General features: G+C 61.9%; 34 protein-coding genes, 1 tRNA gene and 3 pseudogenes. 21 read left to right on the forward strand and 17 right to left on the reverse strand.

The window, feature by feature from the left end:
• Positions 1–188: 188 nt before the first annotated feature.
• Both ctaD and coxB read right to left on the reverse strand, forming a co-directional pair.
• Positions 189–1,877, reverse strand: coding sequence for a cytochrome c oxidase subunit I (gene ctaD / locus FHT19_RS23345; RefSeq protein ID WP_168556062.1), 1,689 nt, complete (start codon positions 1,875–1,877; stop codon positions 189–191).
• Between the two features lie 28 nt (positions 1,878–1,905).
• Entirely contained in the window at positions 1,906–2,745 is an 840-nt protein-coding gene (gene coxB, locus FHT19_RS23350) for a cytochrome c oxidase subunit II (RefSeq protein ID WP_248290629.1), read from the reverse strand.
• A 355-nt stretch (positions 2,746–3,100) separates the two neighbouring features.
• Here coxB and pyrE point away from each other — a divergent pair, with 355 nt between their 5' ends.
• The 9 genes from pyrE to FHT19_RS23395 are packed head-to-tail and all read left to right on the forward strand — an operon-like array spanning position 3,101 to position 9,482.
• Positions 3,101–3,685 (forward strand): orotate phosphoribosyltransferase, encoded by a 585-nt coding sequence (gene pyrE / locus FHT19_RS23355; protein ID WP_168556131.1) that lies wholly within the window; start codon positions 3,101–3,103, stop codon positions 3,683–3,685.
• Between the two features lie 31 nt (positions 3,686–3,716).
• Positions 3,717–4,460, forward strand: a complete 744-nt coding sequence (locus tag FHT19_RS23360; RefSeq protein ID WP_168556060.1) for a pyridoxine 5'-phosphate synthase — start codon at positions 3,717–3,719, stop codon at positions 4,458–4,460.
• A 31-nt stretch (positions 4,461–4,491) separates the two neighbouring features.
• Positions 4,492–4,893, forward strand: a complete 402-nt coding sequence (gene acpS, locus FHT19_RS23365; RefSeq protein WP_168556059.1) for a holo-ACP synthase — start codon at positions 4,492–4,494, stop codon at positions 4,891–4,893.
• The gene (gene lepB, locus FHT19_RS23370) at positions 4,890–5,780 is read left to right on the forward strand and encodes a signal peptidase I (RefSeq protein ID WP_169476995.1); all 891 of its coding nucleotides are present in this window, start codon (positions 4,890–4,892) and stop codon (positions 5,778–5,780) included. Before acpS ends, lepB begins: the two co-directional genes overlap by 4 nt.
• A 28-nt stretch (positions 5,781–5,808) precedes the next feature.
• Positions 5,809–6,954, forward strand: a complete 1,146-nt coding sequence (locus tag FHT19_RS23375; protein ID WP_168556057.1) for an AI-2E family transporter — start codon at positions 5,809–5,811, stop codon at positions 6,952–6,954.
• 7 nt (positions 6,955–6,961) lie between these two features.
• Positions 6,962–8,101, forward strand: coding sequence for a DUF3089 domain-containing protein (locus FHT19_RS23380; RefSeq protein WP_211185064.1), 1,140 nt, complete (start codon positions 6,962–6,964; stop codon positions 8,099–8,101).
• The gene (gene ruvX, locus FHT19_RS23385; protein ID WP_168556056.1) at positions 8,098–8,565 is read left to right on the forward strand and encodes a Holliday junction resolvase RuvX; all 468 of its coding nucleotides are present in this window, start codon (positions 8,098–8,100) and stop codon (positions 8,563–8,565) included. The genes FHT19_RS23380 and ruvX overlap by 4 nt, the downstream gene beginning before the upstream one ends.
• Positions 8,566–8,613: 48 nt before the next feature.
• Positions 8,614–9,075: a PaaI family thioesterase gene (locus FHT19_RS23390; protein ID WP_169476996.1), complete on the forward strand. Its 462-nt coding sequence runs from the start codon at positions 8,614–8,616 to the stop codon at positions 9,073–9,075.
• The gene (locus FHT19_RS23395; protein ID WP_169476997.1) at positions 9,072–9,482 is read left to right on the forward strand and encodes a PaaI family thioesterase; all 411 of its coding nucleotides are present in this window, start codon (positions 9,072–9,074) and stop codon (positions 9,480–9,482) included. Before FHT19_RS23390 ends, FHT19_RS23395 begins: the two co-directional genes overlap by 4 nt.
• Here FHT19_RS23395 and FHT19_RS23400 read toward each other — a convergent pair whose 3' ends face one another.
• The 4 genes from FHT19_RS23400 to argH are packed head-to-tail and all read right to left on the reverse strand — an operon-like array spanning position 9,483 to position 13,232.
• Positions 9,483–10,262: a bifunctional precorrin-2 dehydrogenase/sirohydrochlorin ferrochelatase gene (locus FHT19_RS23400; RefSeq protein WP_169476998.1), complete on the reverse strand. Its 780-nt coding sequence runs from the start codon at positions 10,260–10,262 to the stop codon at positions 9,483–9,485.
• A 4-nt stretch (positions 10,263–10,266) separates the two neighbouring features.
• Positions 10,267–11,526, reverse strand: coding sequence for a diaminopimelate decarboxylase (gene lysA, locus FHT19_RS23405; protein ID WP_169476999.1), 1,260 nt, complete (start codon positions 11,524–11,526; stop codon positions 10,267–10,269).
• A 31-nt stretch (positions 11,527–11,557) separates the two neighbouring features.
• A complete protein-coding gene (locus FHT19_RS23410; protein ID WP_168556051.1) occupies positions 11,558–11,824 on the reverse strand; it encodes a hypothetical protein in 267 nt (88 codons plus the stop codon).
• Between the two features lie 4 nt (positions 11,825–11,828).
• Complete coding sequence (argH, locus tag FHT19_RS23415; protein WP_248290630.1) at positions 11,829–13,232, reverse strand: argininosuccinate lyase; 1,404 nt, start codon at positions 13,230–13,232, stop codon at positions 11,829–11,831.
• Here argH and FHT19_RS23420 point away from each other — a divergent pair.
• Positions 13,231–13,809 (forward strand): TlpA disulfide reductase family protein, encoded by a 579-nt coding sequence (locus tag FHT19_RS23420; protein WP_246866083.1) that lies wholly within the window; start codon positions 13,231–13,233, stop codon positions 13,807–13,809. The genes argH and FHT19_RS23420 overlap by 2 nt on opposite strands.
• Here the strand turns inward: FHT19_RS23420 and FHT19_RS23425 are convergent.
• From FHT19_RS23425 to FHT19_RS23445, 5 genes are all read right to left on the reverse strand, one after another.
• Entirely contained in the window at positions 13,793–14,899 is a 1,107-nt protein-coding gene (locus FHT19_RS23425) for a PepSY domain-containing protein (RefSeq protein WP_169477000.1), read from the reverse strand. The genes FHT19_RS23420 and FHT19_RS23425 overlap by 17 nt on opposite strands.
• A 2-nt stretch (positions 14,900–14,901) precedes the next feature.
• Positions 14,902–16,977 (reverse strand): TonB-dependent receptor, encoded by a 2,076-nt coding sequence (locus FHT19_RS23430; RefSeq protein ID WP_211185063.1) that lies wholly within the window; start codon positions 16,975–16,977, stop codon positions 14,902–14,904.
• An 80-nt stretch (positions 16,978–17,057) separates the two neighbouring features.
• Positions 17,058–17,474, reverse strand: a complete 417-nt coding sequence (locus FHT19_RS23435) for a DUF2946 family protein (protein WP_169477001.1) — start codon at positions 17,472–17,474, stop codon at positions 17,058–17,060.
• Between the two features lie 936 nt (positions 17,475–18,410).
• Entirely contained in the window at positions 18,411–19,766 is a 1,356-nt protein-coding gene (locus FHT19_RS23440) for a pyridoxal phosphate-dependent aminotransferase family protein (protein ID WP_211185062.1), read from the reverse strand.
• Positions 19,763–20,701 carry a hypothetical protein gene (locus FHT19_RS23445; protein WP_169477002.1) on the reverse strand — a complete coding sequence of 313 codons (939 nt, stop codon included), beginning with the start codon at positions 20,699–20,701 and terminating at the stop codon, positions 19,763–19,765. The genes FHT19_RS23440 and FHT19_RS23445 overlap by 4 nt, the downstream gene beginning before the upstream one ends.
• Positions 20,702–21,035: 334 nt before the next feature.
• Here FHT19_RS23445 and FHT19_RS24815 point away from each other — a divergent pair, with 334 nt between their 5' ends.
• Complete coding sequence (locus FHT19_RS24815; protein WP_169477003.1) at positions 21,036–22,148, forward strand: helix-turn-helix transcriptional regulator; 1,113 nt, start codon at positions 21,036–21,038, stop codon at positions 22,146–22,148.
• A gap of 79 nt (positions 22,149–22,227) precedes the next feature.
• Entirely contained in the window at positions 22,228–23,319 is a 1,092-nt protein-coding gene (locus FHT19_RS23455) for a helix-turn-helix transcriptional regulator (protein WP_169477004.1), read from the forward strand.
• 380 nt (positions 23,320–23,699) lie between these two features.
• On the opposite strand, the gene FHT19_RS23460 is transcribed toward FHT19_RS23455, so the two are convergent.
• Positions 23,700–24,137, reverse strand: coding sequence for a hypothetical protein (locus FHT19_RS23460; protein ID WP_169477005.1), 438 nt, complete (start codon positions 24,135–24,137; stop codon positions 23,700–23,702).
• 47 nt (positions 24,138–24,184) lie between these two features.
• Positions 24,185–24,263: transfer RNA gene (locus FHT19_RS23465), tRNA-OTHER, on the reverse strand.
• On the opposite strand from FHT19_RS23465, the pseudogene FHT19_RS23470 reads away from it, so the two are divergent.
• Positions 24,263–24,349 (forward strand): annotated as a pseudogene (locus FHT19_RS23470) (transposase); the annotation flags it as partial. The gene FHT19_RS23465 and the pseudogene FHT19_RS23470 overlap by 1 nt on opposite strands.
• A 285-nt stretch (positions 24,350–24,634) precedes the next feature.
• On the opposite strand, the gene FHT19_RS23475 reads toward FHT19_RS23470, so the two are convergent.
• Positions 24,635–25,759, reverse strand: a complete 1,125-nt coding sequence (locus FHT19_RS23475) for an IS110 family transposase (protein WP_169477019.1) — start codon at positions 25,757–25,759, stop codon at positions 24,635–24,637.
• An 89-nt stretch (positions 25,760–25,848) separates the two neighbouring features.
• On the opposite strand from FHT19_RS23475, the pseudogene FHT19_RS23480 reads away from it, so the two are divergent.
• The 6 genes and pseudogenes from FHT19_RS23480 to FHT19_RS23505 all read left to right on the forward strand — a co-directional run.
• Positions 25,849–26,034: pseudogene (locus tag FHT19_RS23480) on the forward strand (transposase domain-containing protein); the annotation flags it as partial.
• 84 nt (positions 26,035–26,118) lie between these two features.
• Entirely contained in the window at positions 26,119–26,640 is a 522-nt protein-coding gene (locus FHT19_RS23485; RefSeq protein WP_169477006.1) for a DUF6386 family protein, read from the forward strand.
• 159 nt (positions 26,641–26,799) lie between these two features.
• A complete protein-coding gene (locus FHT19_RS23490; RefSeq protein ID WP_169477007.1) occupies positions 26,800–31,341 on the forward strand; it encodes a hypothetical protein in 4,542 nt (1,513 codons plus the stop codon).
• A gap of 249 nt (positions 31,342–31,590) precedes the next feature.
• Positions 31,591–32,673, forward strand: coding sequence for a hypothetical protein (locus tag FHT19_RS23495; protein WP_169477008.1), 1,083 nt, complete (start codon positions 31,591–31,593; stop codon positions 32,671–32,673).
• A gap of 189 nt (positions 32,674–32,862) precedes the next feature.
• The gene (locus tag FHT19_RS23500) at positions 32,863–34,590 is read left to right on the forward strand and encodes a hypothetical protein (RefSeq protein WP_169477009.1); all 1,728 of its coding nucleotides are present in this window, start codon (positions 32,863–32,865) and stop codon (positions 34,588–34,590) included.
• A complete protein-coding gene (locus FHT19_RS23505) occupies positions 34,587–36,326 on the forward strand; it encodes a chemotaxis protein (RefSeq protein ID WP_169477010.1) in 1,740 nt (579 codons plus the stop codon). Before FHT19_RS23500 ends, FHT19_RS23505 begins: the two co-directional genes overlap by 4 nt.
• 150 nt (positions 36,327–36,476) lie before the next feature.
• Here the strand turns inward: FHT19_RS23505 and FHT19_RS23510 are convergent, their stop codons facing one another.
• A complete protein-coding gene (locus FHT19_RS23510; RefSeq protein ID WP_169477011.1) occupies positions 36,477–37,352 on the reverse strand; it encodes a hypothetical protein in 876 nt (291 codons plus the stop codon).
• 183 nt (positions 37,353–37,535) lie between these two features.
• Here FHT19_RS23510 and FHT19_RS23515 point away from each other — a divergent pair, with 183 nt between their 5' ends.
• Together FHT19_RS23515 and FHT19_RS23520 are read left to right on the forward strand one after the other, a co-directional pair.
• A complete protein-coding gene (locus FHT19_RS23515) occupies positions 37,536–41,564 on the forward strand; it encodes a hypothetical protein (RefSeq protein ID WP_169477012.1) in 4,029 nt (1,342 codons plus the stop codon).
• Positions 41,565–41,884: 320 nt separating this feature from the next.
• Positions 41,885–42,651, forward strand: a protein-coding gene (locus FHT19_RS23520; protein WP_169477013.1) for an IS5 family transposase whose coding sequence is annotated in 2 segments (ribosomal slippage) — positions 41,885–42,197 and positions 42,197–42,651 — 768 coding nt in all. Because the reading frame shifts where the segments join, the coding sequence is not laid out codon by codon here.
• Between the two features lie 72 nt (positions 42,652–42,723).
• On the opposite strand, the gene FHT19_RS23525 is transcribed toward FHT19_RS23520, so the two are convergent.
• Together FHT19_RS23525 and FHT19_RS23530 are read right to left on the reverse strand one after the other, a co-directional pair.
• On the reverse strand, positions 42,724–43,290 hold the full coding sequence (locus tag FHT19_RS23525) for a DUF6118 family protein (RefSeq protein ID WP_169477014.1): 567 nt from the start codon (positions 43,288–43,290) through the stop codon (positions 42,724–42,726).
• A 153-nt stretch (positions 43,291–43,443) separates the two neighbouring features.
• Positions 43,444–43,897, reverse strand: a pseudogene (locus tag FHT19_RS23530) (conjugal transfer protein TraA); the annotation flags it as partial.

The raw sequence follows: 43,897 nt of genomic DNA on the forward strand, positions 1-43,897 counted from the left end.
CCCGCAACACCTGCGTTTTGGACCCAAACTTTTCTGGCGTTCCCCCCCAACCAACCCGAATCACCGCCGCTGAATCACTCCCCAAACACCCCCTCGCCCACACCCTCACGCCAGAAGAAGCGCGGAAAAGGCACAAAAAACCCCGCAGTTCGCGCTGCGGGGTTTTTTGTTTGCGATCGAATCGCGGCTTAGTGGTGCGGGGTATCCTCGATCACCGGCAGCGTTTCGAACTGGTGGAACGGCGGCGGGCTGGACAGCGTCCATTCCAGCGTCGTGGCGCCTTCGCCCCAGTAGTTCGGCGCGGCCTTCTTGCCCGCCAGGAAGGCGTAGGCGATGTTGATGAAGAAGATCACCAGCGACACGGCCATGACCATGTAGCCGATCGTGGCAATGTGGTTCCAGTATTCGAACGCCGGCGCATAATCGGGATAGCGGCGCGGCATGCCCTGCACACCCAGGAAGTGCATCGGGAAGAAGATCAGATTCACCCCGACGAAGAACACCCAGAACTGCAGGTGGCTGAGGAATTCCGAGTGCATCCGGCCGCTCATCTTGGGGAACCAGTAGAAGAACCCGGCGAAGAGCGAAGTCACCGCACCCAGCGACAGCACGTAGTGGAAGTGCGCAACGACGTAATAGCCGTCCTGCAGGTTATCGTCGATGCCGCCGTTGGCGAGGACCACACCGGTCACGCCGCCCACGGTGAACAGGAAGATGAAGCCGATGGCCCAGACCATGGGCGACTTGAACTCGATCGAACCGCCCCACATCGTGGCGATCCACGAGAAGATCTTGATGCCGGTGGGCACCGCGATCACCATCGTGGCGGCGGTGAAATACATCTTCGTGTTCACGTCGAGCCCGGTAGTGTACATGTGGTGGGCCCACACGATGAAGCCGACCAGGCCGATAGCGACCATGGCATAGGCCATGCCGAGGTAGCCGAACACCGGCTTGCGCGAGAAGGTGGAGATGATCTGGCTGACGATGCCGAAGCCCGGCAGGATCATGATGTAGACTTCGGGGTGGCCGAAGAACCAGAACAGGTGCTGGTAGAGCACCGGATCACCACCGCCGGCCGGATCGAAGAACGTGGTGCCGAAGTTGCGATCGGTGAGCAGCATGGTGATGGCTGCGGCCAGCACCGGCAGCGCCAGCAGCAGCAGGAACGCGGTGACCAGCACCGACCACACGAACAGCGGCATCTTGTGCAGCGTCATGCCCGGTGCGCGCATGTTGAAGATGGTGGTGATGAAGTTCACCGCACCCAGGATCGAGCCGGCGCCTGAAAGGTGCAGCGAGAAGATCGCGAAGTCCACCGCCGGGCCGACCGAGCCGGACGTGGAAAGCGGCGCATAGACCGTCCACCCGGTACCGGCGCCATGGCCGGTGCCGCCCGGCACGAAGGGCGAGATCATCAGCGAGCAGAAGCCCGAGAAGGTCAGCCAGAACGAGATGTTGTTCATGCGCGGGAAGGCCATGTCGGGCGCGCCGATCATGATCGGCACGAACCAGTTGCCAAAGCCGCCGATGATCGCGGGCATGACCATGAAGAACACCATGATCAGGCCGTGGGCCGTGATCAGCACGTTCCACATGTGCAAGGTCTGGTTGAAATCGGCGCCATCACCGCCGACGAAGCGGGTCCAGAACGCCAGGTACTGGATACCGGGATGCGCCAGTTCGGCGCGCATGATGCCCGAGATCGCGCCGCCGATGACACCGGCGAAGATCGCGAAGATCAGGTAGAGCGTGCCGATGTCCTTGTGGTTGGTGGACATGAACCAGCGCGCGAAGAAGCTGGGCTTGTGATCGTGTTCATGCGCATGATCATGATGCGCATCGAAGCTTTCATGATCGGCGGGAATGGTGGCCATGACGGGCGATCCTCTTTCCGATTGTCGTTCAGGCAGCAGGCGCTGCAGGCGCTGCGCCCACGGTGCCGCCCTGGCTCTTGATCCAGGAGTCGAACTGCGGCTTGGTCACCGCTTCGACCACGATCGGCATATAGCCGTGGCGGGCGCCGCACAGTTCCGAACACTGGCCGTAATAGACGCCGGGCTTGTTGATCATCAGCACCTTTTCATTGATGCGGCCTGGCACGGCGTCGAGCTTGAACCACAGCGAGGGCACCGCGAACGAGTGGATCACGTCAGACCCGGTGGTCTGGAGGCGAATCGGCACGCCGGCGGGCACGACCATGCGGTTGTCGGCGGCAAGCTGCGGCTGTTCGCCCCGCTTGATCGCCTCGGCCGGCGGCAGCATGTTGGAAATCACCTCGAACCCGCCGTTGTCGGGATAAGTATAGCCCCAATACCACTGGTAGCCGGTGACCTTCACGGTCAACGCACCCTTGGGCGCCGGTTCGTACTGGTGGGCCAAGAGGCGAATCGAGGGCACCGCGATCACCACCAGGATCAGCACCGGAACCAGCGTCCAGATCACTTCGATCACGGTGTTGTGGCTGGTTTTGGACGCGACCGGATTCTTGCGGCGGTTGAACTTGGCCATCACCGCGATCAGCAGGAACAGCACCAGCAGCACGATGGCCGTGATCACCGGCATCAGCACGTAATCGTGCATTTTCAATGCTTCCTGACCAATCGGCGAATATTGGTCCTGGAACGTCCAGCCACCGGGAACCGGTTGCCCCTTGCCCGCAACCGGCTTGGCCGGGACATAGGTGGCCGCAGCCAGCGCCAACGAAGGCGCGGCAGCCGCCGCAGTTGCTGCAATGCCTGCCACGAGATGACCGGCGGTCCGAAACGCTGTGCCCGCATGGCGGACGAATTCGATTGGACTCATCGTCGCTTGTTCCGCTCTTCCCCGCGTACACGCCGGTTTCGAGGTCCGCGTGCACTGATTGTAATTCCCTCGATTGAACCGGGCTATACGCGGCCTTGTCGCGCCCCACAAGTTGCGACCTTCACCATGGCGGCAGGAAAGGATTGCCCCTTTGGCCAAGATGCCGCTTTGACGCGGGCCAATGGGCGAAAAATCCTTGCCCGCCGCCGCGCCAGCGCCCATGGCAGGCCGCAAACACCAGCAAGCCCCCCAACGCCCCAGGCGGGCGATCATGCAGGACCAGCGAACGACAGCCATGCAGGACGAAGACATCCTTTCCGAATTCCGCGCGTGCCAGGCGCTGCTTGAAGGGCATTTCCTGCTCTCTTCGGGACGCCGCAGTGCCTATTATCTTCAGTGCGCACGCGTGTTGATGGACCCGATGCGCGCCTCGCGCCTGGCCAGTGCCCTGGCCGCCAAGCTGCCGCGCGACTTGCGCCAGCAGATTGCCAAGGTGGTTTCCCCCGCGATGGGCGGCGTGATCATCGGCCACGAGATGGGCCGCGCGCTGGGCGTGGAAGCAGTATTCGTGGAGCGGCCCACCGGCACCTTCGAACTGCGCCGCGGCTTTTCGCTCAACCCGGGCGAAAAGGTGCTGATGGTGGAAGACGTGGTGACCACCGGCCTTTCGAGCCGCGAGGCGATCAAGGCCGTGGAAGAAGCCGGCGGCGTGGTGATCGCCGAGGCCGCCCTGGTCGATCGGTCGGCCGGCGCGGTGGACCTGGGTGTGCCGTTCTATCCGCTCGTCTCGCTCAACTTCCCCACTTATGCCCCGGACGAGATCCCGGCCGAACTGGCCGCCCTGCCGGCGATCAAGCCCGGCAGCCGCGCGCAACCCTGAAGGCACGACCCAAGGACAGGAGACGGTGGCAGTGAGCGAGTTGTTCACGCCGGCCCGGCTGAGGCTGGGGGTTAACATCGATCACGTGGCGACGATCCGCAACGCGCGCGGCGGGGATCATCCCGATCCGGTGCGCGCGGCCGAAATCGTGGCGGCCGTGGGCGGCGACGGGATCACCGCGCACTTGCGCGAAGACCGGCGCCACATCCGCGACGAAGATCTGGCCCGCATCCAGGCCGCGACCAACCTGCCACTGAACCTGGAGATGGCCGCCACCGACGAAATGCTGGCGATCGCGCTGCGCCACAAGCCGCACGCCTGCTGCATCGTGCCCGAGCGGCGCGAGGAACGCACCACCGAAGGCGGGCTCGATGCCGCCGGGCAGCACAACCGCCTCGCCCCGATCGTGGCGCGCCTGCGCGACGCCGGCATCCGCGTCAGCCTGTTTATCGCGCCCGAAGCGCGGCAGATCGAAGCGGCGATGAAACTGGGCGCACCGGTGGTGGAACTGCACACCGGCGAATATGCCCATGCGCAAGGGGAAGCCCGCGCGGCGGAATTGAAGCGCCTGGCCGACATGGCCGCGCTGGCCGCCAAGAACGGTATCGAGCCCCACGCCGGCCATGGCCTGACCTATGACAACGTGCAGCCCGTCGCTGCGATTCCCCAAGTGGCCGAACTCAACATCGGCCACTACCTGATCGGCGAGGCGATCTTCGTGGGACTTGACGCAGCGGTGCGCCGCATGCGCAGTCTGATGGACGAAGTGCGCTGATGCCAGCGCGCGCATCGGAGGAGCACACCGCGTGATCATCGGCCTGGGTTCCGACTTGTGCAACATCGAACGCATCCAGCACTCGCTGGAACGGTTCGGCGATCGCTTCGTGGAACGGGTGTTCACACCCACGGAACAAGCCAAGGCCGCGCGGCGCCCCTACACCCGCGCCGGAACCCTGGCCAAGCGGTTTGCCGCCAAGGAAGCCTATTCCAAGGCCGTGGGCACAGGCTTCAAGGCCGGCGTGTTCATGAAGGACATCGGCGTGGTCAATGCACCGTCGGGTGCCCCCACCCTGGCGTTGACCGGTGGCGCTGCCGCGCGCCTCGCCGCCATCACCCCGCCCGGCCACAAGGCCGTGGTGCACCTGACGATGACCGATGACCATCCCTGGGCGCAGGCGTTCGTGGTGATCGAGGCGGTTCCGGCATGAGCGACGGCGTGACCGGCATCCCGCCCGAACAGGCCCAGGCCCGCACCGGGCGTGTCAACTGGTGGGAGGAACTGCGCGGCCTGGTCGGCATGCTGCTGGCCGTGCTGGTGTTCCACAGCCTGCTAGCCAAGCCGTTCTACATCCCCTCGATGTCGATGATGCCCAATCTGCTGGTCGGTGACAGGCTGGTGGTGTCCAAGTATCCCTATGGCTGGTCGTGGGTTTCGCCCTCGTTCCACGTGCTGCCACGCTCGGCCACGCGGCTGTTTCCGGCAACGCCGCAATATGGCGATATCGTCATCGTGGTCCCGCGCGGCAGCAACGAGGACTATATCAAGCGCGTGGTGGCCCTGCCGGGCGATCGCATCGCGGTGGTCCACGGGCAGATCGTGCTCAACGGCCGCGCCGTGCCGCAAGCGGTCGAAGCCCCGCTCGATCTGCCGGTCGACGCCAACGACCCATGCGATCCGGCCGATTTTCCCGGCCTGCGCTTTCGCGACGCCATGGGCCACGATTTCTGCGAATTGCCGATCCTGCGCGAGACCCTGCCCAATGGCGCAACCTATCGCATCATCGACCACAAGCAGCAGCCGCTGGACGATTATGCCGAAGTAACGGTGCCGACCGGCCACGTCTTTCTGATGGGCGACAACCGCGATCATTCCGCCGACAGCCGCGAGCCGCTAGCGCTCAAGGGACTGGGCGGGCCCGTGCCGCTGGCCGACGTGGGCGGCCGCGCCGAATTCGTCACCGTTTCGCTGGATGGCAGCGAGACCTGGAACCCGTTGACGTGGTGGCATGCCTTGCGTCACGGCCGCAGTGGGACGACACTGCGCCCCGAACGGGGGCCGGAACGGGATGCGCCAACGCCCGTTCCCGCTTCCTGACGTCTCTTAGCAAGGTAGCTTGCCACCGATGCCCGACACTGCCCATCCCGCCGCCGCGCAACCAGCTATGACACCGGGGGTACAGACCAAGGCCCACGCCCCCGGCCCCACCGACATCGCCGATCGCACCGTCCGCCAGGAAGCCAAGAAGGCTTTCGTGTGGATCGGCATCGCGGCCCTGGTGGTTCTGGCGGTGTTCCTGGCGCAACCGCTGCTGGTCATTTTCGGCGGCGTGGTGTTCGCATCGCTGATCGAAGGCGGGCAGCGCCTGCTGGGCCGCATCCTGCCCGGCCCGCGCGCCTTGCGCATCGCCCTGGTGCTGGTGGCGGCGGTCGGTTTCCTGGTGTGGCTGGGCTATTTCGCCGGCAACCAGATCGCCGCGCAGGCTGCGCAGTTCCCCCATATCGTGGAAGGGCAGGCCCAGCGCACGCTAAGCTGGCTGCACGGCCATGGCATCAACGTGGGCCAGGCCGACGTTTCGAAGATTGCCGAACAGGTGATCGGCGGCGTGGGCCCGGTCACCCAGGCGCTGGGCGGGATTTTCGGCGGTTTCACCACGTTTTTCCTGATCGTGATCCTGGGCATCTATTTCGTGCTGGAGCCCGACATCTATCGACGCGGCTTTGCCTGGCTGTTTCCGCTGGAAAGCCGCCCGCATTTCCAGGTGACGCTGCAGCGCATGGGCAAGTCGTTGCGCATGCTGCTGTTCGGGCGGATGATCGGGATGTTCACCGAAGGTCTGGCCACCTGGGTGCTGCTGGCGGTCTATGGCGTGCCGATGTCCGCGCTGCTCGGCATCCTCACCGGCCTCCTGGTGTTCCTGCCCAATATCGGCGCGCCGCTTTCCGGGTTGCTGATGGTGCTGGTGGGCTTCTCGGGCGGCACCGACATGGGCATCTATTGCATCATCGTCTACCTGGTGGTGCAGACGGTGGACGGCAACATCATCGTACCGATGGTGGCGAAGAAGACGGCAGACCTGGCACCGGCGATGGTGCTGGGCGCGCAGCTCATTTTCGGCGTCCTGTTCGGTATCCTGGGGCTGGCCCTGGCCGATCCGATCGTGGCGATGATCAAGATCGCATTGGAACGCCAGGCGGAGCGCAACGACGGGGAGCGCGCGCAACCGGACGGCGAAACCACCACGCACGACGGCACTGCGCTTTCGACATGACGGTATAATGATCAAGCGGGTAATCCAGGCCGGCGCGTTGTTCGTGGCGCTGGCCTTGCTGTGCCTTGGCGTGCTGAGCCAATGTTCCGCGCAGATTTCACGCTATGCCTTTGCGCCAACCCACGGGTTCGAACCCGGTGCACCGCTGCCGCCGCGCGCCTATGACGACGCCGCGATGTGGATCGCGCGGCCGGGATTGGCCCGCGATCCCGCGCAATGGCTGCCCCCCGGCATGATCCATGGCGTGACCGGCGATGCGGCGGTGTTCTTCGTCCATCCGACCAGCTACCTCAGCCGCAACCACTGGAACGCCCCGCTGACAGACGCGGATTCGCGCCGCCGTGCCGAAGTGCTGGTTGCGGCAACTGCCAGCGCGTTCAACAGCGTGGGCCCGGTCTGGGTGCCACGCTATCGCCAGGCCGCCTTCGGGGCATTTCTCACCGAAGGGGCAGAGCGGCAGCGCGCGATGGACCTTGCCTATGGCGACGTGCGCGCGGCCTTTGCCACATTCCTGACAACGCTGCCGCCCGAGACGCCGATCGTGCTGGCCGGGCACAGCCAGGGGGCCTGGATCGTGGCCCGCCTGCTGCGTGACATGGTGCGGGGCAAGCCGCTGGCCCGCCGCGTAGTGGCCGCCTATGCCATCGGCTGGCCGATCGTCGCGTCGCGTGCCGCTGCCGAAACCGGCTTGCCACCCTGCAGCGCGCCCGATCAGGCCGGATGCCTGGCAGGCTGGATCAGCTTTGCCGAACCGGCCGATCCAAGGCTGCTGGTCCAGGCCTATCACCCCTGGCCCGAAACCGGCGCGGCGACCCAGCCGGCCGATGCGCCGCTGCTTTGCGTCAATCCCCTGACCGGCACCCAGGGGGGCGCGGCGCCACGCAGCGCCAACCGCGGCACGCTGCTGCCCGATGAGAACGACGACGAGACCGAACGGGCGGGACCTTTGGTGCCGGCGTTGGTGCCGGCGCACTGCAGCGCGCAAGGCATCCTGCTGATCGGGTCGCCGCCTGAAATCGGCCTGTTCGTGCTGCCCGGCAACAACTATCACGTCTACGATATCCCGCTGTTCTGGGCCAATCTGCGCGCGGACGCCTTGCGTCGCAGCGCCGCGTGGCACCAGAAGCGGGATGGAGGAACCCGATGATCACGCAAAGCACTGCCGATTTTCGCGCCGCCCTGCCGATGGGCGGGGTGCTGATGGGTCTTGATCCCGGCACCAAGACGATCGGCGTGGCACTGTGCGATACCGGCTGGCGCTTTGCCACGGCGGGGCAAACCGTGATCCGCCGCAAGTTTGCGCAGGACAAGGCCGCGCTCACCGCCATCGTCGCCGAACGCAGCGTGAAAGGCCTGGTCATCGGCCTGCCACTCAACATGGATGGCAGCGATGGGCCGCGCAGCCAATCCGCCCGCGCCATGGCCCGCAATCTGGCTGACCTCAACCTGCCGGTCCTGATGTGGGACGAACGCTGGTCTACCCAGGCCGCCGAACGCGCGATGATCGAGCAGGATTTCAGCCGGGCCAAGCGCGCCCAGCGCATCGATTCGCATGCCGCCGCATTGATTCTCCAGGCCGCGATCGACGCCCTGGCCGGCGGCGTCCTGTAATTTAAGCATTCGGTTGAACACTGCCCCGCGATGCGGCAAGGAACGGTGATGGCAGACGATCAACCCCCAACCTGGCGCAACGAAGGCCCGTTCGATCCGGCCCGTGCCGGCCAGTTGCTGGGGCGGATGGGCCACGGCGGATTCCTGGGCATGCGCTATGGCAATCACGGCCCCGATTGGTTCGAGGCCGAACTGCCGTGGCGCGAGGACCTGGTGGGCGCAGGCAACACCGGCGTGCTGGCTTCGGGCCCGATCATCAGCCTGTTCGACAATTGCACGGCGATGGCGATCTGGACACGGCGCGGGCGCTTCGTGCCCCATGTGACGCTGGACCTGCGCATCGACTACGTGCGCGCCGCCGTGCCGGGGCGCAGCGTGATCGCGCGGGCCGAATGCTATCAGTTGCGCGGGGACCTGGCCTTTGCGCGGGCGTTGGCCCACGATGGCGACATCGCCGATCCGCTGGCCCATGCCGCGGCGATATTCATGGTGCTGGGGGAAAGCGAATGAGCGACCGCCCGGCCTTCATCCTGCCTCCCTTTGCGCTGGCGATGGGCATGGCGCTGTCCACCGACGACGATGGCAATCCGATCGTCACGATGCAGTTCGGCAGCCATTCCGAAGGGCGTCCGGGTTTCCTGCACGGCGGCGCCATCGGCGGCCTGCTGGAAATGGCGGGCTTTGCCGCGCTTGCCACCGATCATGCCCGCCGCGGGGTGGAGCAGCGGATGAAGCCGATCAACATTTCGATCGAATATCTGCGCGCCGGCCTGCCCCGCCCGATCCACGCCATGGGACAAGTGCTGCGCGCCGGGCGCCGCGTGGCCAATGTGCGTGTGGAAGCCTGGCAGGCTGACCGCGCCACGCCCATCGCCAGTTGCTGGATGAATTTCCACCTCTCGGCGCCCAAGGCCTGATCAGCCGGGCAAGCGCAGTTCCACGGTCAGCCCCTCGGGCAGGGCCGCGCCGGGTGGCAGGCGCTGCGCATCGGCGCGGGCGCGGGCCAACAGCGCTGCGGGCACATCGGAAGCGGCGACAACCGCATCGGCCATGCCGAGCAGGCGCGCCTCGCGCAAGGTAAGGTCTTCGGGATCGGCGCTGCGCAGCGCGATCACGTGATGGCCGGTCGCACCGCCCCGCGCGCCGCCCAGCCAGGCCTCTACCGCGCCCGCCGGCTGCGCCACCATAGGATCGAGCGCCCCGCCCTCGCCCAGCGCCAGGTCGAGCGCGCGGCGCCGTTCCGCACCATCGGGAAAGCGCGCGCGCAAGCCTTCGCGCGCAGCAAACAACGCATCGGCCAGCGCGCCCAGGCCCTGGGGCAACAACCGCTCCAGCCGCAGGCGGATATGCTTGGCCAGGCCCGCCGAAGCGCCCGCCGTGCCCACGGCGATCACCACCGGGCTGCGATCGACCAGCGACGGCGTGGTAAAATCGCACAGCGCCGGGCGATCCACCACGTTGACCAGCAGCCCCGCCCCCCGCGCGCGCAGCGCGTCGGCCATGCAGGCATCGGCGCTGTCGTGGGCAATGAAGGCCAGCCGCGCGCCGATGTCGATGCCTTGGGCCAGGTCTTCGATCACCTGCCCGCCGGCCCGCTCCACCAGCCGGGCCTTGGCCTGCGCTGCCTCCCCATGGCCCAGCACGATCACCGGCTGCCCGGCGATGCGGTGGAACAGGGGGAGAGCAGGCAGGCTCATCGCGTCAGGCCAGCCATTCCGGCACGCGCTCGGCGGCCAGGATGGTGGCGGGCTCGATGCGGTCGGCCACCACTGCCCACTTGTGGCCATCGACCATCACTTCGGGCACCAAGGGCCGTGAGTTGTAAGTGTTGGCCATCGTCGCGCCATAAGCGCCGGCGGTGCGGAACACGGCAAGGTCGCCGCGCGCCACCTTGTCGATCGTGCGGCCCATGGCAAAGGTATCGCTCGATTCGCAGATCGGGCCGACGATGTTGGCCTCCATCGTCTCGCCACCGGGCGAAACGGCGGCGAAATCGTGCCAGGCATCATAGAGCGCCGGACGCGCCAGGTCGTTCATCGCGGCATCGACCACCACCCAGGGGGCGCCCACGCCTTCCTTCACGCGCACCACGCGCGTCATCAGCACGCCGGTGTTGCCGGTGATCACCCGGCCGGGCTCGAACATCGCGGTAATGTCCCAGCCTTGCGTCACGCGGGCGACCATCGCGGCGTATTCCTCCGGCTGGGGGAATACTTCGCCGGCCTTGTAGGGCACGCCCACCCCACCACCGAAATCGATATGCGTGACGGCATGGCCAGCCTGGCGGATCGCGCGCATCAGGTCACCGATCTTGGTAAAGGCGGCTTCCAGCGGATCGAGCCGCGAAAGCTGGCTGCCGATGTGCAGCGCCAGGCCGCGCATCGCCAGGCCCGGCGTGGCGGCCAGGCGCGCATAGATCGCGCCCGCGCGGTCATAAGGCACGCCGAACTTGTTTTCCGCCTTACCGGTGGAAATCTTGCCATGGGTGCCCGCGTCCACATCGGGGTTCACCCGCAGCGCGCATTGCGCGGTCTTGCCCAGGGCCACGGCGATTTCGGCCAGCTCCAGGCCTTCTTCTTCGCTTTCCAGGTTGAACTGGCCGATCCCGGCCTCCAGCGCGCGGGCGAGTTCCGCGTGCGTCTTGCCCACGCCCGAAAACACGATGCCATCGGCCGGCATTCCCGCCGCCAGCGCGCGTTCCATTTCCCCACCCGAAACCACATCGGCGCCATAGCCTTCGGCGGCCAGAACCTTGAGCACGGCAAGGTTGGGGTTGGACTTGACCGCAAAGGCCAGCTTCACCCGCGGCAGCACCGCCAGGGCATCGCGAAACACGCGGGCATGGCGCGTCAGCGTGGCGCGGGAATAGACATAGAGCGGGGTGCCCACCGCTTCGGCCAGCGTGGGCAGGGCAATATCCTCGGCGTGCAGCACGCCGTTCAACGTGTGAAAGTGGTCCATCGGAACTCTCGAAACAGATTTTTGAAAACGCTTATTCTTCGGGCGGCAGATCGAACGGGTCGTCCTCGCGCTCTTGCGAGCGGCTGCGCAACTCCACGTTGCGATCGGGCTTGGCCTGGATCGGCGCTTTCAAAAGCTCGTCCGCCCCGCGGCTCTGCGCACGCCCATAAGGCGCCGGCGGCAGGCCATGCCCCGGCGTGGGTTTCAGCTCGCGTTTGTTGCCGCAGCCGGCAAGCGCCAGCGCGGCTACACCAACGAGCAGGAACCCAACGGCTTTCGGGGCAGCGGGACGGATCAAGCGATTACTCCTCTATACCCAGTGCTTCGCGTGCCTGGGCCACGCGCTTCCTTACCTCGGCGGGGGCAGTTCCGCCATGGCTGCTACGCGCCGCCACCGATGCTTCGACCGAAAGCGCGGCATAGACGCGTTCGTCGATACGCGCATCGATGGCTTTCAGATCCTCGAGCGGCAACTGGTCGAGCGCGATGCCCCGGCTTTCAGCGAGCTTCACCGCGCTGCCGGTGATGTGGTGCGCTTCGCGGAACGGGATATTGGCCTGGCGGACCAACCAATCGGCCAGGTCGGTCGCCGTGGCATAGCCGAGTTCGGCCGCGCCGCGCATGCGGTCGGTGCGGAACTTGGCCTCGGCCACCATGCCGGCCATCGCCGCGATCGACAGGGCGAGCAGGCTGGCTGCTTCGAACACCGGCGGCTTGTCGTCCTGCATGTCCTTGGAATAGGCCAGCGGCAGGCCCTTCATGGTGATCATCAGGGCCGTCAGACAGCCCACGATCCGGCCCGAATGGCCGCGCACCAGTTCGGCCGCGTCGGGATTCTTCTTCTGCGGCATGATCGAGCTGCCGGTCGAAAGACTGTCGGGCAGCGTGACGAAGCCGAACGGCTGGCTCGCCCAGATGATGAATTCCTCGGCCAGGCGCGAGAGGTGCAGCGAGCATTGCGCGGCGGCCATCAGGTAATCGAGCGCGAAATCGCGATCGGACACCGAATCGAGGCTGTTGTCGGTCGGCCCGTCGAAGCCCAGCGCCTGCGCCGTGCGGAAGCGGTCGATCGGAAAACCGGTGCCGGCAAGCGCGGCGGCGCCCAGTGGCGAGCGGTTCATACGGGCGCGCGCATCGGCAAAGCGCGAGCGATCGCGCGCGATCATCTCGTAATAGGCCATCAGGTGATGGCCCAGCGTCACCGGCTGCGCGGTTTGCAGGTGGGTGAAGCCGGGCATGATGCTGGCCGCATGTTCGCCCGCGCGCGTGACCAGCGCGGTTTGCAGCGCCAGCAGGCCCGAATCGACCTGATCGATGGCATCGCGCACCCACAGGCGGAAATCGGTGGCCACCTGGTCGTTGCGGCTGCGCGCGGTATGCAGGCGGCCTGCCGCCGGGCCGATCAGTTCGGCAAGCCGGCTTTCGGTGGTCATGTGGATGTCTTCCAGGTCCCAGTTCTCGGGCACCCCATTGGCTTCGTATTCGGCGGCCACTTGGTCCAGGCCGCCCGCGATCAGGCGCGCATCATCCTCGGCCACGATGCCTTGCGTGGCCAACATGTCCACATGGGCCTTTGACGCGGCGATGTCTTGGCGCCACAGCGCCTTGTCGAAGGGAATCGAGGCGTTAATCTCGCGCATGATGGCCGAAGGGCCGGCGGCGAAACGCCCGCCCCACATCTGGTTGGAGCCTGAATTGCCGCTCATGTCCGCTCGTCCGCCCTATGTGCCGTTGATCCTGGGTGCGCTGGCCGCAGCCACGCTTGGCGGCTGCGATAGGCAAGCAAGCCCGCCGGCGCAACCGTCGAGCGCCGCTGCCGCACCCGCAGGTGGCGCGAACGCCGCCGCTGGCAAGATCGACAGCAGCCACAAGGGCGCTGCCATGCCCGCCTTTGCGCTGACCGGGCCCGATGGCACCAAGGTTTCGTCAAAGGATCTGGCCGGCAAGCCGGTGCTGGTGAACCTCTGGGCCACCTGGTGCGGCCCCTGCGTGGTGGAAATGCCCACGCTCGACAAGCTGGCCGCCGGCGGCCTGCGCGTGCTGACCGTGTCGCAGGACAGCGCGGGCCAGGCCGACAAGGTCAAGGGCTTCAAGGCCGAGCATGGCCTGGCCCACGTGCAGATGCTGCTCGATCCCGACAACGACCTGTCGTTCCACTACAACACCGGCGTGCTGCCCACCACCGTGGTCTATGACGCGCAAGGCAAGGAAGTGGGGCGCGTGGTCGGCGCGTTCGACTGGACCGGGCCCGAGGCTGCGGCCCTGATCAAGGCCGCCTCCTGATCCACCAGCGCCACACCCCGGTGACATAGAGCGCCACGGGCACCAGCCCCGCCAGCACGACGGCCAGCCGCAGGGGCAGCCCGGCGGCGGAGCCATCGTGCAGCGGATGCAGCCACTTGAGCCAGATGTCCATGGCCCCGCCCCGCGCCAGGTCTGCCGTGGCCAGCACGGCGCCGCTATGGCGATCGACCATGACCCAGCTATGCGGAAAGCGGGGCGAAGGATCGGCGGGCTGGGCCAGGCGCAAGCGATAGGCGCCCTGCCCGCGCCCGGGCAATTCCACCCACACCGCGCGGGCACCAGGTAGGGCCGCCTGTGCCACCGCCACCGCGCGCGAGACCGGAATGTCGCGCCCCGGCGCGGCATCCGCAGGCTGGACCGGGGCCTTTTGCGCCTGGCCCAGCACGGGGGCCAAGACGCTGTCGGTTTCCTGCGGCAGGGCCAGCATCACGCCGGTCAGCGTCAGCAGCAGCAATAGCGGCGCGCCCGCCAGGCCCGCCAGTTTGTGCCAGTCGTAAAGCCGGCGCAACGGGGCGGCCCCGGCCTTGAAACGCAAGGCCTTGGCCCAGCCGCCCCTTGGCCACCAGGCCCAGATGCCACTGGCCAGCAACATCGCCAGGGCCAGCCCCGCCCAGCCCAAGATCGTGCCGCCCAAGGGCCCCAGCTTCAGGCAATAATGCAGGTCATAAATCCAGGTCATCCCCCCGTCGCCCCAGAATTCGGCGCGCAGCACACGGCCGCCATCGGGGGAAAGCCAGGCCATCAACGGGGCATGGCCCGCGCCCGCACGCTCGGCCGGATGGTAATAGCGCGCGGGGATCGCGCCATCCCGGCCGGTCAGTTCCAGCCGCCACGGACCGTCCCGCTGTGGAAACGTAGCGTGCAGGGTAACCGCTGCCCGGTCCCAATCGGCCGGCCCGGCATGGCCCGCCACCTGCAAGGCCGGGTGCAGGGCGCGGTCGATCTCCACATAGAAGACCAGCAACGCCCCGGTCACCCCGGCCAGCACCATCAGCGCCCCCAGCGACAGACCCAGCCACAGGTGCACGCGCCGCACCCATGCGCGCGGGCTTATGGGACGGCGCGCCATGGTCAGAAACGCACGCGGGCGCTGGCGGTCAGGCCCAGGCCCTTGGCCGGGCTGTGCGCGCTGGGCGAACGGCTCTGGCTGGTGGTTATGCTCGATTCGTACCAGACATATTCGTAAGCCCGATCGAACAGGTTCTTGCCCGTCAGCGCCAGTTCCAGCTTCTCCAGCCTTTCCAGCGGGCGAAACGCCACTTCGGCATTGAACACGGCGTATTGGCCAAACTTGCCCACCGCCGGGTCATTGGCCGTGGTCAGCCAATAGCTCGATTGCCCATTGCCCCAGACCGAAACGCGCCAGCGCGGCGAGGGCGTCAGGTCCACCCCGCCCGACCACAACCAGTGCGGCACGTGGTCGATCTCGTGCCCCACATAGGTGGGGGTTGCCGGATCGGCCACGCGGATGCGCGAGGTTTGCCAGGACAGCGCGCCCCAGGCGGAAACGCCCGCCACCGGCCTGACGTTCACCTGCACGTCCACCCCGCGCCGCCGCGTGGCACCCACGTTTTCGCTGTCGCCCAGCGGATCGTTGAGCTTGCGCTTTATCTCGCCACTGGCATCCTGCAGCCACAGCGCCACGCGCGCTTCCACCCCTGCCACCGGGCGCAGCTTTACGCCGGCTTCCCAGCCTTCGTTGATCGAAGGCGCCAAGTCGGTGGTGCGCGGCGGGATCAGATAGGCACCCGATCCCACCCCGATCTGAAAGCTCTTGCCATAGTTGCCATAGAGCGTGACCTGGCTGACCGGGGTGATCGCCACTTGCAGCTTGGGCTGGCTGATGCTGCCGTAATCGTTGATCGGCGCCGTGGTGCCGGCCAGCCGGTTGTGGAACGTGCCGCCCACCCAATCGAGCCGCCAGCCCGGGCTGATCGTCAGCCAGGGCGCCGGCTCCAGCCGAACCTGGGCATAGACGCCGCCGATGTTGGTGGTGAAGGCCTGGTCGCGCGTTTGCGCGGTCACCACCCGCGCCACGGTGTTGTAGCGCAGCGAGACATTGTCCTGCCACTGCATGTCGCCGCCCACTTCGGCCATGACCGGAACGCCGGCCACGCGCGCATGCCAATGCAGCGCCGCGCTGGCGCCGTAATGGTCTTCGTCGGTCACCCGCCGTTGCTGCGATGTGGTGGCGGAAAACTTGACATAGCGATCGTCGCGCAGGCGGTTGGCATAGGCCTTGGCGGTAAAATCGACCGTGTCGCCCATGCTTGCATCCAGGTGCAGGCTGCCCTGTGCCACGGTGCGCGTGTCGCCATCGGTGCGGTTGTAGGCGTTGGTCATCCGCGGGTTGGCGGCGGCGTTTTCCAAGGTCAGATAGCCCGGCTCGTCGGCCGTGCCGCGATACCAGCGCGCGATCGCGCCGATGCGCACATCCTCGCTCGGGCGAAAGAACCACTTACCCGCCAGCGTGCCCCGCGTCAGGCCGCCATGATCGCGCCACCCGCCGGCCTGGCGCCAGGCCGCCAGGTAGTTCTGGCTGAACCGGCCTTGCTCGATCCCGGCCACCGCTTGCGCCTCATAGGTAACGAAGCCGCCGCCCGAAACCTTGCCTTCCAGATAGTTGCCGCCGATCCGCGTCTGGATATTAGCGCTGCCGGCAATGGCATGCACGCCATAGCGCGGATCGGACGTGCCGCGCACCACTTCGATCCCGGCGATATCGAGCGGAAAGACCGCATCGATATAGGGCATGTTGCCATCGTTGCTGTTGGCCGGCACGCCATCGATCAGCAGCTTGACCGCGTTGATCTCGCCCTCGCCATTGAAACCGCGAAAGCTGAACTTGCCGCTGGTGGTGCCCTGGTTGAAATTGGTGAGCATCACGCCGGGCAGGCGGCCGACCAGTTCCCAGGCATAGTTGACGTTGGCCCGCTGCGCCACGTCGCCGCCCATGCGGTCGATCGAGGTCAGGACGTTCTGCGACGAGGCGGCCATCGATCGCGCCGACACCACGATCTGCTCCCCGATCGAAAAACCGGTATCGACACCGTTGGCTTTCTCTGCTGCAGCCGGCGCTGGCTCTGCCGCCCGCGCGGGCATGGCGAAAACAAGCGCGCAGGCAAGCGCGCTTCCCGAAATACGCATTGTGATAATCCCCTGTCCGGCGCCTGGCGCCGGCCTGAACCTTGGTCATGCCGCCCGGCAGTGGGGCGGCGTGGTGTGGATCAGGCGATCAGGGGTGGGCCGCGCAGCGGGGGCCAGGCATGGGAATGCCGGCGCGGCGCGAGAGCCGACACTGGTGCAAAGCCCAGCGCCAGGATAAAGGCCAGCGCGCCAGCCAGCAGCACCGGATCGGCGCCACCCAGCAAGGCATGGCCCAGGGCGCCAAACGGACACGTGCCCTGTGCCTTGGCATGGCCGGCATCGGCCTTGTCGGCCGCACCGCTCGCCGGCACCACCACCTGGCGCACCAGATCGTGGCGCCCGTCGATCCCTTCGGAACAGAGCTGGATGGTAAAGCTGCGCGTTTCCCCGCCCACCATGTAGCCGGCGGGCACCAGCGCCTTCATCGCCAGGGCCAAGGCCACCAGCGCAAGGGCCAGGCCACGATTCCGCAGAAGAAAGGCGCGCAGGGCAATCATGCAATACGCGCCATAAGTGGCGCTAGCCGGATTGTCATCAGGGCAAAATGTCCCGCGAGGCCATAAACCGCCTGCTCTCTCGGTATAAACGAGATGCTCTGGAGCGTGGTCCTGGTCGGTGACGGGCTCGAACAAATTATCCAATACTCAGAAATAAAATCATTTTTTGATGATCAATTTTTGAGCAAGCCCCCAAATCGGCCCCAGCCAAAAATTGCTGAAATGTGGAGGTGGAACAGAGGGCTCACATTGGCTTCGACCGGGCTGACGAATCGGCAAGACAGTCGAGGTTCCTGGCTACGGCGACAGATGTTTGGGGGCAAGTTTTACCATCAGTGCGCCTGAGCCAGTCCGCAAGGCAGCAGGCAGGAGCATGCATTTCACTGATAGCGAGAGCCGATCTTGGATGTCGGAATCTGGGACTTTGCAGTCGTTCCCGCACAATTTATTCAAGGGCAGGTTCATTGCCAAAATCCGTCACTCCGGGAACGGTGTGGCAGACCTGAAATGCGGCTTTAACTGGGACTGTTGCCGGCAGGCACGTTTCGGCCCGCTTCAAAGCGAAAGTCGTCATGAGCTACGCTGAGTATAAGCGTCAAAATTGACTTTGCGAGAGCCAGGCAGGTAGACGCAGAGAGTGCAACCGAACTGCCAGCGGAACCCGTCATCTTCCTCACCTATCCGTCAGCCGCTTGGTCTGGCGAGATTGTAAATCTGCCTTTGGTCACTCATGAAGCCGTGATACGCAGATTTTGGCTAGACTTTATCTTTATCATTTCAGATTTTCTGTAATATTGAAAATTATCATTCATTCATCATCGACGAAGATTTGGCATATTATCATTAATGAAGATTCAAAAATAACCACCACAGTACCCTCCTTAACTTTAGCGACGAAGCTCGTTCGCAATGTTTGGACAGCCTACCATGTGATGCTTAGCCGCGAACCAACACTTGCTTCTCCGCAATCTCACGCGCCGTCTTCAAGGCAGCCACTACCCTTCGACCACCCTCGCGGGCTGTCGCTTCGCTGTGGTTGGCCATCATCTGGATGCGGAAGCGAGAGGCGCCCACTGGTACCACAGGAAATTCTGCGAGATTGACGATCACGCCATTATCAAACGCCAGCCTGCTCCCGATCCGTCCGACCAACTCTTGCCCGACAAGCATCGGCACAATGGGCGTGGGGTTACCGAAACAGGCCTCACCAAGGGACGTAACCTCGTCGCGATAGGCGTTGATTGCGGCCATCAATTGCGCACGGAGCGTGTCACCTTCCTCGGATCTGACGATGCGAAGTGCCTGCCGCACCACTGCTGCCTGCACCGGCGATAAGGCGTTCGAGAACATCCAGGGGCCACCGTAAATCTGGATGAAACGCCTGACGCTGGGCTGTTTCACCGCCACAAAACCGCCGTTCGAGGCGAAGGTCTTGGAGAATGACCCCATGACAATGTCGACTTTGCCCAACATGCCTTGGGCTGCGATTTGGCTCACCCCACCCGGCCCCATGGAGCCGAAGTCGTGGGCGACATCAACCATCAAGGTGGCGCCATACTCATGGCAGATGTCTTGCAAAGCCATGATATCGGGCGTGTCGGCATCCATCGAAAAGACACCTTCTGTGATGACCAGAATGCCGTTTTGGGTGTCTGTGGCGCGAATCTGGGCCACTGCCTCGCGAAACGCCTCCGTATCCAGATGTCGAACACGTTTTACGTTCTGCGTGGACGCGTTGGCCCCTTGCTGAAGGCAGGCATGGGCCAACTCATCCATCACTACGTGGTCGTATGGGCGCACCAACGCCGCAACCACACCAAATCCAGCCGCCCATCCGGTTGGGAACAAAAGAACCTGTTCCGACAACAGAGCATCGCCGAGTTCGCGTTCAAGCGCGAGGGATTCCCTAGTATTGCCAACAAGCGCACCTGATCCCGCAGAATGAACTCCAAATTCCTCAATTGCACCCTTTGCGGCCGATAGAATTGCAGGATGCGATGACAGGCCCAGGTAATCCTGTGAAGCAAGGTTGATTCCGTTGGCGACTTCACCGGTCTCAAGCCGAATGGAGGCAGCCTGACCGGGGGCAGCCTGGAGTGACCTGACATAAGGCCAAAGTTTGTGCTCACTTCGCGCTTCGGTCCAGTCAAACAGTGCACGCGTTCGCGACAGCAGGTCCGCACCGCGAGGCCGGGCAAAATGAGCTACGCTTTTGCCAGATGCCAACGAGGGGATGCTCTGGAAGTCCGATTGCGCTGGCGCAAAGAAGATGTCACTGTCGATGTCGCTCACGCTTCATTGCCCTCCTCATGGGTCATCTCGCACCACGCGATGGATCGGGTCGCCTCGCTCCATGTTCTGGGGGAGAAGCCTGCCTTGCGGGCATGGTCCGCCAGTTGCCCTTGAGAGCGATAGATCAGGTGCCAGTCCATCACGGCCTCCATCCAACCCGCAGTCAGGTGGTTCGGCAGGAAGTTAGCCAGAACGATGCGCCCTTGCGGCGCCAGGATCGCCTTCAGCAGCTTGTGGAACATGTCCATGGCGCGATCATCGAAGTAGTCGGTCAGGCCCAGCGTGTAGATGTAATCCCATTGCTCCCCACGGTTCTTTGCAGACCTGAGGAAGGCAAAGACGTTGGCCTCGACAATGGTGAGGGCATCGCCATGCTTTTGGCGCACCACCTCCAGCGACAATGGGTCTTGATCGACCACTGTCACCTGCGAGAGGTCTGATGCCGGAATATCATCCCCTTCGCGGAAGTGGCCGCAGGCAAGAGACAGAACCCGAGCTCCCGACGACAAAGCGAGATTGAGGCGCTCCTTGGCATCATCTTTACGGTGCCGAACTGCAATGGCGGCGGTACTCGCGCTGGTGATTTTTAGCAGTTCTTTGCCCAATACCGTGCAGGTGCTTGGGTCATTTAGACCATATATAAAGTCAATAAGTTCTGCATCACCCGAATAACCTCTTGGCCGGGCGAATGAACGTCGAGACATCGGATCTTCAAGAAGCGCTTTCTGCAAGGGGTGTGCACGGAGAAAGTTTTGCGTCTGTAGCCACTTTTCTGTTTGATAGCGCTGCGCGTTTAGATACCCAATCAGTACCGAAACGGCTATTCCGTATAATCCAGCGCCGAGTAGATCAAAGCATACATCGAAAAACTCATATTGACCATGAGTGTCACTGATTGCACTCTCATCGAGTTGAGCAGCAAGCAAATTCAGCATTATGCCCCCGAAGTTCAAAAAGGGGCTTCTACAGATCGCTTGACAGACTGAACCCAACATCAGCGAATCGCGAAGCCAATTTTCGTTACCCAAAGGCTAACCTTCGCATCCGCAGCAACGCTTCCCCCACTTGGGGGATGTTGTGCATTTTGTGCCTGAGAATTTGGGTGATATAGATGGAAAGCTCGTTCTCGTCGAAGTGATGGGAAGATAAAATCACTTCTTATCAGTATCTAATTGGACATATCCTTCGGAGCATAAGTAGCCTCTCGACGCCATGCTGCACTTGTTCCATGATTGCCTCCCATGTGCGTATAACGTTGGGGGCACTGGCGTGATTCACTGCGAAGAAGGCGTTGCGCGGATCATTCAGTCTTTCGCGCAGACTATTGTCGATCCCCATCATTGGCGGTCGGCGATGGAGTTATTGAGTGACCGCGTCGGCGCAGTCGGTTGCGCGCTTGAGTTGACGGACCTGAACTCTGGCGCAGCCGTCATGGAAAACACCGTTCAACTCGACGCTGACCAACTCGGTCAATACCAAGACCGCATCTTTCATGTGAACCCAAGGATCATCCGAGCGCTGTCCATGAACCTTGGCCAGGTGGCAGATGATCGCGTTCTGATGAGCCAGCGGGACTATGAAAACTCAGAGTTTCTTGATTGGCTTGAAGGTACGCCCTACTACTATATCATTGGCAGCAAAATCCTGAACGACAACGGTCATGTAGGCTTCCTAACTGCGAATTTCGCCAAAAATCGTGGGAAGGCCACGCAAGACGATCACAAGATTTTTTCGCTGCTCACGCCGCACCTCGTTAACATCTTGGCTGCGTCGAGGGTGCTGTCGGCAAATCAGCTTTGCAATGACACGCTTACGCTCAGCGCCATGGATGCAGAGCGCCCATTTGCATTTCTGGACCGCGCCGGCCGGTTGATTGAATGTTCGCAGGGATTCGTCCAAGCCTTGCGTTCGCAGCGTTTCCTCGATGTGCGAAATTCCTCGCTGGTCGCTCGCCATGGTCAGCATCGTGCGGCACTGGATGGATTTCTGAACGCGGCCCTTGGCCCAAAACGCTATATTGAGCCGCCTCTGCCACTTCGCCTCAGTAAGCCTGACGCGCCTCGTGGGCTGGTCATACGGGCAGTTCCACTGGCGCCTCAAAACGATCCATTCGACATATTCCGACCGGCCGCGCTGATCACGTTAACGGATTTGGACGAACCCTATCAGGTCAAACGGCGCGACCTTGTTGCGATCTTTGACCTTACAGTAAGGGAGGCTGATGTGGCAGCTCTCATTGCAGAAGGGCATTCCCCCCAGCAAGCCGCAGCCCATCTGCGGATTGGCCTCGACACGGTCCGCCAGCACCTCAAGGCTATCTATTCAAAACTGAACGTAAGCCGTCAGGCTGATCTCGTCTCGATGATCGCAAAGGTTTCGTGATGGGCGGCAGCAGGATGTTGGCCCTTTCAACAACCGTCCTGACGATAGCAGGAATGAGCATGGGCAGCGGAGAGCGTTGATGCGATTGGATCTGGATGGGCTATACGGCGCAATAGATAACGATGCAGCGTTTGCGCAAATTGGCGACAGGGTTGCCGAAGCTGTTGGTATGCGTTCTGCGGTAATCGTGGAACTGAATGTGTCAGGTGAAGCGTCCGCCCTGCACGCCAACGGCTATTGGTCGGCTGAAGACTTGGGGGTCTATGTGGAACGTTTCGCTGCAACAGACCCATGGACGAGTCTGGCGATCCAAGTCGGAAACTTTGGCCGAGCGGCTGCACTTGATGCCCACATGTCCCCCAAGGCTTTCTTGCAAACCGAACTTTACAATGATTTTTTCAAAACCATCGGCGATGATACGGCACGCTGCCTTGGGGTTATGCCTGAATTAGGCAAACGCGGCCTAATGGTTGCTGTGCACAAGGCGGCAATCACAACCGCGTTCGACGCTGAAGAAGCGGCAAGGCTTGATGCAGTCTACAGCCATTTGCGTCGCGTAATGAACTTGCGGCGCATGTTTGAACGGGAACGCCATCGCTCCGGCGTCTTGCAGGACTTGGCCGATCATTCCGATCATGCCCTTCTACGGGTGGACACAGACTTACGAGTGCTGGGCCTATCCTTCAGTGCGAAGTTGATGCTCGATCAGCATGATGGCTTGGCGATTTCGCGCTCAAGGCTTGTCGCATCGCAGGTCATGGAGGGTAGGATTAAGGCTGCTGTCGCGGCAGTGATCGGCAAGGCTGGCGCCTCAAACTTTGGCTTACTTTGTCACCGGCCATCTGGCCTTCGTCCCTATCGCATCGCAGTGTTGCCTGCCGGTTTTGAAGGGAGCGCCGGAGCCATCCTGAAAATCACTGACCCCGAATACGAGCTAGCCCCCTCCGCTTTGTCAGCCCTGCAATCCGCTTATGGCCTGTCAGCCATGGAGGTGGAACTTGCTCGCGGCATCCTCGCCGATCAATCCCTCGAAGAGATCGCGGACGGCAGAGCGGTACGACGCGAAACGATCAAGACCCAGCTCAAATCGCTCTTCACAAAGACCCATACCAACCGGCAGTCAGCGTTGATGAAGTTGCTGTGCACGTTCCCGCTGGGGCGCAGTCAATGATTATGCAAATGGCTTTGTCAGCACTGCGTGAGGTTGATGCTCTAAACGGCTATTTGGTCCCCAACGCGGAACAATCATTGAACTTTTGATCTCATGCCACCCTCGCTTGGCAAGCCCTATCGGAGCGAAAATGACCCGCAAGCACCTATTTCTACGCCATTTTTTCTGATCACCCGCGCTAGCTCGTGCGTCACCCAAAGTTCCTGTTGACGCAGCACACCGAACGCGGAAGGTCTGATAGCTGTCCTTTGTTCAGGAGGCGAGGCGGATAGAATGGCGGGTGTTGGCGTAGGCCGACATTCCCGGCACTTCATCTGAACGACGTATTCTGGTCGGCAGCCGTCAGTGCCGAATTTCGCATTCGGATGGAGAGCGGTCGTTCACTCTTGCCAAAATGTGACCGCGAAATCGTCCTCGTTGTCCACGAACTCGACCTTGCATCGTCGGGCGGGAAAATCGCGGCGCAGTTTCGCGTCGAGCATGTCCACCATGATCTTGCAAACATATCGCGCTCGCTCTTGGGCTATAGCTTCAATCTCGTTGCCACCCCGGAAGAATGCTTCCAGACTGTTATAGTTCAAGGCGGCTTCAATCTGGGCGCGGGTATGGCCACCCGTTTCGCTATTTCGTAGTTTTTCCACAGAAAAGTCGTGGCGAAGCACATAGTCTTTGTAAACGATGATCTTCGGCCAAAACAATGCCGTAAAAGCTACGGCTTGATCTGACCGCGCGATGGCGCAAAGCCAGTCTTCTGGCTTCACTCCTCTGCCATCATTCCAAGCTTGAAGGTCAGGTAGTAGGTCGATCGCGGTGTTCATCCTACGATACTATAACGATCCACGAATGGCCGGCAACGGGCGAGAGTTGCCAGCGGTAGGAGCTCGAACCCACGCCCGTTGCCGGGATCGCTGTTGCGATACGTCTACCAATTCCGTCAAGCTGGCGGGTCTATACCGAGGATGGGCGCCTTGAGATCGACAATAACCTCGCGGAGAACGCTTTGCGCGGCATTGCTGTGGGCCGGAAGAACTCTTATGACCATTGTCAAGGATCGAGGGTGCAAAAAGTTAAGCCGTCTCTGCGATCCAAGAGGCAGCTACCTTGGCATCGCAATCGGCAGAGGTCGATAGCGTGGGTCAAACCGACGGTCGCTCAAACTCTTGTCCGGGGATTGGCTACCCCATGGTGACTGTGCGTCGGAAGGCTGCCTCGTTCTGGCTGCGGACATGGGAGTAACCCGTCCAAATTCTTGCCCGAGGGTTCCTTCACCGCTCCCTTACCATCTTCCTCTGCCGAAGGCGGCATGCACCCGTTTTCAGGCGGGCGCCGCTCCCGGCGCCGGCTCGTACCGGCGCGCAAGATCCCAGGTGAAGCCGACGAGCTCTCGGGCGACAGCTGTGACCGCGACGTTGCTCTTCTTCCCGCGGCCAACCAGCTTTCGATACCGGCCGTTGAGGCGAAGCTGGGCTTTCCATGCTATGTCTTTGGCTTCTTGCGGCACGTCTGCCTTTTGCTTTTCCATAAACTGGCCGACCTTTGGCGTCGTTCGGTAGCACCAAGCGGCTTCGAACAGCAGCGCCCGCATATCCGTGTTGCCTGCCTTTGTGATTCCGCGGGGCCGAATGGAGCCACCGCTAGAGTGCTCGCCGGGAACCAACCCCAGATACGCCATGAGTTTGCGCGGGCTGGCGAAGCGGGAGAACTCACCGACCTCTGCCACGATAGTCGCCGCGATAACCATTCCGACCCCCTTTAGTCCCTGCAATGCAGTGACCACAGGTCCCAGAGACCAGTCAGGTATGATGGCCGCGATTTGATCTTCCAGTTCTTTTTTGCGTGAGTCAGCCTGGGCAAGCCGATTCAGATAGCTCTGGAATGCGATTTGCTGGCCCCTGTGCTCAAAACGCCGATCTGCAAGCCAAGATCTGTGGCGACAGGACCACGGCTTCCCTTCGTAACGCAGACCATGTTTGAGTAAAAACATCTGAATTTGGGCACGGGCCTTCCGGACATCATGAGATGCTAAATGCCGAGCTCTAACCAGGTCGCGCATGGATTCATGAGTGGGGTCGGGCACCCAAACGTACGTCAGTTCGCCAGCCCGAAGAAGACGGGCAAGCATCATCGCGTCACGCGTATCGTTCTTTTGGCGATTGCCCGGACGAACGGGAGTATGGCTGGGAGCAACAATCCGACAGTGGAAACCCAGATTCGCGAGTTGGCGATATACGCCGTACCCGCATGGGCCAGCCTCGTACACAAATTCCATGCGGTTATGGCGATCCGCCAGCTTCCGAGCCAATTTGGCAATCGCGTCAGGTTCATTGGGGATAACGCCGATAAGGCGAACCTCCCCGTCTCGCCCAGCCATCGCAACTGCGGCTGAGATTGTTTCCTTGTGCACATCCAGTCCGATGAAAGCGTCATAATCGCCTGCCATGATGACCTCCGATGCTGCGCGTCTGATAACGCCGCTGGCCATAGCTTACACCGAGAGGGCAAAACCGGCCTGACAATGGTCATCTCATCTGGCTCTTCGCAGGCGCCGATTGCGGTGGCGAGCGTGCTGCTGCCATCTACTCCCTGCTGGAGACGGCCAAGCTCAATGATGCGAACCCGCAAGCCTGGCTCGCAGATGTGCTCTGCCGCATCGGCAACGGGCATCCCATCAACCGGATCGATGAACTGCTCCCGTGGAACTGGGGCCCCTCCTAATAGCGCCTAGGCAGCTTGTTGACGTCTGCAAAGACCTATAGCGTCACTGCCAGTCTTAGGGACAAACATCCATAGGGGGACGGTTTGGGCATTTTGCGCCGCCTTTTCGGTCGAAAGTATATTCCGGCACCAGAACTACCGAACTCGCACGATGGCCCTGTCGATCAAGGCGAACTTGCGAGGCCTGGCTTTTATACCGGCACGGCGAGTGTTGTTATCTATGATCTCGTGAGCTTGGGGCATCGATTACACGATGACGTAGATTGGTGGGCCGACCCAAAAGTGGAGTTGGATGAGATCAACCAGCGTAACGTCCTGATAGCTGGTCTAACCTTCGACGGATTTTATGATCTCGATATCACCGGCGAGGACATCGGGGCGGGATGTTACTCGCTACATTTTCCCAGCGGGAAGGTTTTCATCGGTCCTGGAGAAGTGATGACCGGGGGCGGAGATGAGCCAGACGAGAGCTGCAGCGGTATCTTTCTCAATCTCCTGCCAGGCGATTATAACGTTGGCATCGCCCGATCCGAAGATCGGCTGCAAGTAAGCCTCATAGCTGCTGCCCCATCTGACAATAACGTGATTGAGCCCATCAGGATTTAACGGCTCTGAGCGGACGCTTACAGCCCTACAGCTCCCACAGTCTTATATCGCGGTGCATTGCTGTTTGCCTGATTCCGTTCTATCTTCGTTCCATGCAGTTAAATGTGATCAACAACTCTGGAGCGGTCGAGAAGATCTGGCGTGGTTTAGGGGCGGCGAATGCATAAGGGGGGAATCGCTGACAAAGTCGGCAACCGGTACGAAGCGCGCTGGCTGACGCATCAACTCCTCGGGCTGCTCGACGGCACCGTCCAATCGATCACGATCGAAGCGCTGGGTGACGACGAACAAGGGTTCGAATTCTCGCTGGTGCGTGCTGGCGGGCCCGAATGGCACCAATGCAAGCGGCAGACAGCCACCGGGACTTGGTCAATCGCCGCGATCGATGCTGCGGGTGTGCTCGCGGCGTTCCGCACCAAAACTAGTGTCACTGGCAGGCGCTGCTTGTTCGTTTCGAGCGATCCGGCGCCGCAACTGAAGTTGCTGCAGGACAAGCTCCCGGCAACGCACAGCCTTGAAGCCTTTGAGGCAAGCTTGTCGAAAACGGAGACGCAGCATTGGGGGGGGCTCAAGGAGCGTCTCGGCGGCGACGTCGTCGATGCGTTCCGCTTTCTCGGCAATACCGAGTTTCGCACGCTTTCCGAGTACGATCTCGCCGAAAATCTGCGCGCGCGCATCGCCTATTGGTTCAAGGGCGATCCCGATGTAATCGCAGCACGCTTCCGCACCTGGCTTGAGGAAGAGCAAAACTTCAACCGGCCGATCGGCTATGACAATGTCATCGCCTTTGTCCGCAGTGCGGGGATCGAGACCAAGCAATATGAACTCGACCGTGCGCTACCGGGGCGGATTCATGATGCGACCTCCTCCTATGTCGGCTCATATCCGCCGGTCGGTGCGGGTATGTACCGGATCGAGCGGCCGGCCGTCAGCGAAGTGCTGGCCGGCCTGCAAGCGGGAGCGGGTGTCGTGCTGGTCGCGGGTGCCGCGGGCATGGGCAAGTCCGCGGTCATCGCCAATGTGATCGAGCGCTTGCGCAGCGACGGCACGTTGCATCTCGCGTTTCGCGTCGACCAGGCTGGAAAAATCGCTACGCTCGATGAGCTTGGCGCGCAGACCGTCGGCACCGCCGATAATCCCGTGGTTATCCTCGAGCAGCTCGCCGCTGGCAAGCGCGCGGTGCTGATCGTCGATCAAGCTGACGCGGTCAGCGAAGTGTCGGGCCGAACCGCAGAGCTACGCCGCGTCGTGCTTGATCTGGTCCGCAAGGCCACGCTCTATCCCCGCGTCCAGCTGATTTTTGCGTGCCGCAGCTTCGATCTTGAGAACGACCACGGCTATCGTGAGATTGCCGCTACCCAAGGCAATGTCCGCATCGATGTCGGGCCGTTCGCGCGCACCGAGATCGATCCGGTGCTCGCCCGGCTCGGTATCTTCCATGACGCCGACAATGCCCGGCTGATGGCGCTGATTGCCCTGCCGATTGGGCTGACGCTCGCGGCGACGCTCGCGCAAAGCGGCATCAGTGACTTGCGTCGCGTTGAGCATCTTTCCGAGCTTTACGGACGCCTGCTCAAAACGCGTGATCAAGAAATCCAGCGCGACTTCCGCCCGGGCTGGAGCGTCTATTCGCCGCTGACCGCGCTCGCCACGGCGATGAGCGAGCGCCAGGAGCTGATTGCACCATTGGCGGCGCTGGACCCTTTCGCCGGATCGCTCGATTTACTCCAGCGCGCCGGGCTGATAGTGGTGCGGGGCCATCGGGTTGGCTTCATCCACGAATCGCTGTTCGACTTTCTCCATGCGCGGGCGTTCGTGCAGGAGCGCAAGCCGCTGATCGACTTCCTGCTGGCAAGCGAACAAACGCTGTTTCGCCGAACCCAAACGCGGCAGATCCTCGCATTCGAACGCGAGCTCGAGCCCGCCCGCTATCTCACCGATCTGCAAGCGATCCTGAGCGATGTGCGCGTTCGGCCGCATATCCGCGAGACGATCGTGCGGTGGCTCGCCACGGTTGCGGACCCAACGCTTGGCGAGTGGGAATTGGTCGCGCGCTATGCCGCGTGTGACGGACTGCCGCGCAAGGCGGGGCACGTCATTTTCGAGCGCCGACCGTGGTTCGATTTGTTGCGCACCCACGGTGTGCTCGATGTCTGGCTCGCCAGCGACGGTGACGATCTCAGCTGGGCGCTCGGTTTTCTGCGCTCGGTGGCGTCGCTGGTGCCGCTCGAGGTTGCGATGCTAATCAACGATTTTCTTGAACGCCGGCCCGACCGCGTGCGCGACGTGTTCGAGACGCTGCGGTTCATCGACCCAAAGGCCGATGCGCGGCCGCTCGCTGACAGTCTCATCACCGCACTCAACCGCTCGGTTCCTGAGGATTGGGAGAATGGCGGCAATGATTGGGACGATTATTACGCATCGTGGATCAAGACCGCTCCGCAAGAGGCAGCGCGGATCTTCGGTGCGCAGCTAGGGCGCTGGTTTCGCCTCAATCCCGAAGGGCACCCGTTCAAGCGTCGCTATGAAGATGGCGGGTCAGCGATGTACTGGCTGAGTGAACTGGCCAAGGCCGCGCCGCTCGCGCTTCTAGAGCAACTTCTGCCCTTCATGCGCCTGGCGATGGAACGCACGCGCAAGAATGAGGAGCTACCCGCCGAGGACGGTATTTGGTATTGGCGGCGCTGGGACCGGACCGATGTACGATCTGCCGATCTTCTCGACATCGTGCGCGCCGCTCTCGCGGAAGTCGCGCGCAGCGACCCACAACCGGTCATGCGACTGCTCCGCGACCTGCGACCCGAGGCTCATATCACCAGCCTCCACTTGCTGCTCGAAACCGTCGCGACAAACGCGCAAGGTTTGCGGGATCTGCTGGTCGAACAACTCGACAATCCCGGCTTGTTCAAGGCGGGATGGTATAGCGCTGACGGGCATTCGGCGGGCCTTGCGATCGCTTCGGCCATGCTATGGTTAACTGCGGCTGAGCGCGCGCGGGCGGAAGCCGCGATCCTCGCGCTCCAACCCGAGATCGCCTGTGCCAAGCGCGCCCTTGCGCGTGCGGAGAGTGATACCGACGAGCCCCAGCCGCCGTACCGAACTCGGGGTTATGCAAGCTATTACCTTCATGAGTCGGGCAAGCGAGAATGGTCCGTACTGCGTCAGATTGGAGCGAACCAGCTATCGCCACGCGCGGCCAAGCGGCTCGCCGAACTCGAGCGCAAATTCCGTGGCCAAAGGCCCGAACAGCCCGACGGCATTCGCGGGGGCATGGTGCGCTCACCGATCGCCAGCGAGCGCACCAAGTTCATGAATGATGATGCCTGGCTGACCGCGATCCGCAAGTTCAGCAGGCCGCGGGAAGAAATGCGGTGGCGTGGCGATGGCCGCACTGGCGGCGCAATGGAGTTGTCGCGCGAACTGAAAGAGCGCGCGAAGGAGGCGCCCGAGCGGTTTCTCGCTTTGCTCGCGCGATTTCCAGAAGACACATATCAGGATTTCGCTTGGGGAATCACCGCCGGGATCGCCGAGACCAAGCCTGATACCGACATAATCGAGCGCGTGCTCGCAATCGTGGATGCCAACCCCGCGGCCAGGCCGGACGACCGCTCGCTGATCTGGATGATCCGAGCTTGCACTGGGGCACTTGGGCCACGTGCCGAGAGCTTGCTGTTGGCGGTCGCCACCGGCGATGACGATAGTACCGGCATCGGCGACATCAAGCATGGCGAGCGCGCCAAGGAACCCGATTGGAAGCGCGCCTTAACGTTGGGCGGAGACTTGAACGGCAAGGCGATAAATTCGGCGCGAGGCTCGGCGTTGGAAATGCTCGGCCGCGTGTGCTGGAACTCGAAGGAGACGTTCGAGAAATATCGGTCGCTCCTCGATCCAATTATCGGCGCCCCGGCCGCCGCCCATGTCCATTCGTCGCTCAGCGGGCTGCTGATGAGCGCACTCAAGCATGAGGGGAAACAGGGGATCGACTGGGCGTTGCGCATCGCGCGCGCATGTCCGGAAGCTTTCTACACAAATAACGGCCAGCAAATCGTCGGGTGGGTCGCGGACTTGGACATCGCCAGCTTCGCCGAGCTGATCAATCTCTACCTGATCCACCAAGACCCGCTCGCGCGTGGCTTTGCTGCCTTGGCGGTTTTCCAACATGGCCTGGACGATCCCGAATGGCTGCCCCTCGCCGAGGATCTGCTGGAATGCGGTGCTGAATATCGCTCTGCGGCCGCCGCCGTTGCAGCCGCGAATTTCGAATCGGTCCGTTTCGGCACCACCTGCACCGATTGGCTCATTCGCTTGTTCGACGATGAGGATGAGACGGTACGGCACGAAGCGAGTGACTGTTTCCGGCGCATGAAGACTTCGGACATCGCCTCGCATGCCGGGTTGTTCGAGGCTTATGTGGCGTCCCGTTATTTCGAGACCGACCGGACCTATTTCCTACACCGGCTGGAACAAGCGCCGCCCGGGCTCGACGAGCTCGTGCTCAAGCTACTCGAGGATACACTCAAGGCGCGCACCGAAGGAAATAACGAACCCCGGGCCTATGAATTGCACGAGATAGGCGAGCTGGCGCTTAAGCTCTACGCCTCGAACGTCGACCACCCCCTGCGCCGAACCCGCGCGCTCGACCTCATCGACCGCCTGGTCGAGGACGGTCTGATGGGAATGCAGAAGCTCGAGGCAGCCTGAACTGATCGCCTAGATCCGAAATCAGCGAAAACTGTGCTGGATCGCCGCGACGACGGCGCGTCCCTCTGTGAGTATCACTTCGATAAAGGCCTGGAGCTGGCGCGTGGTCCTGCCAACAAAGCGGACCTTCACGGATCTGAGCGAGCTCATTAAAAGCTCTCGTACATTCATGTCTTGGAATTGCTAGACTTAGCTGCGAATTAACCGCATTTGCCGTACTGGATTTAATTGAGGAGATCAGATCGCGCCGTGGATAGCTTCATCGCCGTGTTCGACGCGAACTTTCCGCAAGCCGATGTCGAGGAGATCGGCCACCGGCTGCTCGCGCTAGACTGTCTTGTCCCAGGCTTCGTTCCACCGGCGGCCGGCTTACTCGACCTGCGCGCGCTCGCCTATGCCGAACATGTTGATGAGCTCGATACAGTGGTGCTAGTCGATCGCAATCTCGCCTCACGCATGGCGCAACTGGCGAGTGAGGGGGCGCTCAGAAAATGGGATAAGCCCACCGAGGTCGCGATCAATCTGATGGCTTTTGCCCAAGCTATGAACTTCGACATCGAGCCAGGCCTAGCTTTTCATGAGCTGGCTCACCGCGGTGGCAACGGCACAGCCCAGAAGGAACTAAGCTGGTTCCGAGCCGCCGATCGTGGTGCTGCGACAAAATGGATCGATGTAGCCATGCGGCGGACCCAGACCATCAATCTTGGCCCCGTCGCCACCCTTGAATCTCATGACATGGCGGCGCCTCTTAAGCGCTGGAATCGAAATTACATCGCTATGCTCAAGATCGCGGATCTGGCGCTCCGGGGCGGTCGCGCGCTGTCCTCGATCCTGTCGTTGCTGGACTGGATGATCGACGACTTCATTCTGGCAGGACCGGCCTTTATGTATGCCGCGCGCTACTTCGGTCCGCGCGCAGCCAGCGGAAAAATGCTCAAATCGCTCTGGGCGCCGGACCGCGAAAAGGCGATCCTCGGCGTGCGGAATGCCGCCTGGGACGTCACCTATGTGAGCGAGTTCGGCCGACTGTCCGGCTTACGCGACGCCAAGAAGCGCCAGTATATCTTTGCGACAGCTGATCACGCGTTGTGGGAAATTGCTGTAACCCCGTTCTGCGGCCCGGAGCCAACCGAGGACTTCCCTGCTCTGGTTGGCAAGTTGGAGTTGTGGTGGCCACCACAAGACGCACGCAAGATTCATGACCGCTATTTCGAATGCGTCGAGCACGTCAGGGGCGGCCGAAATCGGGGCGCCGACCTCCCCGGCGATCCGATCGGTGACATGATCGCTGCGGGAGAGGCCTGGCTCCGCAACCCGCTAACCAAGGCCTAAACCGGGCCCGTTTTGCTAAGGAGATCGTCGCCGCCCTAGTTCCCGCCCATCGCGGCCTGAAAGCGATTGTTGCAAACCGCCACAGGTTCATTGCCTAAACGCGCGGCGTCCGCTGCCAAAATCCATGTTCGCGACCAACGTCATTTCGGCTATCGCGGGTGAATGCAAAATCCCAATCCACCCACGCGCATGGAGATCTTGCAAAAGGCAACAGACGGCTCGCTCTTCGATGCATTGTTCGATGAATATGGGCGGTTCTGGTTCGAACCGGACGACCCGACAATCGAATTGCTGGCGACCCTGCACAACGATGGAGATGTCGATCTCCTTGCGCTCATCACCCCGGAAGCGCTTGAGCCCCACAAGGGACACCGCTTTTTTCAGGGGCAACACGTCTATCAGGCGTTGATCGCCAGACTGGACGCCTCGGCCGAAACTTTGCTGAACGTCGTGGAAGCGCTGCGCGTTGCTGCTGACCAAGCCGGTGCGGCGGGTTTGCCGGTCGAGGAGTTCGCCAAATGGTGTGGCGGTGATCCCAAGCGTCCGGCGGAGTTGCTTTCCCTCATCGACGCCGGGGTTGAAAACGCGGATCGCTACCTCGTCATCGCTATCAAATATGGGGTCGAAGTCGATGCAGCATATTTCACCGATCGTGCTTACCAGTTCCTAGAAGCGGAAAGCGAGACACTCCGCCTCGGTGCGCTCAATGCCTTGGGTCAAATAGCGCTTCCCGGTGACGCTGATTGGGATCGCCTAATCGCAGCGCTGAATGCGACGTTGATCCCCGATCCTGGCGACGTCATTCGCGGAGCGATACTGCAGGTCGTGGCTCGTCGGCTAAAAGGGGCGCCGTCAGCCCGGGTGGCGCAACTGGAAGCGATCGCGATTTCTGCGATCACGCCCGGTGGAGCAAACGTGCTTCATGAGGCCGCAGGCACGGTGGCGCTCGCTTTCGCCGACGTGCCGAGCCGTCTGGTCGACAGACTGCTCGATGCACTGAGGATGGTCGAGGCCGAGCACCGGAGCACGATCGACCTAATCGACCTCGCGTTGATGAAGCTGGTCGAGGTCGGGGAGACCGAGAAAGCGCGACTGTTTGTCGAACAGGTGCTGTGCCGAGACGAGCGCCCTCTGAAATTCAAGCAGTTCGATTCTTTGATCCATAAGCTCTTTCAAACTGGTGGGCCGGCGTTGGAGGATTGGGTGGTTGCATGGCTTCGCGGGGGCGTCTTTGAGCTGTGCAACCAGATGGACAAAGCCATGTTTGGCGCTGGTGTCGATGAGGTCACGTTCGCGATCGACTTCGCGCGCTTTGATCTGCGCGAAGCTGAATATGCCTATCTGGCTCGAAAGACGATCGCGACTTTCTTCCTGAAGCCGATGGTCATGGCCTCGATCCTCACATCGTTGCTTCGCTCCGCGGCCCCGGCGCCTGCCGCGGAAATTGAAGCGCTGCTGATCGACCCTGTGCTGATGAACTATTCCGGTGTCGCCAGTGACTATCTCAAGCCTGTCGCCGATCAGCCGGCCGACCCGGCAGCGCCTGCGGCACAGCGCGCGCTTGATGGGTTAGCCGCATACATCGACGGCCTGAAATCGATTGGAAAGGTGCGCGAACTCCATCCGTCGGAGCGAGAACGGCAGCTCGAATGGGAGCGCCATTCCGACTCTATGAACGAGGCGATGCGTGCGGCACGGAAGCAATCAATCTTCGGGCAGATCGCGTCGGATTCGCTGATGCTGTATGGCAATCGCGCGATCACCTGGGTCGATCATCCCACCGAGCCGCCACGACGGATAGAAACAAAGCTCGCGAGCATCGACACATCGTTTGAGATGCCCCGCATCGACATCGTCGATCCGTTGGGGCTCCAGTTGATGCTGCTTCACTTTCGGGCCGAGAGGCCGCCCGTATGAAGCTCGTATTTCGCCAATATCTGGCGTCGCTCCGCGAACGCGATGAGCTAGACGCTGTCCTTCCCGACCTGCTGAGCGAGCTGGGTTACACCGTCATTTCGCGGCCGACGATCGGCACCCGCCAGTACGGCGTCGACGTAGCTGCGGTCGGAAACGACACCGACGGCAAGCGGAAGTTATTCCTATTCTCGCTCAAGCGGGGCGATCTAACGCGGGCGGATTGGGATGGGAATCCCCAAGCCCTCCGAAGCTCGATCAACGACATCTTGGATGTCTACATCCCTACGCGGATAGCCAAGGCGCACGAAAAGCTCGATATCGTCATCTGCCTCTGCTTCGGCGGCGATATAGAAGAGGCCGTCCGCGACAACGTCACACAATTCACCAAGCAGAATAGCGTCGGGCGCATTTCCTTTCAGGAATGGAATGGCGACTACATGGCGGGGCTGCTGGTTGACGGCGTGCTGCGCGAGCAGCTCGTCGACAAGGCTCTGCGAGGCAGTTTCCAGAAGGCTGTGGCGATGGTCGATGAACCCGACGTCGCCTTCACCCATTTCTCGGCGTTGATCCGACGGCTGTGCGCCACAACTGACACAGCGCCGAAGCAGCGCGCGACGATCGTCCGGCAGCTCTACATCTGTTTGTGGGTCCAATTTGTCTGGGCGCGCGATGCGGGCAATGTCGAGGGACCATATCGAGCTAGCGAGCTAGCGATCCTCCATGCGTGGCACCTTGTGCGCGGCGACGTTGCCAAAAGCACGAAGGGTGCGGAGGAGGTCTCGCACGCCTTCAACGAACTTGTGAATCTGCACTTCCTTATTTGGGAGGAACTGCTGGCGAAGAAGCTTCTTCCTTATGTCGGGGTGCAGCACGCAATTTCGGTCGCCGTCGATTCAGCGGCGGCGGTCGATGTGAATATCAAACTGTTCGACGTCCTAGGCCGGTTAGCCCTGCGCGGCCTTTGGATGCTTTGGCAAAATGCTGGCAACGCAAATTTGCCGGATGTTCGAGCAGATTGGCAGAGTGAGTCGGCGAACCAGTTAGCGCAGAAAATCATGCTTCTCATCCAGAATAACCCGATTTTATTCACACCGATCGCCGATTCGCAGTCTATCGACATCAGCTTGGCGCTGGTCTTCTTGACAATGATGGAGCCATGGCAGCCTGCAGCGGCCAATTTCGCCGGAAATCTGGTTCAGCGAACGACCTTTGCGTTTCGGACGCACAACAAATATCCTGCCATCCATGACGACTATCGTTCTCTTCTGGTCCATCCGCGGGAACGTACCGACGAGTACCGCGAGAGGGAGACGAAGGGCAGCACGTTATTTCCCATCTTATCATTATGGACATCTTCGCTTGGCGAGTCGAAATCCGCAGAATATCTGGCGCAGTTTGATGAGAAACATTTGAAGCACTGCAACACGCAGATGTGGTTCCCCGACGATGACAGCGAGGAGAAGTTCTACCGCGATGACGGCACGCACGGGGCCTGCCTCAACAATGTGCCGATCACGGGTAACGGGGCTAAGGCTATGACGATGCTGGAGGCCGAGTGCGCAGGAAAGACAGCGTTCGATGGACTATCAGCCATCCGGCTCGGCCATTGGCCGATTATCGCAACGGCGTCCCGGCATTATCGCCTGCCACTACCGCCAAAGCTCTGGCTGGGTCTGTTGCAGACCGCACGCAGCGCACCTGCCGTAGTCGCATCTACGCCTGCTGACCAAGAATGAGAGGCGCGGTGCGTCCTCCCATACACAGCGATTTTTTAGAGAAAAGTTTGCAGCTGTTTGCGCCTTTACAGCAGTCGTTCGAAGTACACGTTGAGCTAATTGAAACTCGCCCTTGTTCAGGTTCTGCAAGAAGGAGCAAAGTGGCGGGTTTCAGGTCGACCCCACAATCTCCTCGATTTGCTTTGCGAAAGCCTCGGGGTATTCTGGAGGCATTCTAGCTGGGGTTTCACCTAGCACCACGCGCAGTTCCATTTGCAGTTCTCGGACCTTTGCGTCGTCAGTCATCACGCCGTTGAAGAAGGTGCCGTAGGTCGCGAAGCTCAGGTCCACTATGTCGTTGCGCACTTTCTTAGCCGCCTTCTCCAGCGGGCTCCCCTCACGTACCCATCTGAGGAAATAGAGCAGCGCGGCGAGTGCATGCCGATAGATGAAGCCATGGAACCGCGCACGGCGATGAGGCAGTCGCGGCCTGTCAGGGTGCCGCCGGTAGAAAGTCTCCGCAAGGGCGTCCGCCACCTCCAGGACTTTCCTGACGAACTCGGGCGTGTAGGGTTTGCCGGCACGGATGTGCACGATCTCCTCCGTGGTGAAGAAGGTCCGCAGCATCTCTTGGAATACGACGGGGAGGTCGAATGCATCTGTGAGGAGCTTAGCCATCTGCCTATCAGCACTCTCGCCATGGGCGATGATTTGGGCAATTGCTCCCGGATCCCCGGCCTCCGCTTGGAGTAGGCCCGTGACCGTATGGCGGAACTCCTGGCCCTTACGCGCCATCGCGCTCCCCATACCGGAAGGGCCGGACTCGATCCGGCAGATCGCGCGGGTGGATTTAAGGACGATCACCTGCTCTGGGAAATCCTTCAGCACGCCCATAGATTTCTGAATCGAGACGAGCGAGTTGCCCTTATAGGCCTCGATCCAGGCGTAGTCGGTTAGCACCGCAAAATTGTCAGAGCTAACCCGAAGAAATGCCCTCAAATCAATTGACTGCAGGCGGTTGCTATCGATTACTACGCGTAGAGCCATGCCGTGAACATAGCACGTCATTGAGGAGGCAACCCTAGTAGCCCAGATTTTTTTGATTGTCAGGCGAAGCTACCCAAAGAAGTGCAAATTTATGCAATCCTGTTTGCTGGCGACGGGGGCTAGGTTAGAAGCACTTATGTCTCGCGCTATGAACTTCTATTCGAATCTTGGGCGGTCGGCGTCATGGCCGGTCTTGTAAGCGATCCAGCGCGGCAAGCGCAGGATACATTTCGCGGTTATATCTACCAGATCCTACGCAGCATCGTGGTCTGGTTGGACCTCGGCGATGACGAGCAGCTGTTTCTTGAAGGCGCGGAAGACCTTGATCGCATCGAGGGCACCGAGGCGCTAACCGAGCAGGTCAAGGACACAGCCGGCTCGGGCAATATCACCTTGCGCACGGCGTCGGTCGTCGACGCCATCAACAACTTCTGGATGCACCGGACACGTAATCCCGGCATCGCGATCCGATATCGCTACGTCACCACCTCCGGAATTGGCGTCGAGCAGGGTTCATCTTTCAATAACGGTCGAGGTGGTCTCGGTCTGTGGAATAGCCTTCGCGCCGCCCCCTATGATGCGGCCAACGACGCGCATATCGCGTCGATCGCCAGGTTCCTGCTCGATGAAGACAAGCTATCGTCGCCACTAAAGCTGCTGTTTAACCAAGCCAGCCCTGCCGATCTGTTCGCGCAGGTGATCCAGCCAATCGAATGGATGGCGGGGCAGCAGGACGGCGATGCGCTAGTGCGCAATATCAAGGACCGACTCGTCGTGCATGGCGCCGCCAGTTTGATCGCGCCGCCAGATGCCGAACTCGCGTTCGACGCGCTCTACACAGCCGCGTTTGACGCGGCGAAGCAGAAGGATGGCGTCCCGCTCAATCGCGCGAAATTCTTGCGCATCTTCGCCAGTGCGACCGGCGTCCATGTGCCCAAGCAAGATTTGCTTACTCTAATGCGAGCGGCCCTGTCCTCTGGAGGGGGGCATCTGGCTGTCCAGACACAAGCACTAACTTTGGAAGGTCCGCCACCGCTGCCCCTGCAGTATTTCCGACGGGTGGCGAGCGAGCAGGCTCTGAAGACGGGATTGTTGGCCGGCACGGTTCTACTTCACGGATCGACAGGTTCAGGCAAGACGTTGAGTGCCGCTAGTACGCTTGTCGGTGACGAGCCGTTGTGGCTGATGCTTCGCGATCTGAGCCCAGGCGAGGTCAAGGCACGGCTCGTTGCAGCAGCCGAACAGTTGCGAGCGGGCTCGGTCGCCAGAACCTTGGTGGTCGATGATCTGGATGCGCTCTCGGATCCGCGGGGGATCGCCGGGCCGCTCGGCGCGCTGTGGCACGTGATTCAGGCGATTGGCGGGCGGCTGCTAGTAACGTCGGATCGCACATTGCCCGGCCGATTGGCGGAGGCAGTTCAGCTCGATCCCGCGCGCGAATTCCAGATGCAGCCCTTCGATGCTGATGAAATCGAAGCATTTCTACGGGAAAACGGTTGCCCTGGCGACCGCGCTAAGCTGTGGTCCAGGCTTCTGGAAGTTTCGACGCTCGGGCATCCGCAGCTGGTGAGCGCACGTGTGCGCACGCTAGCGGCAAAGGACTTTCCCCAGCCGGATCATTCGGACCTGCTTGGAGCGAGCGGCGATCTTGACCCCATCAAATTCGAAGCCAGGCGGCTCATATCCGAGCTCCCCGAGGGCGCACGCGAGCTTCTCTTGCGGGCAAGCCTGATGACTGGGCGCTTGTCGCGCAAGCGGCTGATGTCGATTGGACGTCTACAAGACGCGATTGCCGAGCCCGGTGTCGCGGTCGACATCATCGCGGGACCTTGGCTCGAAAAGAGCGAGGATGGTGAGTACCGCGTATCACCGTTGACTCGCGGCGCAGCCGAAGAGTTGCGAGGTCAGGACTGGGTCAAGGCGATGCATGGGCAGCTCGCCTGGACCTACCTTCTCGATCGTACAGTCAGCCCTTGGGATATCTCGTCCATACTGATGCACTGCTACATCGCAGGGGCGGCCAGCCCACTGGTCTATGTCTCGCAAGGGATGTTCTCCGCAAGCGACGAGGCGTGGGCTGCGGTTGGCGAAGCGTGTGGGATCTATATCGGCCTTGGTCTCGACGCAAGCAACCCACTGCCATTCAGGACGGCGATCGACGTCTTCATCTTCCGGATACTTCAGTACCGCATCGCTGCCGAGACCAATCCTGACACCGCAATGCGAATCGCGCTCAAGATCGAGGAAGAATTCGCTGCAGCCCCGGATGACGACGGCCGGCAGTTTTTCCGCTTCCTCTATCTCAGCCAATTCCTGTCGAGCCTGAAGGTCCGTTACCCGATCGCGGTTATCGTCGCTCGATCGCTCGAATTCTTCGACGTCGCCAAGTCACTTGAGACGACCTTCCCGGAACGGCTCGCCAAAGCTGGCCTTGAGGATGAGGACAGCATCCCGGCCGGCACCTATGTGCAATTCGCCAGCCTCCGGTTGCTCTCGCAGATTCAAGACATCGACGAATTTATCGCGCTGATTGAAGCGCTCGAAGGTAGATCGGTGGAGAATGCTTGCACGGTGCTGAATTCGATCGGCACACCTGACGATATGGCATCAGTAATGATTGAACGCCTGTGGTTGACCGAATACCAGTCGAAGGCCATTGGCTGGCCCGCCTTCCGGGAGAAGCTGCGGAACGCTTTCGACTTCAGCGCCGAGGTCGGCGCTACGTCGATGGCACGAGCGATCGCGCCGGTGCTGCTGCGGATGATCAATGAGGATATGGGCGATCCTCAAGGAGCTATCGCCGAAGCAGGTGATCTCGACGCGGTCGTGGGAACAGACCCAATTTACATTTGTGCCTTTGCCAAGGTTACCAGCGATGCCGGCGGCTTCTTGAAAGCCAGGCAGCTCTGGCGTGAGGCGCTCCCGAGATGGCCTCGCGCGGAAGATAATATCGGATGCGCGTTTGCCTATCGCTCTGCCGCGATCGGCTCCGCGCGGAACGGTGAATGGACCGAGGCTGCGGACTATTTTGACAGGGCGCGAAGCCTGATTGAGGATGGTTCACGCCCGACCTTCACCATCGGCCTCATGATGGACTCAGCCCTTGCGCGTTTCATGGGAAGCGATCGCGGCCGAGCGGTCCGTGAGTTCGGGCAAGTCGTTGCGGCACTTGCGCCGATGCAGGCTGATTATGAGTGCGAACCTCTGCTTTCGCTACAGCGCCGCTGCGGCGGAGTCCTGTCTGCGGCAGCAGGCTGGACGGTGGGCGAGCGCACCGACGAAGAGATGACGAAGCTGGTCGGCATGTGCAGCAACCTCGACCCATTCGTGACCGATGCCCCCGTTGCGCCACCACTCGACACTCTCCGCCTTGATCTGATCCGGCTCGAGATTGCCTGCGGCGCATCGCTTGACAGGGCACTGCAGGAAGCCTCGGCCCTGCGTGCTAGCCCGTTCATGTCGTTGCGTGCAGGCAGTGGACCTGTGCTGTTTGAACTAGCACAGCGGACATTGGATTTCAGTGAAATCGTGATCGACGGCACGAGATTGCTTGACGCCCTGGCCATGCTGGCGGAACAGATCGCTATGAATGATCTCTACGTCATGCGCGTCGACGATGGGAAGGCGCGGGACTGGTCAGAGGGCGCCAACGAAATTCTGGTAGGGCATGTGGTCGTCGCCACCTTCGCGCTGGCCGCCGCAGATCAGCTCGATCGACTGCCCATTGCCCGCTGGCGGGCAGACGCGGCGGCGCATCCGCAAGGTGGACGCGTAGAGCAGCTGGCTGATCACATTGAGGGGCTCTTCATCACGGGTACGGTTGAGGCCTGGGGCACGGTCCTCAAATGCCCATCGACTGACTGGTCCCATCACGCGATCTCGGCTCTCGCTGCGACGCTGCTGGAGCGTCTGGCACCGGACGCCCTGCTCGTCGCGCAATCGCTATGGGCTCATTATCTCAAGGAACCCCATCGTCGGCAGCTCGCCGAACATTATGCCACGTACCTCGCCTCCAGACAGTGGGCCGTGCTGACGAAATTCCCGGCGCTGTTCGGCTCATCCGAGAGTGGCACCCAATCACTAGCGACGGCCATCGCTGCACCGGGGCAAGGATGGTCGAAATTGCGAACCATATTGCAGGCGGCTCTCGCCATCGTGCCGCTGGCTGCGGATGACAATGCTCGCAAGACGATCGAAGCTATGGAAGCCTGAACGATATGGCCCTCAGCCTATGCATCGTCCGCTGCGCTCATGACACTAGGTCGTGAACTCATAAATCGGCGGAGCGGTTGTCCTGCTTTGGGTATGGGGCCTCACCTTCCTGTTCCCATTCGAAGACATATTCGTACGGTTCGCTGTCCCCGTCTGCGCGAAACTCATGCTTCAACGTCCATCCCAGCGAAATGAACCTGTTCGCGGTCTCAGTTGAATGGGCTTTGCCGAGCTTTGGCATATGTCCTCCCGGAAGATGAAGCATCATAGCTCGACGGTTTCGCCTTCCAAAACACAGAAAATAGTGATTCAGCGTCGGCATGAGCCGATATGATCTGACGGGCTTCGAATGGCGCGTGATCGAGCCACTGCTACCCAACAAGGCAAGAGGCGTGCCGCGTGTCGACGACCGTCGCGTGCTGAACGGTATCTTCTGGGTGCTGCGGTCGGGTGCGCCGTGGCGCGACCTGCCAGAGCGCTACGGCCCGCGCACCACCTGCTACAACCGCTTCGTGCGCTGGCGAAAAGCCGGTGTGTGGGATCGGATGATGGACGCCATCACCGTTGCCCACGACGGCGACATCCAGATGATCGACAGCACATCCATCCGGGCGCACCAGCAGGCTGCGACGGCAAAAAGGGGGATCGAGATCATTGTCTCGGTCGCTCCCGAGGCGGGCTCACGACCAAAATCCACGCGGTCGTCGACGGGCAAGGCCGTCCGATCCGACTGAGCCTGACCGCCGGGCAGAGCCATGACGGGCAAGTTGCCGACGACCTACTCGATCATGTGGGAGCCGGAACAATAGTGCTGGCCGACAAGGCATATGATGCCGACCGCATCCGGGCGACTCTCCGTGAGAGGGGCGCGTTCGCCAATATCCCACCCAAATCCAACCGCCGGTCAAAACCGTACTTCAGCACCTGGCTCTATCGCGAGCGGAACCTGATCGAGCGCTTCTTCGCCAAGCTAAAGCACTTCCGCCGCGTTGCCACCCGCTACGACAAGCTGGCCGAAAACTTCTTGGCCATGATCCAACTGGCTTCAATGCGCCTGTGGCTCCGTGTTTATGAGTCTACGGCCTAGACCGGGAGGACTAAATGAAAGGCAGTTCAGGTCAATCCGCACCCGGAAACAGACTCTCCGGATCGTCCCCCATCACAGCCGCTCAGACCTGCGCGCCGTCGCGATCATCCGCTCTCCGGCGGCCCTCTGATCGATGTTCATGGTTCGCGCGGCCATCCACTCGGGCACATGCCAACTGGCCGGCAGGGATCGAGCGATGGCTCCGGGGAGCACGGCACACACGATGATACCGGCAAGCACTCCCACCGCCGCGCTCCATATCTGACGTTTGATCTGCTGATCGGCAGTTTGTCCGCGCTTCACGACACCGTCGATTTGCCCGGCTGACTTGTCGAGCGCAGCGCGGGCATTGTCGAGCATGCGCCGATCCTCGGTGCGCACTGTCTGGGCGGCGAGGTTGATCTGCTTTGCCATTTCGGCAGGCGTGAGCGAGATAGCCGGTGTCTGTTCGATGGCGGCAAGCCGGGCGCGGACATTGCCCAGACTGCGGTCGATACCTTCGAGCGCAGCGGTGTGGTCGGGGATCCGCTCGCGTGCCGCCGTCAGATTGGCAACGGCATTGTGCAGAAGGCTGAGCTCGTGCCGCACGGCCTCGAAAGCCTGGGCGGTGGTCACTTCGGTGTCGTTTGTGTCGGTCATGGCCGCAGCTAAACCGTGCCAATTGCAGAATGCCAGAGGCTGGAACCTCGCTGGAAGGGGTGAGATTGGTGGCCGTGTCGGCGCAGATGCTGTTGAGGCGGCTTGAGATTGTGCCAAGCGGTGAAGGCACCGCGACTCGGGCCTTCGCGTGCCCTACAGCCCAAGCCCGCGTCCCCGGCCAAGATCGAGGCCGTGCTCGAACGCGAGCTGGGCGCCAAGTTTCCGCTGGCTGTCCATCATGGTGATCCCAAGCTGCGCCTTGCGGCTGGCCAACAGGGATTCAAGCTGCGGATCGCGCTCCAGGCTCATGGCCATGTTTGCCATAGCCGTGCGCGCGCTCTTGTGGGCGTCGATGTTGCCGGCCGCATAGTGGCGATCGGCCTGGTTGGATAGCTTGTTCCAACGGCTGACGAACCGATCCGCGCGCAGCTCGGGATTGGTGCGCAGCTCGGTTTCGAGCTGCAGCGCCCGGATGGCGCGATTGGCATTGCCGCGTGCCGCTTCGCTCGCCGGGCTGGGGTCCCGGGCATAGGCCGCCTCGGCATCGCGCGGCCCATGCGGGCGCAGCTCCTCGAACGCCTTGCGCGCGGACTTGAGCTCGGCAAGC

The sequence above is a fragment of the Novosphingobium sp. SG919 genome, assembly GCF_012932495.1.
Lineage (GTDB): Bacteria > Pseudomonadota > Alphaproteobacteria > Sphingomonadales > Sphingomonadaceae > Novosphingobium > Novosphingobium rhizosphaerae.

Excerpts from the sequence above, each read along its gene's own strand:
- ctaD (WP_168556062.1), bottom strand. The coding sequence starts at position 1,877 with ATGGCCACCATTCCCGCCGATCATGAAAGCTTCGATGCGCATCATGAT.
- pyrE (WP_168556131.1), top strand. The coding sequence starts at position 3,101 with ATGCAGGACGAAGACATCCTTTCCGAATTCCGCGCGTGCCAGGCGCTG.
- lepB (WP_169476995.1), top strand. The coding sequence starts at position 4,890 with ATGAGCGACGGCGTGACCGGCATCCCGCCCGAACAGGCCCAGGCCCGC.
- FHT19_RS23375 (WP_168556057.1), top strand. The coding sequence starts at position 5,809 with ATGCCCGACACTGCCCATCCCGCCGCCGCGCAACCAGCTATGACACCG.
- FHT19_RS23380 (WP_211185064.1), top strand. The coding sequence starts at position 6,962 with ATGATCAAGCGGGTAATCCAGGCCGGCGCGTTGTTCGTGGCGCTGGCC.
- ruvX (WP_168556056.1), top strand. The coding sequence starts at position 8,098 with ATGATCACGCAAAGCACTGCCGATTTTCGCGCCGCCCTGCCGATGGGC.
- FHT19_RS23390 (WP_169476996.1), top strand. The coding sequence starts at position 8,614 with ATGGCAGACGATCAACCCCCAACCTGGCGCAACGAAGGCCCGTTCGAT.
- FHT19_RS23395 (WP_169476997.1), top strand. The coding sequence starts at position 9,072 with ATGAGCGACCGCCCGGCCTTCATCCTGCCTCCCTTTGCGCTGGCGATG.
- FHT19_RS23400 (WP_169476998.1), bottom strand. The coding sequence starts at position 10,262 with ATGAGCCTGCCTGCTCTCCCCCTGTTCCACCGCATCGCCGGGCAGCCG.
- lysA (WP_169476999.1), bottom strand. The coding sequence starts at position 11,526 with ATGGACCACTTTCACACGTTGAACGGCGTGCTGCACGCCGAGGATATT.
- FHT19_RS23420 (WP_246866083.1), top strand. The coding sequence starts at position 13,231 with ATGTCCGCTCGTCCGCCCTATGTGCCGTTGATCCTGGGTGCGCTGGCC.
- argH (WP_248290630.1), bottom strand. The coding sequence starts at position 13,232 with ATGAGCGGCAATTCAGGCTCCAACCAGATGTGGGGCGGGCGTTTCGCC.
- FHT19_RS23425 (WP_169477000.1), bottom strand. The coding sequence starts at position 14,899 with ATGGCGCGCCGTCCCATAAGCCCGCGCGCATGGGTGCGGCGCGTGCAC.
- FHT19_RS23430 (WP_211185063.1), bottom strand. The coding sequence starts at position 16,977 with ATGCGTATTTCGGGAAGCGCGCTTGCCTGCGCGCTTGTTTTCGCCATG.
- FHT19_RS23435 (WP_169477001.1), bottom strand. The coding sequence starts at position 17,474 with ATGATTGCCCTGCGCGCCTTTCTTCTGCGGAATCGTGGCCTGGCCCTT.
- FHT19_RS23445 (WP_169477002.1), bottom strand. The coding sequence starts at position 20,701 with ATGCTGAATTTGCTTGCTGCTCAACTCGATGAGAGTGCAATCAGTGAC.
- FHT19_RS23455 (WP_169477004.1), top strand. The coding sequence starts at position 22,228 with ATGCGATTGGATCTGGATGGGCTATACGGCGCAATAGATAACGATGCA.
- FHT19_RS23460 (WP_169477005.1), bottom strand. The coding sequence starts at position 24,137 with ATGAACACCGCGATCGACCTACTACCTGACCTTCAAGCTTGGAATGAT.
- FHT19_RS23475 (WP_169477019.1), bottom strand. The coding sequence starts at position 25,759 with ATGGCAGGCGATTATGACGCTTTCATCGGACTGGATGTGCACAAGGAA.
- FHT19_RS23490 (WP_169477007.1), top strand. The coding sequence starts at position 26,800 with ATGCATAAGGGGGGAATCGCTGACAAAGTCGGCAACCGGTACGAAGCG.
- FHT19_RS23500 (WP_169477009.1), top strand. The coding sequence starts at position 32,863 with ATGGAGATCTTGCAAAAGGCAACAGACGGCTCGCTCTTCGATGCATTG.
- FHT19_RS23505 (WP_169477010.1), top strand. The coding sequence starts at position 34,587 with ATGAAGCTCGTATTTCGCCAATATCTGGCGTCGCTCCGCGAACGCGAT.
- FHT19_RS23510 (WP_169477011.1), bottom strand. The coding sequence starts at position 37,352 with ATGGCTCTACGCGTAGTAATCGATAGCAACCGCCTGCAGTCAATTGAT.
- FHT19_RS23515 (WP_169477012.1), top strand. The coding sequence starts at position 37,536 with ATGGCCGGTCTTGTAAGCGATCCAGCGCGGCAAGCGCAGGATACATTT.
- FHT19_RS23525 (WP_169477014.1), bottom strand. The coding sequence starts at position 43,290 with ATGACCGACACAAACGACACCGAAGTGACCACCGCCCAGGCTTTCGAG.